Here is a 56,966-nt window from a genome sequence, read left to right on the forward strand (position 1 = left end):
CGATTGGCGACGCGCCTGCTGACCCGGCATGATGAAGGTACGGCCGACGTAGCGGTTCTTCACAAAGCCCTGACGATACGGCTTGTCCAGGATACGGGCGATTTCCAACGCGATATCACAGGAGGTTTCCGGGATAGGGATCACCACGTCGATGTCCAAATCTTCCCATTCGCGGGCAATTTTCTCACCCAGCTTCTGCCCCATGCGCACGCGGGCGCTGTAGACCGAAATCTTGTCCATAAAGGAGTCTGGACGGGCGAAGTAAACGTATTCGAACAGGCACGGGTTGGTTTTTGGGTTCTCTGCACACTGACGAGTGAACAGTTGGCCCTTATCGGTGATGTACACCGCTTCCCCCGGTGCCACATCGCGCAGGAACTCGAAGCCCAACGTATCCAACGCCACGCTCTCGGAAGCAACCATATACTCGTTGCGGCCGTCTTCAAGCGTGCGTTTGCCAATCACCAGCGGGCGGATGCCGTTAGGGTCACGGAACGCCAGCAGGCCATGGCCGATGATCATCGCGACGCAGGCGTAAGCGCCGCGCAGCTGCTGATGCATGGCGGCAACGGCGGTGAATACGTTGTCGGACTCCAGCGGATAGTGTTGGAAACGGTCCAGCTCGCTGGCCAGCACGTTCAGCAAAATCTCGGAATCGGAGGTGGTGTTGACATGGCGGCGACCGCTTTCAAACAGCGTTTGACGCAGTTCATGGGCGTTGGTCAGGTTGCCGTTGTGTGCCAGCGTAATGCCGAACGGTGAGTTTACATAGAAAGGTTGAGCCTCTGAGGCACTGGAGCTGCCAGCCGTCGGGTAGCGCACATGGCCAATACCCATGTTGCCCTGCAAGCGCTGCATATGGCGTGCCTCGAACACATCCTTCACCAGACCGTTTGCCTTACGCAGACGGAACCCGTTATGGGCATCGATGGTGACGATGCCTGCGGCATCCTGGCCACGGTGCTGTAGCACCGTCAACGCATCATAAATCGACTGGTTTACCGGCATAAAACCGGCGATACCGACAATACCGCACATGTTGTCTTTTCCTCATCAGCGCTACCGCCCCGGTAAATGGGTCGGTAAGAAACTCGACGTGCTCTGCAGGTAGTCAAAGAACCACCTGATGATGTAACTGAACTGGGGAATAAGCTGCGACTGTTCCCAGTCTGCGCTTTGTGAAAAGCCGGTAAAGGTATCCAGGAAAAACAGTATCGCCGAAACGATTAACACGCCGCGCAGTGCGCCGAAACAGACGCCCAGCACCCGGTCGGTGCCTGATAACCCGGTTTTCTCTACCAGTGAGCTAATCACATAGTTAACAATAGCTCCTACGATCAGGGTCGCGATAAACAAGATGGCAATCGCTATGCCGTTTCGCACCAGTTCATCTTCAAAACGAGTGAAGTAGACCGCAAGGTAAGAGTAGAAATGGCTGGCAACAAAAAACGCACATCCCCATGTCACAAGTGACAATGCTTCGCGAACAAACCCTCGGATCAGGCTAACCAGAGCCGAAAATCCAATCACCGCTATAATGACGTAATCAATCCAGACCATGAACTATTCCAATGATGAATCGCCCCTGCATCCAATTCGCGGCGAATTCTAACAGAAAAAGAAAACGTTTGCGTAGGGGTTTTCCTACCACGTTACAAATAAAAAGCGGCGATAAAAAAATTCCCAATCGCCGCGCCTACATAGGCCATTTCAGCTACGAAAGGCACAGTTTTTTTAATGATTATACCGTCATCTTTCGGTTCCGGGGCACAGCATGCTGTGCCCCCTGCGGTTAACGTACGCCGTACGGCTTCACCTGACCGCTCAAGCCGCTGATAGAATTCAGCGCGGGCAGCGAAGACTGCAGTTTCTGTTTCGAGGCGTCTGGCCCGACATAAATCCGGGTGATCTGCCCCTGTACCGGCGTTGACGGCACGGTAAAGGCACGATAGCCGGACAACCTCAGCGACGCCACCACCTCATTGACCTTGGCGGCGTTCTTCAGCGCCCCGAGCTGCACCACATATGCCTGCCCTGCCGGCGCTTTCTCTTCCGCCGGTTTCTGCACGGGTGCAGGTTCAGGCTTCGGTGTCGGCGTAGGCTCCGGTTTCGGCTCTGGCTTAGGTTCAGGTTTCACCACCGGCTTCACTTCCACCGGTTTCGGCTGCTGCACCGGTTTTGGTTTCACTTCCACCGGCTTGGTCTCAACCGGTTTCGGTTTCGGCTGCTGTACCGGTCGGGTTTCAACCGGCGGCGGCGTAACCTGGGTCGGCTGCTGAGCCGGCTGGCGGATGGCCTGCTGCGTCGCCGCTTCATTGGCAGCCTGCTGCTCCACCATCGCGCCCGCACCTTCCGGCGGTTGGGCCGGCAACGTCTGGCTTACCGGCGGCACCACGTCGTTTTCTTCCACATCACCGGCCTTCGGCACCAAAGGGATGGCGGCGAACTCGTCCTCATAATGTTTCTTTTTACCGTCCAGCAGCCCTGGCAGGATAATCACCCCCAGCGCAACCAAAATGACGGTACCGACCAATCGGTTTTGAAATTTACTTGCCACTCACACTCCCCGCATCTCGTCTAACGCCGCCATTACCTGTGCAACGGTGTGGAACGATCCACAGACGATCACAATATCCTGAATATCAGCGTCCTGCATAGCCTGACGCCAGGCAGTTTCGACATCGGCGAACTGCCGCGGTTCCGTCAAATGTTGTGCCAACTGCTCGGCGCTGGCACCGCGCGGCCCTTCCAGCGGCGCACAATACCACTCATCGACCTGCTCACTCAGACAGGCCAGCGTACCGGCGATGTCTTTGTCCGACAGCATGCCCACCACCGCGCGCACTTTACCGCCATTGCGCGGCAGCGTCGCCAGACGCCCGGCCAGATAACCGGCTGCGTGTGGGTTATGCGCGACATCGAGGATCAACATCGGATCGCGGCGCACAATCTGGAAGCGCCCAGGCAACGTCGCCTGCTGCAGACCGGCGAAGATCGCACGTTCATCGATTTCCAGCGCAGAAAAATGCAGCGCCGCCAACGCCGTCGCGGCATTCGCCAGCGGCACATTTGGCATCGGCAAGTCGGTCAGCAAGGTGCCACCGCCCTCCCACTGCCAGCGTTCGCCCTGTTCGCTGAAGGTCCAGGCGTCGCCGCGACGATACAGCTGCGCCCCCAGCGTGTCAGCCACCTGCTGAATGGTCACCGGCATATCCGGTTCACCCACCACCGCAGGTTTACCACCACGGAAAATACCGGCCTTTTCGCGGCCAATGCTTTCGCGATCGCTGCCCAGCCAGTCGGTATGATCCAGCGCGATGCTGGTTACCACCGCCACGCTCGGATCGACGATATTGGTTGCGTCCAGGCGGCCGCCCAGGCCCACTTCCAGGATCACCACGTCAAGCTTAGCCTGTTTGAACAGCTGCAACGCCGACAGGGTGCCAAATTCGAAGTAAGTCAGTGAGGTTTCGCCCCGGCCCGCTTCAATGGCGGCAAACGAACGGCTGTGTTCGGCCTCGCTCAGCTCATCGCCTTGAATGCGCACACGCTCGGTGTAGCGCACCAGGTGCGGCGAGCTGTAGACGCCGACGCGCAGACCGGCCGCCATCAAAATGGCTTCCAGGGTGCGGCAGGTGGTGCCTTTGCCGTTGGTACCGGCAACGGTGAACACCGTCGGTGCAGGGGTGAGTAAATCAAGATGCGCTGCAACGCGCTGTACGCGTTCCAGGCCGAGTTCGATCGCCTGGCTGTGCAGACGCTCAAGATAGAAAAGCCACGAGCTCAATGGCGACGTGGCTTGGGGAATTTGGTGGTTTTGCATGAGTCCCGTCACTGAACTTGGGTTCATTAATCCATCAGGGCACCACCCTCACCGCGGTAAAGGCGATGCTCTGCATGATACCCGTTGTCTTCCAAGCGTCGGAATGGACCGCTACGCTCAATCTACAAGGGTATTTCAACCGTCACTTAGCCACAAAATGACGGTTGAAACCCGCGAGACCTGCGCCGCGCGGGTGACTTATCAGCCTCAGGCGTCGGCCTGACTTTCCTGCCCGGCCACCGGCGCTACCTCATCGAAATGCGGCTGCGGCTGGTTGGTCAGCTTGGAAAGGATACTCGCCAAGGTCTGGCGCATTTCCGGGCGACGCACGATCATGTCGATCGCGCCTTTCTCAATCAGGAACTCACTGCGCTGGAAGCCCGGCGGCAGTTTTTCACGCACCGTCTGCTCGATGACGCGTGGGCCGGCAAAGCCGATCAGCGCCTTCGGCTCGGCGATATTGATATCGCCCAGCATGGCCAGACTGGCGGAAACGCCCCCCATGGTCGGGTCGGTCAGCACCGAAATGTACGGCAGACCGCGCTCCTGCAATTTTGCCAACGCTGCGCTGGTTTTCGCCATCTGCATCAGCGACATCAGCGCTTCTTGCATACGGGCGCCGCCACTGGCAGAGAAACACACCAGCGGACAGTTGTCTTCCAGCGCCTGCTCAACCGCACGAACAAAACGCGCGCCGACCACAGACGACATGGAGCCGCCGATGAAGGCGAATTCGAATGAAGCGGCAACGATCGGCATACCGTACAGCGTGCCTTTCATCACCACCAATGCATCTTTTTCACCGGTCGCTTTCTGCGCGGCAACCAGGCGATCCTTATACTTCTTGGAATCCTTGAACTTCAGAACGTCTTTCGGCTCCAGTTCGCTGCCCAGCTCCACTTCACTACCTTCATCAAGCAGGGTATGCAGACGCATACGCGCGGTCATGCGCATGTGGTGGTCGCATTTCGGGCACACTTCCAGATTACGCTCCAGCTCGGCGCGGTAGAGAACCTGGCCGCAGCTATCGCATTTGGTCCAAACCCCTTCAGGAATACTCGCCTTACGGGTTTGGGTAATATTGCTCTTGTTAAGAATTCGTTCAATCCAGCTCATCGATGACCTTTCTGTTTGAACCTGGCAGACGCCAGTCCGCAGTTCATGCTTTAACAATCCCCCCGAAAACAAACCCAATGAAAAAGTGCCCGAGCAAAACGCGACTAGCGCGCGACAGAGGCACTGGTTTCAAGGTTGTTAACAGGAACAGACCATAAATGTCGCTCATTAAACCATATCGGCCCGACACTGTGGATAAAAAACTGGTCGAACCGACAGGTTGAGCGATGTTTTTACTGTTTTTGCTGGCGGGCAGCCGCGCGCTTGTGGCGCCAAATTTCAATGATGCCCGGCAGAATTGAAACAATGATGATAGCCACGATCAACAGTTTCAGGTTTTCCTGCACGATCGGCAAGTCGCCGAAAAGGTAACCAGCATAGGTGAACAGCAGCACCCAAACCAGTGCGCCAATCACGTTGTAGGCAGCAAAATGGCGATAGGACATATGCCCCATACCGGCAACGAACGGCGCAAAAGTACGCACGATCGGCACAAATCGCGCCAGAATGATCGTCTTCCCGCCGTGTTTTTCATAAAACTGGTGGGTTTTATCCAGGTAGCTGCGGCGAAAGATTTTCGAATTCGGGTTACTGAACAGCTTTTCCCCGAACAACCGCCCAATAGTGTAGTTCACCGCATCCCCGAGTATCGCCGCGCCGATCATCAACGCCACCATGGTGTGCACATTCAGATCGTTGGTCGGCAATGCCGCCAGCGCCCCTGCAACAAACAGCAGAGAATCCCCCGGCAGGAAAGGCGTCACCACCAGGCCGGTTTCGCAAAACAGGATCAGGAACAAAATACCGTACACCCACATACCGTATTGCGCCACCAGCTCGGCCAGATGCACGTCAATATGCAGAATAAAATCAATCACAAACTTGATGATGTCCATAGGTTCTCTCTTTGACCGGGTGTCTCACCCACCCGGCAGGTACACAAGGGAGCAACGCGTCAGTCGCGCCGGCGTTTAATCGTCGGGTAAAAACAGTGGCCCCATCGGTGGCCGGGGTAAAGCAAAGTGCTCAGGATAATCAACGCTCACCAGGTATAACCCTTCGGCCCGCGCCGTAGCCGCAGCCAGATTGCGATCCTTCAGCGCCAGCAACTCGGCCATCCAGTTCTCGTCCTGATTGCCGCAGCCAATTTCCATCAGGCTACCGACAATGTTGCGAACCATATGATGCACAAAGGCATTCGCCTTGATATCTACCACAATATATTCACCGTGGCGCGTAACCTTAACGTGTTTTACGTTACGCCAGGGAGTACGCGACTGGCATTGCACGGCGCGAAACGACGTAAAGTCGTTCTCGCCCAGCAGCGCCTGCGCCGCCCTTTCCATCCGGTCGGCATCCAGCGGGTGATAAAAATGGGTCATCCCCTGCTGCAATACCGCTGGGCGGTAGCGGTGATTATAAATAATGTAGCGGTAACGGCGCGCGGTGGCGCTGAAACGCGCATGGAAATCTTCAGGCACGCCGGTTACCCAGCGCACGGCGATATCCGGCGGCAGATGGGTGTTGACCCCCATCGTCCAGGCGGCGTCCTTGCGCTGCGCGGTGGTTTCAAAATGCACCACCTGACCGGTAGCGTGCACCCCGGCGTCGGTACGTCCGGCGCACAGCACGTTGATCGGCGCATTGGCCACCTTGCTCAAGGCCTGTTCCAGACAGGCCTGCACGCTGGCCACTTCCTGCTGACGCTGCCAGCCATAATAATGGCTGCCGTCATATTCAATCCCCAGCGCGATTTTCAGGATCGGCTGGGTGGGCAAAACAACCTCTGACATCAGTACATCTGCTCCTGCACCAGACGCTCTGCGGTTTCGATAGCCATCAGCGCACCACCGAAGCGTACGTTGTCGGCGACCGACCAGAACTGCAGAATTTCAGGAATGCCGTAGTCATTGCGCAAGCAGCCCAGGCTAAGCGCATCGCTGCCGGAAGCTTCAGTGACCTGAGTCGGATAGTCGTCTTCTTCGCTCAGTTGGATATCGTCTACCTGCTCCAGCTCGCTGCGCGCTTCTTCCGCAGAAATTGGGCGCAGCGCTTCCAGATGCACCACCTGCGCATGGCCGTAAAACACCGGCGACTGCACGCAGCTCACCGAGATCGGCAGCCCTTCGTCCTGCAGCACTTTACGCACCTGGTCGACGATCAACCGTTCCTCGCGCACGCTGCCCTGCTCGTCGGTCATCAACGGCAGCAGGTTGAACGCCAGCTGCTTGGCAAACACGCCCGGCTCGGCCGGAATGCCATTCAGCAGGCGCGCACTCTGACCGGCCAAATCGTCTACCGCCACTTTTCCGCGGGCAGAGACCGACATCAGGGTGGTGACGTGCAGACGGGAAAGCCCGGCCTGTTCGGTCAAAGGTTTGATGGCCGTCAGCAGTTGGCTGACCATGCTGTCGGCCACGGCGACGATATTACGATTACGGTAATCCGCCAGCACCTGCGGGTTAACCCCCGGTACCACCAGCGGAACGTCCGGCTCCAGCGCAAACAGGCCACTGGTGTCGATCACCAGGCAGCCCATATTGCCGGCTTCTTCCGCATAGCGGGCCGAGGCTTCGCTACCGGCGACGAAGAACGCCAATTGGGCCTGTGACCAGTCGAATTCTTCCGCTTTTTGCACCAGAACCGATTTGCCATTGAAGCGCACCGTGGCACCGGCACTGCGTTCGCTGGCCAAAGGATAGAGTTCGCCCACCGGGAACTGGCGTTCCTGTAACAATTCCAGCAACGCTTCACCTACCGCGCCAGTGGCGCCAAGCAGAGCGATATTCCAGCCGTCAGACATTGGGTTTCTCCAGAGTATTTTTCAAATGCAGATGGGCGACTGATTCGCCGCCCTGATAACAAAATTAGTCACTGTTGCTTAAGAAAGCCTTACGCGATCGAAAAGCCCAGCTTGTGCAGCAGCTCCGCACTGGCGCTATCATCACACTGGACGCGTAATGAAGACCATTCACGGCGCTCCTGATAATGTTTGCGCAGACGATCAAACTCGCCCGGTTGCCCGGCCACTTTACGCAGCGGCGCGTCGTCGCGGCGCACATCATACACCAAGTGCATCAATCGTTTTAATTTGCCTTCGTCCAGTGGCCCATTGAGCTGGATCTGACTGAACTCAGGCACCGGCAACAATGAGGCCAGTTCGATCTGCTGCGGCTGTCCCAGGTGGCGGCTGAAGGCCTCGAAGACCTGCGTCGTGCCGCGCGCCTTGCCCTCCAGCGTGTAACCGGCGATATGCGCGGTACCGATATCGACCCGCGCCAGCAGCGGCAGAGACAGCTCCGGCTCCGGTTCCCACACGTCCAGCACCGTGCTCAGCTTTTTGCCTTTTTCCAGCGCCTGCAACAGCGCCGCGTTGTCGACTACCGGACCGCGGCAAGCGTTGATCAGAATGCGATTCTCCGGCAGTGCCGCCAGCAGTTCGGCGTCAGCCAAATGCAGTGAATGATAAGGGCCGGATTTATTGAGCGGCGTATGGAAGGTCAGCACGTCAGCTTCCGCCACCAGCTTCTCCAATGGCCAGAACTCGCCGCTGTCACCACGATCGGCACGCGGCGGATCGCACAGTAAGGTACGCACGCCCAGGGCTTTCAAACGGGCATCCAGCCGTGAACCTACGTTGCCGACGCCGATAATGCCGACGGTTTTATCGCGCAGGTGAAAACCGTCACGTTCAGCCAGCAACATCAGCGCGGAGAAGACATATTCCACCACGGCAATGGCGTTGCACCCCGGTGCCGCAGAAAAACCTATGCCCTGCTGTTGCAGCCAGGCGTCGTCTACGTGATCGGTGCCAGCTGTCGCGGTGCCGACAAAACCAATGCGGGTGCCGGCCAGCAGCGCTTCATTCACTTTGGTCACCGAGCGCACCATCAACGCATCGGCATCCGCCAACGCATCACTCGGAATTGGGCGGCCAGGCACGGCCTGTACGTTCCCCAAGCGACTGAATAATTCAGTCGCGTACGGCATATTTTCATCAACCAGGATTTTCACTTGTTGCTCCGACGGTTTACGGCTATTTATACCCAAAATAATTGGCGCTGCATCAAGGCGGTAAGAGCAGGAGTCCCCAGAAGCTTACTCAAATAAGTGGCTGGGGTGAGTGCTCGCAGCCAACGCAGAGGCGGCGTCAAGTATGAAGAGTTATCTGGGAAATAGTGTGCCACTGAATCATGCCCGGCGAAAGCGCTCGGGGGTGGTGCCGGCGATTTGCTGAAACATGACGATAAACGCCGACGCAGAGCTATAGCCCACTTCCAGCGCAACCTCCTGTACGGTTTTACCCTGCTCCAACAGCGAAACAGCATGCAAAAAACGCAGGCGCTGACGCCATTCGCTAAACGACATCCCCAAGTCCTGCTGGCAGCGGCGCGACAGCGTGCGTTCAGTGGTGTAGACCCGAGTGGCCCAGATGGCGAGCGAGGTATTGTCCGACGGACAGTGCTCCAGGGCTTCCAACACCGGTGCCAAAAATTTGTCTTCGGAGGTCGGCAGATAAGTTTGCTGCACCGGTGAGACATGCAGTTGGTCGATCAACGCGCGGCACAGGCGTAAATCCTGTTTGCTTTGCGGGATGTATTGTTTGCGAGCGTAAAAATCTTCGGCAATGGCGCGGAAAATCGGGGTAACGCTGACCAGACAAGGTTCTTCCGGCAAACCGGCGCACAGCGGCAGCGCAATATCCACCATGCGACACTGCGCCAAGCGCTGGTTATAGCAGGAATGTTCAATCTCCGCCGGCGCCCACAACACAAATTCCGGCGGTGCCAAAAAGCGCTGGCCGCCGATACGCAGCACCATGACGCCAGCCTTTACCCACATCAACTGTCCCCAGCTGTGGCGATGTGGCTGGAACTCGGTACGCGCATTGAACTCTTCGCAGCGGAACTGCACCGGCCGCGGCGCCGGGATCAGCGCTTCGGGATAATGGCGGATTTCTGGCATGGTTTCGCCCCGTTACTTGTCTTGTTTGGCAGAAAATTTGTCTGAATATCGCTATATATAATAAACCGGACACGAGTAAACTAGCCAGCATGTTAGTCGTTAATGAGAATAATTATCATGAATATGCTCTTCCCTTTGCTGGCGGTTCTGATTTGGTCAATCAACGCCGTGGTCAGCAAACTCTCGGCCACCGCTATCGATCCGGCCGCGATCTCCTTCTACCGCTGGTTGCTGGCGCTGATCACCCTTACACCGTTCGTGCTGCCCGGCGTGATCCGCCATTGGTCGGCAATACGCACCAACTGGTGGAAATTGCTGGTTCTCGGCATGCTGGGCATGGTGCTGTATCAGAGTCTGGCCTATTACGCGGCACACAGCGTCAGCGCGCTGTTTATGGGCATTATTGTCTCACTGATCCCATTACTGACCATTCTGATCAGCATCGTGTTGTTGCGCGTCGCTCCCACCGTAGGTATTGCCATCGGCAGCCTGTTGTCTTTGGGCGGCTTGATCTGGCTGGTGAGTGCCGGTAACCCGGGCGAGTTGCTGCAGCACGGCATCGGCAAGGGGGAATTGATGATGTTCGCCGCCACCGCCTCTTATGCGCTGTACGGCGTGCTGACCAAACGTTGGGCGATTGCCCTGCCGAACTGGCAGTCGTTGTATGTGCAGATCCTGTTCGGCGTGGTGCTGTTACTGCCGAACTTCCTGATGGCACAAGACGTGTCTCTGACCAGCCAAAACATCCCGCTGGTGCTGTTTGCCGGCATTCCGGCCTCGATTGTCGCACCTTATCTGTGGATCCACGGCGTTATGCGTCTGGGGGCTAATACCGCGTCGATCTTTATGAACCTGGCACCGGTATTTACCGCCATCATTGCGGTGCTGTTCCTGCATGAACATCTGCACAGCTACCATCTGATCGGCGGCGGCATTACCCTGCTGGGCGTGATCCTGTCGCAGCGTCTGCGCACGCCGCTGGGGCGCAAGGCCAAACAAGCCGCGGAATGTCAGAGCTAAGATAACAATTGAAAACGCACCCGCACCAGCAGGCCACCCAGCGTGGCCGAGGTCAACAGCTCCGGGCGGGTGCCGTGATAACGGGTGATATCGCTGACCAGCGCCAGCCCTAACCCGGCACCGGGTTGATCACCCACGTTATCCAACCGATGAAACGGCTGCAGCGCCTGCGCGGTATCCTGTTGGGCAATGCCCGGGCCGCTGTCTTCAATTTCCAATATTCCCTCCCCGGCCTGCTTGTCCAGGGTTAAACGTGCGGTGACCGTGCCCTGATGCGGCGTATATTTCAGTGCGTTATCCAGCAAGTTGGCGCACAGTTCGGTTAGCAACAGCGTTTCTCCGCCGACCCAACAAACCGATTCTCCCTCGTACCCCAAATCGATGCGCTTGCTGCGGGCCTGGGGTAAACGTGAAAAACAGGCATCGCGCAGCACCTGCGCCAGGTTTACCGGCTGCAGTTGGCGATCGGCGTGATGCTCATGAGCTTTGAGCCGTGAGAGATAGAGCAAGCGATCGGTCAGCGCCACGGTGTTATCCAGCGTTGCGCTCATGGCCAGCAAGCTTTCCCGCCACTGCTCCGGCTTATCGCTGGCCAGCGCCACCCCCACCTGGGTTTTCAATACGGTTAACGGCGTGCGCAGCTGATGTGAAGCGTCGGCGCTAAAACGTTCCTGTCGTGCGACCATCACCCGCAGCCGTTCAATATAGCGGTTGAACGCCAGCAACAGCGGCTGCATTTCCGACCAGGGCAACACCATCGGCAACGGCGTCAGCTCACCCGGGTCACGCCGCAGCATAATGCCGGAAAGCTTGCGCATCGGCTTAAGCACCCGCTTGAGCAACGCAAAGGCCAGGATCATGGTCAGCACAACCACGGTTCCCTGGCTGAGCAAAGCGGAAAGCATCATCTGCCTTGCCAGATAGCGGCGCGACTCCAGGGTTTCCGCCACCAGAATGGTGGCCATGCCCATCACTCCGGATTCGTTTACCGGCTGGTACAGGGCAGCGACGCGGATCGGCCGGCCGCGATATTCGGCGTCATAGAAATGCACCAGCGCCGGGTACAGGCTTGAGCGCAAAATATGCGGCGGCATCGTCGGTAGATCGTCATAGCCGGAGATACTTACGCCCTGCGGGGAGATCACTTCGTAGTAAAGCTGATCGTTCATGTTGCGCTCAAAGCTGTCGAGCACAACGTAGGGCACATCCGCCTCAAGCCGGCCATTTCGCACCACCAACCGTTCCGCCACGGTACGCGCTGACGCCAGCAACGTGCGATCGTAAGCCAGCGTAGCGGCATTCATCGCGCTGAAGTAGTGGGTATAAATCGAGATACCGCCTAACACCAGCAGCGGCAGGCCAAAAAACAACAGCAGTTGATAAAACAGCGATTGCGGCGCGTTAAACCACCTCATTGCAAAGCTCCAGGCTGTAGCCCAGACCGCGCAGAGTGATAATCGCCACGTTGCTGCCCTGCAGTTTTTTTCGCAGCCGGTGGACATAGAGTTCGATGCTTTCCGGATTGGCCTCGTCGGCCAAAGTAAACACCTGTTCAAACAACTGCTGTTTGGCCACCGGCCGACCACGGCGATGGATCAACGCGGTCAGCACCGCCAGTTCACGCGGCGTCAATTGCAGAGGTTTGTCGTCCAGCTGAAAATAGCCTTCATCGTGATAGGTCAGCGCACCGTATTGCAGCGCCTGCTGGGTCACGCCAACGCTGCGGCGCAGCAACGCCCGAATGCGCGCCTCCAACTCATCCAGTTCGAAAGGCTTGGTGAGATAATCGTCGGCCCCCAGGTTCAACCCTTTAACCCGATCGGCGACGTCGGTTCTGGCCGTCAGCAACAGCACCGGTAAATCCTGCCCTCGCTTGCGCAGACGGGCCAGCAGATCCAGCCCGTTCAGCCGCGGTAACGCCACGTCCAGCACCACCAGCGCATAGGATTCGTTTAACAACAAATGATCGGCCGCCAGCCCGTCCGGCGCGACGTCGACGGCAAAACCGACGCCGGTTAACGCCTTTTGCAGCCAATGGGATAACTCGGGATGATCCTCAACCAATAACAGACGCATGTTTCCATTCCATTGATTTTTCTATGCCCGCAGGCCGAATACTGAGCGATGACGTCAGCATCCGACTTATTGTCAATTAACATCTTTATAACAGCAGGATGGCACGGAAGACGCAGTGATAGAAGGGTTGCCCCCATTCAGTTTTGGGAGCTGGAACACAATTGCGACACGGAATAAACCCTGAGCCGCCGGCAACAGGGCTAATTCGTTTAGCCAGCCACTACATTGCGATTTCGCAGTCGGCCAGGGCGATATCCAGTACCGGTTTCAATTTGGTGGGGGTAAACGGTGGGGAAACCAGTACCGAGCGATTGTTTGTGGTGAAAACCAGATCAATACCGGTAATACAGGCCGTCATTTGGCAGGCATATTTTTCATTTTTCCGATTCGAAAAATGCAGTTCAAAAACGCCGATATCTGCACGCAGGCGCTTCAGTCGGCAATGGCCTTCTTCCCCAACAGTCTCGGCATAAGCCGCGGGCAACATCTTGATGGCACTAACTTTATTGCTGTCCTTGCTGCCGAATAACTTCCCTAATGAAAACATAATACCGCACCTTCATTCATTTTATTTTTCGGCATTTTATCGCAAGAAAGAACGACCAAAACTGACATTACGCAGGCTTTAAGCAGGTTTTACGGGCTGTTATTCCCCTGTCGTATGTGTTAGCCGGCGGGCAATCAGGACGATGCTCAGTCGTGTAATTCTCGCTAACAGGAGACACGTATCACATCCCGGAAACTTTTCCCTCGGTTGAAAGGTAAATGAAAGGTTGTTGATTTAACAATCCAGCAACCCGTATCGGCGGGGATCCACACCGACTGAAAAAATACCTTGGGGAAAGCAATGAAAAAAATAATCACCCGCACACTGACCGCTACCGCTCTGCTGCTGGCCACCCATCAGGCTTTTGCCCTGGAAGCGCCGAAACGCACCGAATGTATCGCTCCTGCCAAGCCTGGCGGGGGATTTGACCTGACCTGCAAGCTGATCCAGGTCTCGTTGCAAGAAACTAAAGCCATCGACAAACCGATGCGCGTGACCTATATGCCCGGCGGCGTCGGTGCGGTGGCTTACAACGCCATCGTGGCTCAGCGCCCGGCGGAATTCGGCACGGTAGTCGCCTTCTCCGGCGGCTCGCTGCTGAATCTGTCACAGGGAAAATTCGGCCGTTACAACGTCGATGACGTCAAATGGTTGGCCGCTGTCGGCACCGACTACGGCATGATCGCCGTGCGTGCCGACTCACCGTACAAAACCCTGAAAGACCTGATGAACGCCTTCCAAAAAGATCCCAACAGCGTGGTGTTCGGCGCAGGCGCTTCTATCGGTAGCCAGGACTGGATGAAAACCGCCCTGCTGGCGCGCGAAGTCGGCGTCGATCCCCACAAGATGCGTTACGTGGCGTTCGAAGGCGGCGGCGAGCCTGTTACTGCTCTGCTCGGCAACCACATCCAGGCAGTTTCCGGCGATCTGAGCGAAATGGTGCCTTACCTGCAGGGCGACAAAATTCGCGTGCTGGCGGTGTATTCCGAACAGCGCCTGCCGGGTCAGTTAGCCGATGTTCCGACCGCCAAAGAGCAAGGGTTCAATCTGGTCTGGCCGATCATTCGCGGCTTCTACGTTGGCCCGAAGGTCACGGAAGAGGAGTACCAGTGGTGGCTCGATACCTTCAAGAAAATGATGGCGACCGAGGAATTCAAGCAACAGCGCGATCTGCGCGGCCTGTTTGAATTCGACCTGACCGGCAAAGAATTGGACGCCTACGTGAAAAACCAGGTCAATCAGTACCGCGAACAGGCCAAAGTTTTCGGTCTGGCAAAATAACCGGGGGCATACCATGAGCGATCGCATTTTTGCCGGATTCTGGCTGCTGCTGTGCATCGGCGGCCTGTTTATCGGCTGGGGTATCCAGAGTGAATACAGCTATGAACCACTGGGTCCGCGGCCCTTCCCACTGGCTATCCTCAGCCTGATGGCGCTGTGTGCGGCACTGCTGCTGTTGAACAAACCTCAAGCCGTTGAATGGCCGCATAACAAGGTGATGCAACGTCTGCTGGTGCTGGTGATCACGCTGGTGCTGTACGCCTGGGGCTTCGAGTGGCTGGGCTTTCCGCTAGCAACCGCACTGCTGACCTTCAGCATTGGCCTGCTGTTCCAGGCCAGCCTGATAGCGGCGTTGGTGTCTGGCGCGATCATGGGCGTTGCGCTCTATTACGCCTTTGACCGCTTACTTGATGTGACACTGCCACTCGGCGTTTGGCTGAGCTAACGGGGGCGATGATGGAAACCTGGATGTATTTGTCTCAAGGGTTCGAGGTGGCGCTGGTGCCCCAGAACCTGATTATCGCCCTGATCGGTTGCTTCGTCGGCACCATTGTCGGCCTGCTACCGGGTCTGGGGCCGATCAACGGCGTGGCGATCCTGCTGCCGCTGGCGTTTGCCCTCAAATTACCGGCCGAGTCGGCACTGATCTTGCTGGCGACGGTGTATATCGGCTGCGAGTACGGCGGCCGCATCTCCTCGATATTGCTCAACGTACCGGGAGACGCTGCTGCGATCATGACCGCACTGGACGGTTACCCCATGGCACAACAAGGCCGTGCCGGCGTCGCGCTGTCGATTTCGGCGGTCAGCTCCTTTGTCGGTTCGATGATTGCCATCGGCGGGATCATTCTGTTTGCCCCGCTGCTGGCCCGTTGGTCACTGGCATTTGGTCCGGCAGAATATTTCGCCCTGATGGTGTTCGCTATCGCCTGCCTGGGCAGCATGATGAGCCAAAACCCGTTGAAATCGCTGCTGGCGGCGCTGATTGGTCTGGGGCTGGCAACGGTCGGGGTGGACGCCAATACCGGCGTTTATCGTTTCACCTTCGACAGCGTCCACCTCTCCGATGGCGTGCAATTTATCGTGGTGGTGATTGGCCTGTTCTCGGTCAGTGAAATCTTGCTGATGCTCGAAAGCACCAGCGCTGGGCAAAAACTGGTGCGTAAGACCGGCCGCCTGCTGTTTAACCGTAAAGAGGCCGCCGAGTGCGTGGGCCCCACGCTGCGTTCTTCGGTGATCGGTTTCTTCGTCGGCATTCTGCCGGGTGCCGGGGCCACCATCGCCAGCGCCCTGACTTACATGACCGAAAAGAAGATCAGCGGCAACAGTGAAACCTTCGGCAAAGGGGATATCCGCGGCGTTGCTGCGCCCGAAGCGGCCAATAACGCCTCGGCCTGCGGTTCGTTCATTCCGATGCTGACGCTGGGCGTACCGGGTTCCGGCACCACAGCGGTAATGATGGGGGCACTGACGCTGTACAACATCACGCCAGGTCCGGCAATGTTCACCGAACAGCCGGATATTGTCTGGGGGCTGATTGCCGCGCTACTGATTGCCAACGTGATCCTGCTGATCATGAACCTGCCGTTGGTGGGCCTGTTTACCCGCATGCTGACCATCCCTTTGTGGTTCCTGGTACCGGCGATTGCCGCGGTGTCGGCGGTCGGCGTTTACGCGGTACACAGTACCACCTTTGACCTGCTATTGATGGTTGGGCTGGGGGTGTTTGGTTACATACTGAGGAAGATGCACTTCCCGATGTCACCGCTGATCCTGGGCTTCGTTCTGGGAGAAATGCTGGAGCAAAACCTGCGCCGCGCGCTGTCGATCAGCAACGGTGAGTTCAGCATCCTGTGGGGTAGTGGCATCGCGCAAACGCTGCTGGTGCTGGCGGTATCCGTGTTGGTGCTGCCGCTACTGTTGCGCAGGGTACGCAAACGCCGCCTGATGGCGGAAGCGGCCAAGGCCGAATAAGTAAAAGGGCGGAGTATTAACTCCGCCCTTTTCATTTAACGTTTAATTTCGCTTATCGCCCGTTCAAGGGCCGCAATATCGTCATTGGCCAGCAAAGGCTGCACCTGAGCAAAATCCTCGGCCGACAGATCATAAATGCGCAAAGCGAGTAACCTGGCTACGATCTGCGGAGCAAAGCGCAGTCTTATTGGTCGCGCCGGATTGCCCCCCACCAGGGTGTAAGGCTCAACATCCTTCGTCACAACGCTACCGGCGGCGACTATCGCTCCTTCCCCAATCGTCACGCCCGGCATCAGCATCGCCCGCATGCCTATCCAGCAGCCGTCCCCCAACCGGGTATCACCCTTCGGCTGATAGGAAGCCAGAATGCTTTCCATCATCGGATACAGGCAGAACCAATCGGCACGATGGGTATGGTTGCCCCCCATCAGGATCACCGCCTCGGCGGCAATGCAGACATAATCGCCGATCAGCAATTGGTCTATCGTTCCTAGCGGCTGCCACTGTTGGCTGACCTCGTCTCCGTGCAAATAACGCACCACGGAGCGCTCAAAGCCGTCATCCAGGTAGTCGCTGTAATAGCTGTGAGTCCCTTTGACGATAATATTGGGGTTGGTCACCGTTTGGTGTAACAGTTCTGTTTTTGACCAGTGTTTTTCAGTCATGGCGCTTTCTCTATATTCATTGCAAGAGCCACAGCCAAATGTCTGTGGCAGTGTTTTTTGGTCGTAAAACACTGCCGCTTTAAGCGATTAACGCCCGTTTTAATCTTGGGTTATTGGTCATTGTTGCCTCCATATCCGGCCCTAATGTTAACAAATCACGTCGCAGCCGTCTTGCTCTTCAGCATCAGCACCCCGCCCATCACCAACGCACTGCCCAGCAGCTGTAACTGATTCATGCTTTCCCCCAGCAGGAAGTAAGCGATCGCTGCCGTGAACACCAGTTCCAGCGACAGAATCAGGTTTGCCACCGCCAGCGGCAAGGTTTTCAAACTGATGTTGTACAGGCCGAACCCCAACAGCGTTGGGCCGGCAGCCAGGGTCAGCAGCAACCACCAGCCCCCCCACTCGATACCCTGAACGCCCTGGGACAGGAACCACAATGACCCCGTCATGCCGTGGAACGCCTCCAGTGGGTAAAAGGTCAGCGCGGCATTGAACAACCATTGATAAACAGCCGAAAAGCCAAACACGTACAGGATGGTGTTCCACACCGGGTAACGCCGTTCGGTCGCGACCCGCCCGCCCAGCGTATAGAGGGTGTATCCGATGCCGGACAGCATGCCCACCACCAGCCCCAACAGGTTAAAATGGCTGTTGCCCATGCTGTCGCCGTTGCTGACCAGAAAACAGCCGCCCAGGCTGACCACAATCACCACCAACTGGCGCAGGCTAAGGCGTTCGCTGTACATCATCCAACCGAGAAACACGGTAAAACCGACCGAGCAGTAGGTCAGGATAGTCGCCACCGACGCACCGTTCAGCGCCACCGACAGCGTCCACAGACTGTTGAACACTGCCAACAGCAGACCATAGCAGGCATAAAAGAGGACCTGCGAGCGCTGTAAACGCGCCCATTCGGGTTTGAACAGCAGCAGTACCGGCAACAGCACCAGAGCAACCAGCGCCGCACGCCAAAAAGCCAGCACAAAGGTCGGCAGGTGATAATACTCCGTCAGCACGCGGATAATAATGGCGGTAAAGGCCAGCAACATGGCGCTGATGATAGCAATCACATACCCCTGACTGCTGCCCTGTAAAATGCGCGCCCCCGGGAAAACCGGCCTGGCTGAGATACCCGATGGTAATGACATGACACCCTCAAAAAACGGCGATAGTGAACTCAGGCGAGATTCTAGCGCCGCGCAATTTTACCACCAGAGCCACTTTCCCCCGATGTCATGCAGGCCACTTTTAACCGCTTGAAGCCCTGTAACTATGGGGTATAGTTAAAATCGCCATCGATAACCGAGCCAATTACGCATGCATATTCCCTTAGACCGTCAGCAGAGCATTCCTTTGTATCTGCAAATTGAGGAAGCGCTGCGGCGGGCAATCCTCAGCGGCGTATTTGTCGATGGCGATAAGTTGCCCTCCACGCGTACGCTCGCCGCCAAATTAGCGGTCAGCCGGTTGACGGTGGACAACGCCTATGCCGAACTGGCGGCCAAAGGTTTTTTGCGTCAACGGCGCGGCAGCGGTGCCTATGTTTCGCACCCACTGCCCCAGCTCGCGCTGCCACGCCCAGCAAGCGATAGCACTTTCCCAGCAGAACGTTTTACTACCCTGACCTCCCGGCTGGATGGCTACCCCGATACGCCGTTGCCGGACAACATCATCAACTTTGCCGCCGGCGTCGGCAGCCCGAAAGTCTTCCCCCAAGAGGAGTTCCGCAAGATACTGCTGTCGGTACTCAGCCGCCATGCGGAAGAAGCCTTTAGCTATGGCGAATACTGCGGCTATTATCCGCTGCGCGATACCCTGGGGCGGATCCTCACCGCTCAGGGTATTCCGACCCATGCAGAGCAACTGCTGATCACCAACGGTTCGCAACACGCCATCAGCCTGATAGTGCAAAGCCTGCTGGAGCCGGGCGACACGGTGATTGTCGAACAACCGACCTACGCCGAAGCGCTGGGGCTGCTGCGCCAGCACCGCATCAATATCGTCACCGTCGCCAGCGACCGGCACGGCATGTTGGTTGAACAGCTGCCCGCACTGATCGAAAAACACCAACCGAAGTTGATTTACACCATTCCCAATTTTCATAACCCCACCGGCCGCTGCATGAGTGAAGCGCGCCGTCGACGCCTGCTGGCACTGGCCCAGCAGGCCGGTGTAGTGATATTGGAAGACGATTTTGTCGGCGATCTGCGCTACAACGGCAAACAGCTGCCGTCGCTGCGATCGCTGGCGCAACCGGGGGCGGTGATTTACGTCAGTACCTTTTCAAAAATGCTGCTGCCCAGCATGCGCATCGGTTACCTGGTGGCGGACAGCGAACACTATCAGCGACTGGCTCGTCTGAAACACGTCGACAGTTTTACCAGCTCCAACCTGATCCAGCGGGCACTGGACGCATTCGTCACTATCGGTCGTTACGACAAGCAACTGCGGCGCGCCGGGCGGTTATATCGCCAGCACAGAGACGTGATGGTGGCAGCCTTGCAGCAGCAACTGCCGCCCGGCTGTCAGTTTGAAACGCCGGAGGGTGGACTGTTTATCTGGCTGACGCTGCCTGCCGCCGTCAGCACCGAGGCACTGATGCCGCTGGCCTGGCGACACGGCGTGACCTTTGCGCGTGGGGAGTGCTTTTATGCCGAAGAACAGCAAGGCGCACATGGCCTGCGATTGAATTTCGCCGCCAATACGCCGCCGCAGATAGAGGAAGGTATCGCCCGACTGTGCCGGGCGATTAATGAGGTCATCACTTCAGAATAGGCCGCGGTTCAGAGCCCGGCCCACCATAGCCGCAGCTTCATTCCCCAATAGCTGGTCCAGCCGGTGGTGCTTTGCACCACCTTGCCCTGGGAAATGACCACCAAGGTGGGCGTGACGCCGATCTGCCACTGCGCCGACAGCTCGCCACGGGGATCGTTAACCACCGGCAACGTCACACGCTTACCCGCCAGCCACTGTTCCACCTGACGATCGTCGCCGGAACGCAGCGCCACGGTCAATACGTTGCCGCCCTCGCCGACCAGTCTGGCGACATACGGCGTGGTAAACCGGCAAACCCCGCACCAGCTGGCCCAGAAATAAACCAGCAGCGGCTTGTCCTGGCTGAGCTGCGCCAGCGAGACGTGTTCACCGTTCAACGTCGTCAACGGTTGCGAATCGAACGCCGCCGGTGGCTGCGGTGCGCGTAACCAGTCCATCCCGAACGCAACCGCCAGCACAATCAGCAACAGGATCAGCAGTTCGCGGCCCCAACGCCGCAGCTTAGCCATTGTTAACCTTCGCAAGCTGTTGTTTCACTACCGCCTCCAGATCCTCATACGACACCGCGCCTGGCAGCATTTGATCGCCGATCAGGGTGGCCGGCGTTCCTTGTACTCCAAGCTGCTCCGCCAATGCCATATTGGTGCGCAAGGTGGTCATGCTCTGTTCGCTTGGTGCAACGGCTTTCACCCCGGTTTTCTGCTGTGCGGCAGCGATGCTGGCCGTGTCATGGAAGCCTTTTTTCGCCATCAACCGCTGATGCAGCGCCCAGAATTGGTCCGGGTGTTGCTGCCAGGTCGTCAGCGCCACGCGTGCAGAACTGACGGAGCTCTCTCCTTTGAACGGCAGCAGTTTTACCACCAGCGCCACATCAGGATACTGTTTGACGATTTTTTCCAGCATCGGGTCAAAACGCTTGCAGTACGGGCAGTTGTAATCAGTAAAGGCCACCAGGGTCAGTTTGGCGTTGGCCGCTCCCAAACGTGGGCTGGCCGGATCTTCGTATAGGGTTTTGGCGTTTTGCTTGATCGCCTGGCTGATTTGCTGACCGGCGGTCTGTTGCTGCCAGGCATCCACCGCCTGCGCCAGAATATCCGGGTTCGACACCAGCGTTTCGCGGATCAGCTCTTTAATCCGCACCTCTTGTTCCGGGGTAAAAGGAGCCGCAGCCCAGACCGGAGTAACCATCAGCATCAGTAACATCAGTAATTTTTTCATTGTGAATTTCCTTTGGCGGCGGACAGGGTTTGCAAGACGGCATCGCGGGTCAACAGCGGGGATAACACCACGCCGTCAGGGCTGCCGGGGCCATAAATCTGGTTAAAAGGCACGGCAACGCTACCGCGTTTTTGCAAGAAAGCGCTAATCTCGGCCGAAGGACGGCTCCAGTCTCCTCGCAGGGCGACGACGTCGCCGGCGTTCAGCGCTTTCTGCACGTCATCACGCAACAGCACGTTGAATTTGTTGGCTTTACAGGTTACGCACCAGTCTGCGGTGACGTCGACAAACACCCGTTTGTTCTGGGCGAGTGCCTGGGCGATCGCCTGCTCACTTAGCGGTTGCCAGGTGACATTGTCGTGCAGCGGCTGACGCCACAGCCCGGCGGTCAGCGAACCGGCCAGTAACACCACACCGACCAGCACCAGCGTGCCGGCCGCCAGCTTGGCCGCCAGACGAACCCCATGTTGCCAGCCTACCGCCAACAACAAGGCCAACAGTGCGATACCGCCCAATGCCAGCGTCGGCAAGGTGCCAATATGATTGACCATCAGGCTCAGCAGCCACAGTGAAGAAGCCAGCATCAGCAGCCCCATGGCCCACCGTAAAGTGTTCATCCAACGCCCCGGACGCGGCAGGCGCAGCGCTAAAGCAGGCCATGCGGCAATCAGCAGCCAAGGCAGGCTCATGCCGATACCCAAGGCGACAAACATGCCCCACAGCACCGGCAGCGGCGCAGCCAGTGCAAAGGCCACGGCAGTGCCCAGGAAGGGAGCCGAACAGGGCGTCGCCAGCAAGGTGGCAAATGCGCCCTGCCAGAAATGCCCGCTCAGGCCACGGCCGTTATGGGTCGCCAATTTGGTATTAAGGGAGGAGGACAGCTGCAAATGGAACAGGCCAAACAGGTTGGCGCTGAACAGGAACGTCACCAGCACCATAAAGCCGATAAACCACGGGTTTTGGAACTGAATGCCCCAGCCCAGCGCCTGATTGCTCAAGCGCAGCAGCGTCATCAGCAACGCCAGCGCCATAAAGGACGCCACAATGCCAAACGAGGACGCAAGGAACTGCAGCCGAATGCTGTGTCGGTCGCGCTGCTCCACCTGCAAAATCGATCCCAGTTTGATGCCCAGAACCGGCAGCACACAGGGCATCAGGTTGAGGATCAGGCCCCCCGCCAACGCCATTAGCACCGCTTGCCACAGCGAGAAACTGGCGGCGCTCGGCAGCGTCAACGGCCCGCCAATCGGCAGCGTCACCTGCTGTGCCATGCCGCCGTCGCCGATTACCAACGTCAGGGTTTTACCGCGCAGATCCGGGGCGCTGTCACCCCAGCCATCGCTGACCGGTACCCGCGCCGTCATCAGTGAACCTTCGCTACTGACCTGTGGCTTGCCGAGGTCTGCGTCCTCCAAGGTGTCGAAGAACAGCTCCGGCTGTTGCCAACCGGCGGCTCGCTCGGCGCTGATCTGTAATTCGCCATTGAGATAACCGGCCTTGATGCTCTCCACCAGGCCCTCGGCGATCGGCACCTGGCCCATCGCCTGGGCAAAGTCATGGTCAAACTGTGCGTCAGACGGCGCGGCAAGATCCAGACTGAACGGATAGTCGGTCAAAATACAGACGTTGCTGCAGGTGGACAGCGTCAGCGTCCCCGCCAACTGGCGCGGTGCCGTTCCTTTCATCACCATCGGCAGCTCTACCCGATCGTGGTAGCCCTGCGTGGAAATGCCGGCCACCTCAAAACGCTGCGGCGTAGGCCAATACCAGGTCACCGGAGGCGGATTGCTTTGCCAGGTTATTGCCGGCGCAATGCCGCCTTCCCCCGGCGAACGCCAGTAGGTTTTCCAGCCTTTTTGCAGCTCAATAGCCAACAGCAGCCGGGTTTCTCCTGGCTGCGAGGTGTCAGCGCGGAGTCGCACCTTGGCATGATCGTTGGTCGGGCTTTGCAACCAGCCGCTGTCCGCCGCCTGCAAAGCGGGCAGCCACAGCATTAACAGGCAGACAAACGTCGACCTGATGATATTCAACATATTTTTTCTCCATAAATAAGACAATCACCAAAACAAACGGGCGATTAACTCATTCACGGAAGACGCATAATCGGAGATGCACCCTGAGGGTGGGAGGGGAAATCACTCTGGGAGGAGGAATGCGCAAGCGCGCAGCCACGGTAGGCGCCAACAGCGCCAGCAGCAGGCCAAGCCCGAGCAGCACGGTTTCAAACATCACCGGCGGTGAGGCCAATAAGGATTTAGCGCTCAGTTCACAGGGGGTAGGTTGCAGTTCGGCGGCATCGTCGCCGGCGGATGGCGCAGCGCTGGCAGCAGGAATCCCCATCGCTTGCTGCAACGCATGCAGGCTCGCCATGCGCTGAGTCATGCAGGTCAGCACCACCAGGCAAGCCAGGCATAAAAACCATTTCGCAATCCGCTGCTGTTTAACCATGCCGCCCTCAATTCCAAGTCTGCGCTTATCTTAGCGGCGCAGGCGCGTTTAGCAATGTTTTGCCTGTAAAGAAATGTCTTACGACGGTATTGATGACGGGCATTTACGGGTATCATAGGCGCACACCTGCGCTTTTCGCCGGGTACGACGATTATTCTTTCCCCAAAGTCATGAGTGTTGCGGCAAGGCGGCAAGCAAGCGAGTCTCGATGAGCTTACTCAGGTAAGTGTTTCGAGTGAGATTGCGCAGACCACACCGCGGCAACGCCAGCTAAACTGGGGGATACACAGCGAAGGACAGGTGATATGCAACCTTTGAGTGGACCGGGCACCCCGATCGCCAGCGATCGTCCTTCAACCCCGGGCAAAACCACCCCCACAGACGATAGCCCGCTCTCCCCGGCGCAGCGTACGACGCTGGAGAAGCTGGTGGTCAAAATCATGGCGCTAAGCCCGGCCAAATCCGCAGAGATTTGGGTCACGCTGCGTCACGATCTGCAGACAGACAACAGCAGTGAATTGCTGGCGCGTCATTTTCAGCCGGCCGAGCAACTGCTGCAAAACCGTCTGACGCAGGTACAGCAAAACCATGCCAGTCGCCAACTGATGCAGCAACTTACCGAACTGTTGCCGCAGGGCAATAACCGCCAGGCGGTGAGTGATTTCATTCGCCAGCAGTTTGGCCACACGGTACTGAGCCAGTTGAGCCACTCGCAGTTGCAGCAGGTACTGAACCTGTTACAGACCGGCAGCCTGACGATCCCTCACCCGCAGCAAACTGCCACCAGCGATCGCCCGCTGCTGCCTGCCGAGCATCAAAGCCTGCAGCAGCAGGTCACCAAGCTCAGTGCCGCCACCGGCGAGTCGCCAGCCAAGATCTGGCAAACGCTGTTTGATCTGACCGGGGTTAAAACCAACGATCCGCTGCCGGCGCGCCACTTCCAACTGCTGAACCAGTTTTTGCAGGTGAAGGTCGCGCTGAGTCCACAAACCGCGCCGACGCTGAACAACCTGCTCGCCGTGCTCAAACAGCCGGCGGATGCGCAGGAGCAGCAGCAGTTGAATGACTACTGCCAGTCCCGCTTCAACTGCAATGCCAGCGCCCCCTTGACCCACCCGCAGATGAGCGACGTCATCAACCAGCTATTTGCACGTCGTCTGGAAAAAGCCGGTCATGCTCAGCCGATCATCGGCAACGCTACCGAGCCGCAACCGCTGCTCAATCCGCTGATTGCCGCCCTGCCCCAGCCGCTGCAAAAAGCGCTGAGCAAACCGGCGGTGACGCTTATCCTGTTCATTTTGGTGCTAGCTCTGGTATTGGCGCTGGTGTTTTAACGCTTTCCCTCCCCAAACGATTTCTGGCCTGTGGATGCCCTGTCCAGGGCCAGACTCGAATGCTGATGTTAACTTCGCGGTAACTCCGGCCAACGTCAGGCGCAGCCACAGTCCTCTCCACTGGCACTTCCCACCAGCGAGCCCGGCTGTTCACCGGTGGCCAGGGGATGACCATCACGTATCCAGAAGTCCAAGCCACCAATCAGCTCTTTCACCCGCAGCCCCTGTTGAGCCAGTTTGTAAGCCCCTTTGGTCGAACCGTTGCAGCCGATGCCATCGCAATAAGTGACGTAGACCTTGTCGCGATCCAGATGCGCCGTGCCCGCCTCGTTCATCAACCGGTGCGGCAAACTGATAGCGCCGGGAATATGCCCGGCCGCATAGAGTGCCTCTGCACGGGTATCGATCACCAGGATCTCACTGACCCCGTTGCGCAGATCCTCCGCCACGTCCCACGCATCCGCGTAATAACTCAGCTTTGCGGCCAGATAATCCAGGCTCTGCGCCGCGCTGCCCGGTGGAAAAGCCAAAACCAATGAAGATACCGCCATGGAATTCACTCCTGTAGAGAAAGACTGATGACAATATTGCCTGATTTTGGTCTTATGCTTGATACCCATTTTCGCCCATGGATAAGTCCCATTATGGCTAACGCATTGCCCACTCTGTTTCATCAACCGGAACACGCCGGTGGCACCTTGCGTGAACGCGTCTGCAGCACGCTGCGCCGGGCTATTCATAATGGGGCTCTTGGCCCTGGGCAACGCTTGCCCTCATCGCGGGTCCTGGCTGAAGATTTGGGCGTCTCGCGCGTAACCACCGAAGCAGCCTATGCCCAGTTGGAAGCCGAAGGCTATCTGCAGCGCCGCGTTGGTCAAGGCACCTTCGTAGCGATCAACATCGTCAAGTCACCACCCGCCGCCAAAGTCAGCGGCGAACCTCGCCTTTCGCTGCGCGGCACGCAGATCGCGCAAACCGGTGGCTGCCACGATCCACTGCAGCCTCTGCCCTTCGCTGCCGGATCGCCGGATTTACGTGCTTTCCCGCTAAAACTGTGGAAACAGCTCACCGCTCAACAACTGCGTCTGCGTGGGGAAGCTCTGATGCGCTATGGCGATCCTCAGGGCTACTTTCCGCTACGCGAAGCCATTGCCGGCTATGTCAGCCAGACGCGCGGGGTTAACTGCGATGCGCAGCAGGTCGTGGTGCTGACCAGTTCGCAGCAGGCCCTGCAGCTGATTGCCACCCTGCTGTTGGATAGCGGTGACAAAGTGTGGATGGAAGACCCCGGTTATCGCGGTGCCAGAAACGCCTTTAGCAGCGTCGGAGCCGAACTTGTCCCGGTCAAGGTGGACGACGCCGGACTGATGCCCGATGAACACCTGCCTGCACCTCGACTGATTTACCTGACGCCCTCGCATCAATACCCCACCGGCGTAGCACTCAGCCTGCCACGCAGGCTCGAGCTGCTGGCGCTGGCACAACGGCAGCGGGCCTGGATTATTGAAGATGATTACGACAGCGAGTTTCACTATGACGGCCAGCCGATGCCGGCGATGCAGGGGTTGGATCGGCACGGCAACGTGCTTTATCTGGGCACCTTTTCCAAGGCGCTGTTTCCTTCCCTACGGCTGGCTTATTTGGTGTTGCCACCGGCGTTAGTGGAGCCTTTTACCACCGCACGCACAGTATACGACGGCCACAGCGCCCAATTGATGCAGGCGGTGACCGCCGAATTTATCCAGCAGGGGCACTTTGCCGCCCATATCCGCTATATGCGCCAGCTGTACCGCAGCCGACGTGACCTGTTACTGGCGGAGGTGCAGGAAAAGCTTGGGCATTTCGCCACCCCGCAACCGGCAGGGGGCGGCTTGCAGCTCAGCGTTTGGCTGCCGCCCGGGCAGGAGAGCGCCCTGACTCAGCAGGCGCAGCGCCTGGGCGTAGTCACGCCCGGATTGACGGCACAGTACCAAACCCCGAGCCTGCGGCGCGACGGCTGGCTGCTGGGCTTTTCCGCCCTGACACCGGGCGAGATCCGCGCCGCCGTCGAGCGGTTGACGCGGATCTCGCCTGCTTGACCTTGCGGGACGCTTGGCGGCCCCGAGTCAGGTTATTGCTCGGTCAACCGCAGCTCGGCCACCAACGGCAGGTGATCGCTGACTGCCGGCCAGTGAATGCCGTTCCAGTCGCCGCTGGCGTTCGGCACCGTCAGGCTGTCCAGATGCCAGCGCTGGGCATTGCCGCTAAAGATATAATCGACCTTGATTTCGGCGTTTTCCGCCGGCCAGCTGCGGCCATCCTGCTGCTTGGGCATGATGTCGTTCCAATAGCGGCTCAGCTCAGTCCAGGTGACGCTGCCCGGCACGTCGTTCATGTCGCCGAACAACAGCTTGATACCGCGCATTTCAATCGTGCGGTCATTCAGTTCGCGCACCTGATCCAGCCGCATCGCCGGATCTTCCTTGGTGTCCAGATGGGTATTGATCAGGGTAATCGGCGCCGGGAACTCGGGCACGTCGGTCTGGGCGCTGAATGCAATTCGCTGTTCGCGCTGACCGGACGGCAACGGGTAAATTTTGCTGTCATGCAGCGGGTATTTCGATAAGAACGCCAGCCCATATTCGCCGCCGTCAAAATCAATCGCTCGGCCGAACGCGACGTGCATACCGGTCAGTTTGGCCAGTTCCTCCGCCTGATCGAGCTTGCCGCTGCGGCCGGTCAGTTTATCCACCTCCTGCAGCGCCACCACATCGACATTCATCGCCTTGATCGCTTTGGCGATTGCGGTCATGTCGCTGACCTTGCCGGCGGCGATATTGAAGCTGGCTACGCGGATCTTCGGTGCCTGCTCCAGGCTATAGGTTTTGTTTTTCAGGCCGCCGAGCGCACTGGCCACTTCACGGCTATTGGCGTTGCTGTTGGCATGGCCACCATCGGTGGATGACCAGGCCGTATGCGATATTCCCAGGGATAACAAAGTGATAAGTAAAGCATGACGTGAGCGCATGTATTCTCCTTTAACGATCCTATTATTTGGGGGCACCCGTTCCCCCACAGCTAACAACGATTTTGCCGCAGTTACCCGAGACTATTTCCTAGTTGTGCCGCTATTTTTTTATTCTGCGCGGCATCTCGCATTCCGGCAGCGAAAGCATTGCACCATTGGACAACCGGCTGATTTAGCTTTAAAACCGTTAGACCGCTTATCGAGAGGAACCCGCATGACCAGCGCCATTGCCGAACAGCTCACCGAACGTTTCTTCCGCTATCTGGCGGTGACCAGCCAGAGCGACGCCGCCGCAACCACCTTGCCCAGCACGCCGGGCCAACATGATATGGCCAAGCTGCTGGCGGCCGAACTGCGCCAGCTAGGCATGCAAGACGTGCAAATCGACGATCACGCTACCGTGACCGCCCGCAAACCCGGCAATCAGCCAGGCGCTCCGCGTATCGGCTTTATCACCCATATCGATACCGTTGACGTTGGCCTGTCGGCCCATATTCACCCGCAGCGCCTGCGCTTTACCGGCCAGGATCTGTGCCTGAATGCCGAACACGATATCTGGCTACGCACCGCCGAACATCCGGAGATCCTGGCCTATCCGAATGAAGAAATTATTTTCAGCGACGGCACCAGCGTGCTCGGCGCCGATAACAAAGCGGCGGTCACGGTGGTCATGACCCTGCTGGCCAACCTGAGCGCCTCCGATCGCCACGGCGACATTGTGGTGGCCTTTGTCCCGGATGAGGAAATTGGCCTGCGCGGCGCCAAAGCGCTGGATCTGGCGCGTTTCGAGGTGGATTTTGCCTATACCATCGACTGCTGCGAGTTGGGGGAAGTGGTGTATGAGAACTTCAATGCCGCAGGTGCGGAGATCCGTATCGAAGGGGTCACCGCGCACCCCATGTCGGCGAAGAACGTGCTGATCAACCCGATTCGCATCGCCAACGACATCATCAACCAATTCGACATCAAGGACACGCCGGAACATACCGAGGGGCGCGAAGGCTACTTCTGGTTCAACGATCTGACCGCCAATGCCAACCTCGCTACGTTGAAAGTGTCGATCCGCGATTTTAACCTGGCCGGGTTTAATGCGCGTAAAGAGCGCATCCAGGAAGTGGTGCGACAGGTGGCGGCAAACTACCCGCGCGCCAAGGTCAGCTGCAAGGTGACGGATATCTACAGCAATATCAGCAACTCTATCGGGGAAGACCAGCGAGCCATTGAGCTGATTTTCGGTGCCCTGGCCGCCCACGGCATTCCCCCCAAGGTGATCCCGATGCGCGGCGGCACCGACGGCGCCGCACTCTCCAGCCGTGGGCTGCTGACGCCGAACTACTTCACCGGCGCGCACAATTTCCATTCGCGCTTTGAGTTTCTGCCGATCAGCGCCTTTGTAAAATCCTATCAGGTGACTCGCAGCATCTGCTTGCTGGCGGCACGCGGTTAGACGCCATGGTGTAAAAGCGCGGTATGGCAGGAAAATACCGCGCTTAAGCCAACAGCCAGCCAAGCAAGCCGGCCCAGACCAGTAACGGCAACGAAAAGTAATGAAATTTCAGCCAAATTTTGCGCTCGTCCGCCATACGCAGCGCAATCAGGTTCGCCAGCGAACCGATCGCCAGCCCAAAGCCACCGGCGTTGACCGCATAGGCCAGCAGTTGGCTGGAAGGCACGTAGTTGAGCATTAAAATGGTCGCCGGCACGTTGCTGATCACCTGCGACAGGCCAATCCCCAAAGCGTAAATGCCCCCGTTACCCAGCGTAGCGATATCGGCAAACCAAGGCTGGATAGCCTGCAAGCGGGTAAACAGCCCCACATCGATGAACATGGCGATAAAGACAAAAATCAGGCTCCAGTCGATCTGCAGCAATACCCGACGCGCCAGCAGCAAAAAACCGACGAACACCGCCAACAGGCCATACAGCGGCAGATCAAGATCCAGACACAGCAGAAAAATCACGTACAGCGCCACACAGCTCAGCAACAGGCGTAGCTGATACGGATAACCTTCGGTGCGCGGCGCTTTAACGATATCCCGCGCGGGGAAGCAGAACCCGGTCAGCAGCAGCAAACTGACCAGCATCACTACGCCAAACGGTGCCATTTGACCAATGAACCCCAGGAAAGAGAGTGAAGACTTGCTCCACAGCAGAATGTTTTGCGGGTTGCCAATCGGCGTCAGCAATGAACCGGCATTGACCGCCAGCGCCTGGAAGATAATCAACCGGCCAATCGGTAACGACGACAGTTTTTTCAGCGTGATGGTCAGCGGAATGACGATAAACAACGCCACGTCGTTGGTCAGGAACGACGACAGCAACGCGGCGGAAAACACCAGAAACAGCGCCAATCGCCGCTCGCTGTGCAGCGTATTGATGATTTTGCGGCCAACAAAATCGAAATAACCGCTGACCTCGACGCCCTTGGTGAGTAACATCAATCCAAGCAGCGTAATGATGGTGCGCCAGTCGATAAAACTGTTTAACGCAGGCAGCTGTTGCGGGTTAAAGGCCGCCATCAGTACGCCGACTAACAGCAAAATATGCAAAAAACGATCTTTCAGGAACGGCTGAATCAGCCGGGAAACGGCGTTTGAACTCATGTTGAGCGCTTCAAAAAAACAACCAAGGATCAGGAACCAGACGTTAGCCCAAGCACGGCGGCAACGCCAGCAAAATGCTCTTTTACCGTTAACTGCTTTTCATTTGCCTCGCTTTACTTTATTTGTAGCGCCTTTCACTGTTTCAAAGGATGTTTTCATGGCTAACGTTTTTGCCAAAGGGCTGTTGCTGAGTGTGACCATCGGCTTACTGGCTGCCTGTAATGACCCGGATACCCGCCCACAGATCGACATTGAAGGCAAAACCATGGGCACCTTCTACAGCGTCAAGGTCAGCGGTGACGTGGCGGTCAATAAACAGCAGTTGCAACAGCAGATTGACGCCGTGCTGGAACGCGCCAATGACGATATCTCCACCTATCGCAATGATTCTGTGCTTTCGCGTTTTAATCAAACCCAGAGTACCGAGCCACAGCCGATCCCGCGCGGAATGGCGGATATTATCCTGATGGCTCAGCGCATTGGCCGCGACACTCAGGGCGCGATGAATATTACCGTGGGTCCGCTGGTGAATTTATGGGGCTTTGGCCCAGACAAGCGTGTGGTCAAGGTACCGAGCCAACAGCAAATAGAGGCGGCACAAAAAAATATTGGCCTGCAGCACCTCAAGCTACTCAGCGACAGCCGTGGCGAATGGCTGCAAAAGGACTTACCCGGGATGTATGTTGATCTCTCGACGTTGGGCGAAGGCTATGGTGTCGATCAGTTGGTGCAACTGATGGCCCGTAATGGTATCACCCATTATCTGGTGTCGGTCGGTGGTGCAGTTTCCTCGCGCGGCGTTAACGGGCAGGGCAAACCCTGGCGCGTGGCGATCCAAAAACCGACCGACCGCGAAAATGCGGTTCAGGCACTGGTTGATTTGCAGGGTTACGGCATCAGCACCGCCGGCAGCTACCGCAACTATTTTGAACAGGACGGGCAGCGCTATTCGCACGTGATCGATCCCACAACCGGCAAGCCGATTACTCATCGCCTGGTCTCCGCTACGGTGATAGCGCCCACCGCGCTGGAAGCCGACGGTTGGGATACCGGGTTGATGGTGTTGGGGACGGAAAAAGCGCTCAAACTGGCGGAAGAAAAAGGCTTGGCGGTTTACCTGATCAGCAAAACCGATGATGGGTTCAGCGCCGTAATGACGCCGCAGTTCAAGGCGTTTCTGGTGAAATAGTTTCTGTGCGGTAAAGACGGGGCGCAGTGCACTGCGCCCCGCTTGCTTATCCTTTTCGGTGCAGTAACAGGTAGACCACAGGAACCACCAACATCGACAACAGCGGTGCACTGAGCATGCCGCCAATCATCGGTGCCGCAATGCGCCGCATTACCTCAGAACCGGCACCGTTACCCCACATGATCGGCAATAGCCCGGCCATGATGGTGGCAACGGTCATCACTTTTGGTCGCACCCGCAATACCGCCCCCTCGATGATGGCATCCATCAGCTGTTTTTGCGTGAGCGGCTGTCCCGGCTGGCGATGTTTTTCCAACGCATGGTTCAAGTACAGCACCATTATCACGCCGAATTCCGCCGCCACACCCGCCAGCGCGATAAAGCCAACTGCCCCGGCCACCGACAGGTTGTAGTTCAGCAAATACAGCAGCCACACCCCGCCGATCAGCGCAAACGGCAGCGTCGCCATGATCAACAACGCATCACGCACGCTGCTGAAGGTGACAAACAGCAGCACGAAAATGATTGCCAATGTTACCGGCAGTACGATTTTCAACTGAGCGCTGGCACGTTCAAGATATTCAAACTGCCCGGACCAGCTCAACGACACCCCGGCCGGCAGCTTGACCTGCTGCGCGACGGCCTGCTGCATCTCTTCCACCGCCGATTTGAGATCGCGCCCGCGCAGATCGACATAAATCCAGTTGGAGAGCCGCGCGTTTTCACTTTTCAGCATCGGCGGCCCTTCGCTAACCCGAATATCCGCCAGCATCGACAGCGGCACCTGGCCACCGCCGGCGGTCAGTACCGGTAACGCCTGCAACTGCTGTACCGAATCACGCACCTCACGCGGATAACGCACATTGATCGGGTAACGCGCCCGGCCCTCGACGGTTTCGCCAATGTTTTCGCCGCCCACCAGCGTCGCCACCATGGATTGCAGCTCTTTCACCGAAACGCCGTAGCGCGCAGCCCGCTGACGGTCGATATCGATATCCACGTAGCGGCCGCCGGTGATGCGTTCTGCCAGCGCCGAAGTGACGCCCGGCACCTGCTTCACCACCTGCTCAATCTGCCCGGAAATCCGTTCGATATCGGCCATATTATTGCCGTTCACCTTGATGCCCACCGGACTTTTGATTCCGGTGGCCAACATGTCCAGCCGATTGCGGATCGGCGGAACCCAGACGTTGGCAATACCCGGCACCTTGACCACCGCATCCAGTTCCGCCACCAGCTTGTCCATGGTCATGCCCGGTCGCCACTGGTCACGCGGTTTGAAACGAATGGTGGTTTCCAGCATGGTCAGCGGCGCGGGATCGGTAGCGCTTTCCGCCCTGCCGGCCTTACCGAACACCGTCGCCACTTCCGGCACGGTTTTGATCAACCTGTCGGTCAGTTGCAGTAGCCTGCTGGCCTCGCGCGCCGACATCCCCGGCAGCGAGGAAGGCATATACAACAGGTCACCTTCGTCGAGCTGCGGCATAAATTCGCTGCCCAACCGGCTAAGCGGATAGGCGGTTAACAGCAACAGCAGGCACGAAATCCCCAGCGTGGTTTTTGGCCGTGCCAACACCGACGCCAGCACCGGCTGATACAGGCGGATCAGCCAGCGATTGATCGGATTGGCATGTTCGTCGGGAATGCGGCCGCGGATAAAGTAGCCCATCAGCACCGGCACCAGCGTAATGCCCAGACCGGCCGCCACCGCCATGGCGTAGGTTTTGGTGTAGGCCAGCGGGGAGAACATCCGGCCTTCCTGCGCCTGCAGGGTGAACACCGGAATGAAGGACAGCGTGATAATCAGCAAACTGCAAAACAGCGCCGGCCCCACCTCCACCGCCGCCTGCTCTGAAATACGCCAATAATCCGTCGACGTCGGCTGCTGTCCTGGATGGCGTTGCCGCCACTGCTCCAGCACCTTATGCATGTTCTCAATCATGACGATGGCCGCATCCACCATGGCGCCAATGGCGATGGCGATTCCCCCCAGCGACATGATATTGGCGTTTACGCCCTGGTAATGCATCACCACAAAGGCGCCAAGAATGCCGAGCGGCAGCGTGATCATCGCCACCAGCGCCGAACGAAAATGGAACAGGAACAGCGTGCACACCAAAGCCACTACGATAAACTCTTCCAGGAGCTTGTGGGACAGGGTTTCAATTGCATGTTCGATCAGTTGGGAGCGGTCGTACACGGTCACAATTTCCACACCCGGCGGCAGGGTCTGCTGAACCTCCTGCAGCTTGACCTTCAACGCGTTGATGGTTTCCAGGGCATTTTTGCCGTAGCGCATCACGACGATGCCGCCCGCCACTTCGCCCTCGCCGTTCAGCTCCGCCACGCCCCGGCGGATCTCCGGCCCTTCGCGCAGTGTTGCCACTTGCGACAGCAGGATCGGTACACCGTCACGCACGGCGATTACCACGTTGGCAAAATCGCTGAGTTTTTTCAGGTAGCCCGAGGTGCGAACCATATACTCCGCCTCCCCCATTTCCAGCAGCGCACCGCCGCCTTCCTGGTTGGCGTCCTGAATGGCACTGACTACCTGTTGATGAGTGATGTTCAGCGCGCGCAGGCTGGGCGGATCCAGCACCACCTGATATTGGCGTACCATGCCGCCCACGCTGGCCACTTCCGCCACGTTGGGGACGGTTTTCAGTTCAAACTTCAGCGTCCAGTCTTGCAGCGCGCGCAGGTCGGCCAGGCTGTGCTTGCCGCTTTTATCCACCAGGGCATACTCGTACACCCAGCCGACGCCGGTGGCGTCCGGCCCCAGTGCCACCTTCACCTGCGGCGGCAGTGAGGATTGCACCTGGCTGAGCGCCTCCAGCACCCGCGAACGCGCCCAGTACAAATCGGTGCCGTCCTCAAACAACACGTAGACGTAGGCGTCGCCAAACATGGAAAAACCCCGTACCGTTTTGGCCCCCGGCACCGAGAGCAACGTGGTGGTCAGCGGATAGGTCACCTGATCTTCAATCACCTGCGGTGCCTTGCCCGGGTAAGTGGCACGGACAATCACCTGTACGTCGGAGAGATCCGGCAGCGCATCCAGCGGCGCTTTCTGCAATGCCCAGATCCCCCAACCGGCCAACAGCACCGAAGCCAGCAGCACCAAGAGCCGGTTGCGCAGCGACCAGCGGATCACGAAAGCAATCATAAGTGGCCCCCATGTTCAGCGCTTGTCGGCACGATTTGGCTGATATGTGAACCTTGTTCATCAACGCTAAAATGGATTTTTACGCTATCACCGGGTTTGATACCGGCAGGTATTCCCCCTGGCGGCAGGGCAAAATCCATGGTCATCGCCGGCCACTGCAGCTCCGGCACGGGGCCGTGGGACAGCGTGATGGTGCTCTCGTTCACGGCATCCACCACCCCCTCGGCCTGGTATTGTTTCACCTCGTTTTGCGCCGCCATTTGTGGCAAGGCACTGCGCATGCTGGCCTCGGAATCAATCAGGAATTGGCCGGAGGTCACTACCCTTTGCCCAGCATTCAGCCCACGTTTGATTTCGACCCAGCCGTCCTGCACACGACCGGCCACCACGTCAACCGGCGTGAAGTGCCCATTGCCTTCGGCGATCAACACCCTATTGCGATCGCCGCTGTCGATCAGCGCCTCCTGCGGTATCGCCAACACCGGCTGGCCGAGGTTGCTGTGCGACAATGTCAGTTGCAAATACATACCCGGTCGAAGCTTTTGTTGAGGGTTTTTCAACAGGATGCGCGCTTTGAAGGTTCGGGTCAGCGGATCGACATTGGCCAGCAGTTCGCTCACCTCGCCTTCAAATCGTTCACCAGGCCAGCTGGCGGAGGCGGCCTGCACCTTATCGCCCACTTTCAACAATCCGGCCTGCGCCTGTGGATAATCGGCAACGATCCACACCGGATCGAGGCTGGCTAGTTCAAACAGCCCCTGCGCGGCCGTCACCTGAGCGCCCTCGAGCACGCTCAGCTTATTCACAAAACCATTTTCCGGTGCCGCTATCTGCACCCGCGGTTCGGGTTTACCTGAACGTTCCACCTGCCGGATCACCACCTCGGGCATAAACAGCAACTGCAACCGCTGACGTGCAGCGGCGGTCAGTGCGCTATCGCCCAGTTTGCGTATTGCCAGATATTCCTGCTGTGCCGCACTCCAGTCAGGGATCCACAGCTGCGCCAGGGCTTCACCCTTTTTCACCTGTTGCTGACTGGCACGCACGTAGAGTTTTTCCACCAGTCCGTTGGCGCGGGCGGCGACAATCTGAACCCCGCGTTCATCGGTGGCGACGCTGCCGAAAGCGTTCAGTTGTGGCTCCAGTTGGCGCAATTGTGCAGCTTCGGTGCGAACGCCCAGGTTCTGCTGTTGCCGGGCGCTGATGGTCACGCCCCCTTCCGGCTCAGCCTCATCGGCATAGCGCGGCACCAATTGCATATCCATAAAGGGCGATTTACCCGGTTGGTCAAAACGCTGCCCCGGCATCATCGGGTCGTACCAATAAAGCACCTGCCGCTCACTCTTGACGGCCGGCGCAGACGCTTCTCCCGCTGCGCCAAACCAGTATCCCGCCAGCCCAGTGCCAATCAGCGCTGCTAACAGCGCCAGCTTGAATTGTATTTTCATTGCATCGATTCCTGAGGGGTGAGATAGCGAATGGCGGCCCAAATCTGTGCCAGTTCCCTGGCAGCCTTGCCGGCGCTGAGGCGACTGTCGAGCAGCGCCCGCCGAGCTTCCAGTACCGCCGACAAATCGCTTTTACCGCTGCGGTACTGCGCTAACAGCAAAGTGACCCGCTGTTGTTGCAGGGGAATAGCCTGCCCCTGTTGGCGCTGCCACTGCGCCTGAGCCGCCTGATATTGCGCCAACAGCGTATCGAGCTGTGCCTGATGATCACGGATCAACAACGTGAGCCGATCGTTGGCCTCCATGCTGCGGGAAACATCAGCGGCATAGTCCTTATCCTGCCGCTGCGAGCGGAACAACGGCAGATCGACGGTAAACATCACCCCGGCCAAATCCTCGTACTCGTCGGCCCGTTTGCCGTAATACACCTCGACGCCGACGTCCGGTATCGCCGCCACCTCTGATTGCGCCGAACGCGCCTTGGCGACGTCCGCCTCACGGCTGGCCTGCAACACCTCGGGGTGTTGACTGATGGCCTGCCGCAATACTTCGCTGTCCGCCGGTAAACGTTCAAAGCGCGGCATGGCCCCGGCGGTATCCGTCGCAGACAGGCCGGTCAACTGCGTCAGACGCGCCTGCGCGACAGCAACATCACGCTGCGCCTCGCTGATGCGATCCTGCATGCTTAGCAGCGTCAGCCTGGCATCCAGCACTCCACTCGCTGGGGTTCCCCCACCGGCTACCGCAGCACGCTGAGTGGCAATCTGGCGTTCACTCTCCGTCACCAGGGCTGAGGCATCCCGCAGGGTTTGCCGACTCAGCGCCAGCGCCAGCCAGGCTTGTGCGGTTTGCTGTTGAAGGCGAGCGCGAATGGTGGCACTGCCCGCATCCGTCTGGCTGGCTTCGGCGCGCAGGGTATCCGCTTTACGCTGACGTTTGGTGCTGCTGACGTAATCCTGCATGATGCCGATTCGTCCCATGGTCATGCCTTCGCGGGTAAAACGCTGAGCGTTGCCGCCCTGCACCGGCACGTTTTCAATGCCGAACTTCAGCTTGGGATCGGGCAACTGCATTGCCGAATCCGCCATGTTCTGCAAGGCGTCAACCTGATGACGATTAGCGGATAACTCCGCCGAATAACCTTCGGCCGCCGTCAATGACTGTTGCAGCGTCAGACCCGCCGCCAGGGTGGCCGGTGCCCAACAGGCAAGCAGCAGCCAGCCCACCCGCCAAGGGTGAGAAAGGATAATGGTCATAACGCCTCCGTTATGGTCGAGCAGCGGCGATGGCGATCAGCTGATAACCGCCGTCGATCGGCAAGAAGCTGAAATCAACCTCGGTACCCACCGGCAATATGGCGAATGAAGGCGATGAAGGGAGCAGGAAGCTCATGGTCATTGGCGGCCAACTGAGCGCAGGAATGGCCTGGTGCGCGATAGACACCTTTCGCTCATCCCAGCTTTTGACGACGCCCTGGCTGTGGATTTCAACGGCAGTTCTTGCGGCAGGATCCTGCATTGCCATATCGGCAGCGCTGGCGCTGAAGGAGAAAAACAGGGCGATCACTACGGCAGCAAATACATTACGCATAACGGGTACTCCATAAAATAGTTAACAAACGCGGAAAACCGTCGGGGACGGCAAAGCGGTTGTCAGAGCTATTCACGGAACCGGCAGAAAACGATCTCTGCCGGCGGACCTGTTATCGGGGACGTTTGCCAGGTATTGGAGGGGACTGAACGAGACGGGAAAGGCGTAATAACGGCCAATTCGCTGCTGGTGGGCAGCGCAGCCAACGTCAGGTTGCTGTGATCCTGTTGGGCTGACTCCGGAACGCAGTGTTTCTCACACAGCGGCTCTTGGGTCTGCATCTGCTGCTGCGACGGCACGCTGTTTTGCATATGCATCATATGCTGAGCCATCGGCGCTTCACCGCTGAACTGCAGGTTGCAGTTGTGGCTGGCCAACGCCAGTTGAGTATTCAACAACAGCCAGCTGACGACCAATAACCATGCGCAGGCCCGCTTTTTAGCAAAGCGCAGGCGGTGCATGGATAAGGAGATGGACGCCAAAGCCGACATCAGATCGTTCCAGAGTGGGAGATGGCGGGAGTATATCGACCCGGACCGGGCGCAGGAATGGAATTTACATCCGCTGACAAAGAACTGCTCATCTGTGGGCCGGTAATATAAATGCCATGACTTCAATCAACTGGCGGCGGATTACCCAAACAAAAAGCCCAGCAGATGCTGGGCTTTTAAACCGGGAGACTCTCCGACGGAAGGTTATTTGGTCAACGCGATAATACCCAGCGTCAGACCGGCAACTGCCGCCGCCCCACCGGCGATGGCGCCAGCGGTTTCCCAGTTGTCCTGCGTAGTGCCTTTCATGCAGGTATTGGTGTGCACCAGACGGCCCTGATCGTCATAGACCGGGACACAAGGGGAATCGGTCGCGCACCCAGCCAGAATGACCGACAGCAATCCAACCGCAATTAACTTTTTCATACTCTTGCCTCAATGTTCGATCACTCTGAAACGCTACGCCGAGTGATATTCGCGCTATTGAGCCATTGTATGCGCAAAAGGCGGAACAAAGCGTTAATGATCCGTCAGGAGATGTAATTTGGGATAACTCCTAGCGGCCCGTCGGCAGGGATTGCAGGCATTAAAAAGCCCGCAAAAATGCGGGCTTGATCCAGAACCTTGAGGCCGGAATTACTTCTGCAGCTTACGCATCACCAGCGTGGCGTTGGTGCCGCCGAAACCGAAGCTGTTGGACATCACGGTGGTCAACTCGCGTTGAGTTGGCTCAGTCACGATGTTCATGCCAGCAGCTTTCTCATCCAGGTTATCGATGTTGATGCTCGGCGCGATAAAGCCGTGTTCAACCATCAGCAGGCTGTAGATCGCTTCCTGCACGCCCGCGGCACCCAATGAGTGACCGGTCATCGCCTTGGTGGAAGAGATTGCCGGGGTGTTGTCGCCAAACACTTCGCGAATGGCACCCAGCTCTTTCACGTCGCCCACCGGCGTGGAGGTGCCGTGAACGTTCATGTAGTCGATTGGGGTATCAACGCCCTGCAGCGCCATCTTCATGCAGCGCACCGCGCCTTCACCTGATGGAGCCACCATGTCGGCACCGTCGGAGGTCGCACCGTAGCCGATGATTTCAGCATAGATGTGCGCACCACGCGCCAGAGCGTGTTCCAGCTCTTCAACCACCACCATACCGCCGCCGCCGGCGATGACGAAACCGTCACGGGCAGAGTCGTAAGTACGAGAAGCTTTTTCAGGAGTGTCGTTGTAGCTGGTGGACAGTGCGCCCATCGCGTCGAACTCACAGGCCATTTCCCAGCACAGCTCTTCGCCGCCGCCGGCAAAGACCACGTCCTGCTTGCCCAGTTGGATCAGTTCAACCGCGTGACCAATGCAGTGTGCAGAGGTTGCGCAGGCAGAGCTGATGGAATAGTTAACGCCACGAATTTTGAACGGGGTTGCCAGGCAGGCAGAAACGCCTGAAGCCATAGCCTTGGTCACCATGTACGGGCCAACGCCGCGCAGGCCTTTGGCACGCATGCCATCGGATCCGGCAACCTGGTTGCGCGGAGAACCACCACCTGAGCCAACAACCAGACCGGTGCGATCGTTGGAAACCTGATCGGCAGCCAGACCTGAGTCCTTGATGGCTTCTTCCATGGAAAGATAGGCATAAACGGACGCGTCGCTCATAAAGCGCATCACTTTACGGTCAATCAGACCCGTAGTGTCCAGTTTAACATCGCCCCATACGTGACTACGCATGCCGGAATCTTTCAGCTCCTGGGAGAAAGTGATCCCAGAACGTCCTTCCTGCAGGCTCGCCAGGACCTCCTGCTGGTTGTTACCAATGCTGGAGACGATTCCCAGGCCAGTAATCACTGCACGTTTCATTCAATACCTCTTCCACAATTTTACATTCGGGATTTTGCATCGCACTTTAGCGTACAGATGTACGCCGAACAAGTCCGATCAGCGTTTTTCAGCTTTATTCTTATCCAGTTTGCGCCATAGCGCCAGCGCCGTTAGAATCCCGTCACCCCTTGAGTTACGAGCAACTAACCGTGAGCCACGCCCCGATCCAAACCGCAGCGTTATCCTGGAATGAACAGGGTACACCTGTTTCGAAACAGTTTGATGACGTCTACTTTTCCAATCAGGATGGGCTGGAAGAAACCCGCTATGTGTTTCTCATGGGCAACCGACTGCCGCAACGTTTTGCCGACCACCCTCGCCCGCTGTTTATCGTGGCGGAAACCGGCTTCGGCACCGGGCTTAACTTTTTGACGCTGTGGCAGACCTTTGCCGGTTTCCGCACGGCGATGCCGGACGCCCCGCTTCAGCGCCTGCACTTTATCAGCTTTGAAAAATTCCCGCTGCTGCAGGCCGATTTGGCGGCGGCGCATGCCCGCTGGCCGGAACTGGCGCCATATGCCGATGAATTACGCGCTCAATGGCCGTTGCCGCTGCCGGGCTGCCACCGCCTGCTGCTGGCCGAAGGGCGCATCACGCTCGATCTGTGGTTTGGCGACGTGAACGCGTTGCTGCCTCACTTCGACGCCAGCATTAACCGTCAAATCGACGCCTGGTTCCTCGATGGCTTCGCCCCGGCAAAGAACCCTGATATGTGGACGGAGCAGCTGTTCAGCGCCATGGCGCGCTTTGCCCGGCCGGGCGGCAGCCTTGCCACCTTTACCGCCGCAGGCTTCGTGCGTCGCGGCTTACAGCAGGCAGGGTTTGATGTCATCAAAACCAAAGGCTTCGGCCAGAAGCGAGAGATGCTGACCGGCGAGTTGCCTGCCGATGCGCCGGCCGTCGCTCACCCTGCTCCCTGGCTGATGCGCCCGGTGGCGGAGAATACCGATGATATCGCCATCATTGGCGGCGGCGTCGCCAGCGCGCTAACCGCCCTCGCCCTGTTGCGACGCGGCGCAAAAGTCACGCTGTATTGCGCAGATCCGCAGCCGGGCGAAGGGGCATCAGGCAACCGTCAGGGCGCACTCTACCCTTTGTTGAACGGCCGAGCCGATGCGCTGGAAAATTTCTTCAGTGCCGCCTTTCCGTTTGCCCGTCGTCAGTACGATGCACTGGTGCGACAGGGCGTGGAATTCGACCATCAGTGGTGCGGTGTGAGCCAACTGGCCTTTGACGAGAAGAGCGCCGGGAAAATTGCCAAGATGCTGGCGGTTGAATGGCCGCAGGCGCTCGCCATGCCGGCCGACCGCGCTACGCTCAGCGCCTTGTGTGGCGTCGACAGCGGTTTTGGCGGCATTAACTACCCGCAGGGTGGCTGGCTGTGCCCGGCCGAGCTGACGCGCAGTGCGATTGCGCTGGCGCAACGGCAAGGGATGCGCTGCCATTATGACGCTACGCTCAGCGCTCTGACCGCCCAAGAGGCAGGTTGGCAACTCAGCTTTAGCCAAGGTGAAATTCGGCAGCATGCGACGGTGATTCTGGCCAACGGCCATCGCTTATCCGAACTGACGCAAAGTGAAGCGCTGCCGGTTTATGCGGTGCGCGGTCAGGTATCCCATATTCCTACCACGCCGCAGCTGAGTGCATTGAAGCAGGTGCTGTGTTACGACGGCTACCTGACGCCGGTGAATGCCAATAATCAGCAGCACTGTATCGGCGCCAGCTACCAGCGCGGCGAGACCGCCACCGAATACCGCGAAGAAGAGCAGCAGGAAAATCGGGCTCGCTTGCTGCGTTGCCTGCCGGATCAAACCTGGCCGCTGGAGGTGGACGTCAGCGACCGCCATGCCCGCTGCGGAGTACGCAGCGCCACTCGCGATCACCTGCCAATGGTAGGTGCAGTGCCCGACTACCAGGCCACGCTAACGCAGTACCAGGATCTGCAACGTCAACACCAATGCGGTGAAGCTATCGCCAATGCGCCGAGCTACCCCAATCTGTTCATGATTGGCGGGTTAGGCTCTCGTGGGTTGTGCTCGGCCCCGCTGGCGGCAGAGATTTTGGCGGCGCAGCTGTTTGGCGAACCTTTGCCGGGCGACGCAGACCTGTTAGCGGCGTTGAACCCGAATAGAATGTGGGTAAGGAAATTACTGAAGGGACGTGCGGTAGCGTAAGAAAAATCACGCAGGGCGCCGGCAACAGCGCCCTGCAGAAACACTATCAGGCGGTAGGCAATGCCGTTTTGTACAGCGTTTCCCACATGCCATACACCAGTGCCTGATCCGGTGGTGACAGTTCACCGGCGGCAATGGCTTTATGCAGGCTGCCTTCCACCTGCGCCTTCAGCGCTTCAGCGGAGTGTTCACCCAGCTCTTCGACCTCGGCAACCGCCAACGTCAGATGACCGCGCAGGTAGCCACCGGCAAACAGTTCATCATCGCTGGCGTGCTCTACCATGTCATCAATCAGCGCCAAAATGCGCGCTTCAAATTCTGCGATCATCAAATTTCCTCTCATACCCTTCATCTTTCAAACTCTAGCGTTGTTGGCTGCGCTCACGCCCCCCAGTCACTTACCTGAGTAAGCTCCTGGGGATTTGTTTGCTTGCCGCCTAGCTACAGCTTGGAAGCTATTGGGTATCTATTTTCAGTTAAACTATAGTCAGTTGAGATCTTCCGGATAGGGAAAATGCTCCGCCGCCAGCGGTGGCGTATTGTAAAACGATTGTAACGCCTGAATAAAGCGTGCAGGTCTTGTGGGTATTCCCTGCTCCAACAACAGCAGCACCCGTTCTCGCACCTTGCGCTGGAAGGCAATGCGATCCGGCTCGCAGTCACCGTTGAGGTTGTCGCAACTGACGTTGAACGGGAAACCGGCGGCGACGCAGAACATCCATTCCAAAGATTGCGGTTTAATTTCCACCGCTTCAAATTCACTTTGCGTCTGTGCGTCTCGCCCGTCCGGGCAGTACCAGTAACCGAAATCTACCAACTTGCGGCGCTGTTCGCCGGCGATGCACCAGTGCGAGATTTCATGCATGCCGCTGGCGTAATAGCCATGGGCAAAAACGATCCGGTTATACGGCAGCTGATCGTCTGCCGGCAAATAGATCGGTTCATCGTCGCCTTTGACCAGTCGCGTGTTGTATTCATCGCTGAAGCACTGATTAAAAATTTCAATCAGTTGCTCATATTGATGGGTAGCCTGTGTGTCTGACATAAATAAAAATCCAATAACCACAAAAATAAAGAGGTAATTATTTCATTTTACCGCTCTTTTAGCATGCTAAAAATGCAGGGCCAGCCACTGCTGAATTTCAGCGCCGTGGTTGTCGTACAAGAGCTTGCAACTCATCACCAGAGAAACGATGACGATCATCGGTCGGATCAGCTTTTGCCCGCGGGTCATCACCATGTGAGCCCCGAGGCGCGCACCGAGCACCTGCCCAACCAGCATCACCAGGCCAATACCCCACAGCACTTTGCCGCCAATGATAAACAACACCAGGCTGCCAACGTTGGAAGTGAAGTTCAGCACCTTGGCGTGCGCGGTGGATTTGGCCAGGTTAAAACCGCACAGCGTCACGTAGGCCAGCGCATAGAAGGAACCGGCACCGGGCCCAAAGAAGCCATCGTAAAAACCGACGCAGCCACCGGCCACCAGCCCGAACGGCAAGGCGCTCAAACGGCGCTGCCGATCGTTTTCCCCCAAACGCGGCGTCAGCAGGAAGTACAGGCCGATGCCGATCACCAATAACGGCAGCATTTGCCGCAGCAGATCGGCGCGCATGTGCTGCACCAGCACAGCCCCGGCAACGGAACCGATCAGGGCCAGCAAAATGGTCAGCTTCTGATCGTTGAGATCGACCGCTCGTCGGCGGATAAAATACAGACTGGCGGAGAGGGAACCGCCCACCGACTGCAGCTTGTTGGTCGCCAGCGCCTGCGCTGGGGGAACCCCCACCGCCAGCAGCGCCGGTACGGTTAACAGCCCGCCGCCGCCGGCGATAGAGTCGATAAAGCCTGCGAGTAACGCCACCACAAACAAAACCCCGAGCATCTCGGGGCCTACGACGAACCAGTCCATTTATACCCCTCTTACTTGAAGCTGCATCTGTGTTGGTTGCACTCACTCACCCGAATCACTTACTCGTGTAAGCTCATCGGGATTCCTTCCCTTACCGCCTTGATGCAACTCCAATTACTTTGGGTATATTATTCCGCAGCGAAATGGTTATCCAGCAAAGCCTGACAGGTCGGCGGTAACGGCGGCGGCACCGGTTTACCCGGTTTGGCGCTCGGCTGATGCGGCACGAACCAGCTTGCCAGCTCGGCACCGCAACCGTCGCCCGGCGGCGGCGTATCCTGTTCTTTACATTCCAGGCTGCCTGCCGGGCAGCGCAGACGCACGTGCATGTGGGCACGATGACCAAACCACGGGCGCACCTTGTGCAGCCAGTCGCGATCGGCACCGGCATCCAGACACAGACGCTGCTTGATCGCCGGGTTAACGAAGATGCGAGTCACTTCCTGATCCTGTGCCGCCGCTTTGATCAGCGATTCAATCTGCGGCTGCCACTGACGAGCAACCACCTGCTTGCCGTCGCTGGAAACCAGATCGATCGGCTGCGGCTTCAGCAACTGCTGCGCACTCCAACGCTGGCGCGGCAACTGTAACCAGATGTCGACATCAAGCCCGGACTGATGGCTGGCATGGCCGCTGCTAAAGCGCCCACCGGCCGGCATCGCCATATCGCCGATCAGCACCGTGCCCAAATTTCTTTGGTTGGCTTTGCTGCTCAGCCGCTGGATAAACGCCAGCAGATCCGGGTGGCCGAAGTAACGGCGTTGATCGGGTCGCATCACCTGATAATCCGGTGAGTTCAGCGGTAACGGCTGAGCGCCGATAATGCAACCATTGGCAAAACCGCCCACTGCCTGCGGCGCGCCGGCCACCGGGTGGTCGATCTTCTGCCACGGCGTCAGCGCCAGGGCGGAGCCCGAAGCCATCAGGGCAAGGATGCCCAACATCCAGTTTTTCATGGGAGTTACCAGCGTGGAACGTTAGAGACCACATCACCGTTTTGCGCACGCTGGCGCAGCAGGTGATCCATCAGCACAATCGCCATCATCGCTTCGGCAATCGGCACCGCACGAATGCCTACGCAAGGATCGTGACGGCCACGGGTGACCATCTCCACCGCTTCGCCCTGACGGTTAATGGTTCTGCCCGGCACCATAATGCTGGAGGTAGGTTTCAGCGCCAGGTGAGCAATGACCGGCTGACCGCTGCTGATGCCACCGAGAATGCCGCCTGCATGGTTGCTCTGGAAGCCTTCCGGGGTGATCTCATCACGGTTTTCGCTGCCGCGCTTGTTGACCACCGCGAAACCGTCGCCGATTTCCACGCCTTTCACCGCATTGATGCTCATCAACGCATGCGCCAGATCCGCGTCGAGGCGGTCAAACACCGGCTCACCGAGGCCAACCGGTACGTTTTCGGCAATCACGCTGACCTTGGCGCCAATGGAGTCGCCCTCTTTCTTCAGCGCACGCATCAGTTCATCCAGGGCTTCCAGCTTATCGGGATCCGGGCAGAAGAATGGGTTCTGTTCAACCTGTTCCCAATCTTTCAGCTCGCAGACCACGTCGCCGATCTGCGCCAAATAGCCGCGCACCTGTACGCCATATTTCTGCAGCAGGTATTTCTTGGCAATAGCCCCTGCCGCAACGCGCATGGCGGTTTCACGAGCCGAAGAACGGCCACCGCCGCGATAATCGCGCACGCCGTATTTTTGTTCGTAGGTGTAATCCGCATGCCCCGGACGGAACACGTCTTTGATAGCGCCGTAATCTTGTGAACGCTGGTCAGTGTTTTCTATCATCAGCCCAATGCTGGTGCCGGTGGTCACACCTTCAAACACGCCGGAAAGAATACGTACCTGATCCGGTTCGCGACGTTGAGTGGTATAGCGAGAGGTGCCTGGACGGCGACGGTCCAGGTCGTGCTGCAGATCGGCTTCGGTAAGCGGGATACCCGGCGGTACGCCGTCTACGATACATCCCAGCGCCACACCGTGAGATTCACCAAATGTGGTGACGCGGAAAATCTGCCCAATACTGTTTCCTGCCATCGCGGCTCCTTACCCTTAATTATTATCTTTGTGGGGCCCGCCAAAGCAGGCCCGAAGAATGCTTAGCTGCGGTAGAGGCTGAAGTGCTCTTTGCAATCCACCAGTTGCTGCTTGGTCAGCATGAACACGCCGTCACCGCCGTTTTCAAACTCCAGCCAGGTGAACGGAATATCCGGATACTGTTCCATCAGATGTACCATGCTGTTACCCACTTCACAAATCAGCACGCCGTCGTCGCTCAGGTAGTCCGGTGCGCAGGCCAGAATACGGCGCACCAGCTTCAGGCCATCGCTGCCGGCCGCCAGGCCCAACTCTGGCTCAAAGCGGAATTCCTGCGGCAGATCGGACATGTCTTCCGCATCCACGTACGGCGGATTGGTGACGATCAGATCGTACTGGATCGCGGGAACATCGCGGAACAGATCGGAACGGATCGGGATCACCTGTTGTTCAACGCCGAGCGCCTGAATATTGCGCTCGGTCACCGCCAGCACGTCGCTGGAGATATCGACCGCGTCAACTTCCGCTTCCGGGAAAGCGTAGCTGCAGGCAATGGCGATACAGCCGCTGCCGGTACACATGTCGAGAATATGGCGCGGCGGGTGCGGGATCAGGGCGCTGAAGCGATCGTTGATCAGTTCGCCAATCGGGGAACGCGGAACCAGCACACGCTCATCAACGTAGAATTCCAGATCGCAGAACCAGGCTTTGTTGGTCAGATAGGCTACCGGGACACGTTCGTTGACGCGGCGGATCACGCGCTCAACGATGCGGTGGCGCTCGCTGGAGGTCAAACGGGCGGTGTGCATGTCCTCTGGAATATCCAGCGGCAGGAACAGGCTTGGCAGCACCAATTGCACCGCTTCGTCCCACGGATTATCGGTTCCGTGACCATAGTAGATATCAGCGGCGTTAAAACGGCTGACCGTCCAGCGCAGCATATCTTGAATGGTGTGCAGTTCGTTCACTGCTTCCTCGACGAAAATTTTGTCCAATTTGCCCTCCGGCAGGCACTGTGATTCATGATTTAGCCGCATAGTTTGCCATGAAGCCCGCGACAAATCACGCTAACCCCTTGCGCTTTTCATTCTGGCGTGAATTTTGCGTCGACAGAGACCCGCGACAAGGTAAACTATCGCGATAAATGATTTCCGGTGAATTCCAAATGAAGAACAAGCACCCTCTGAGCAAAGATGAATTGCAGCTCTTCAGAGAGTCGGTAGTAGACGCAAAAAAGCTGCGTCAGGACACCATCGTCCACCGTAAACCCAAGCCTGTCACCAAGAAAATTGCTCCACAGCGCCTGCTTCAGGAACAGGTAGACGCCAGTTATTATTTCTCGGATGAATACCAGCCACAGTTGGAAGAGGAAGGCCCGACGCGCTATGTGCGCCCCGGTTACAGTGCCTTTGAACTGAAAAAGCTGCGCCGTGGCGATTATTCACCGGAGCTGTTTCTCGATCTTCATGGCCTGACCCAGATGCAGGCCAAGCAAGAGCTGGGGGCGCTGATCGCCGCCTGCAAGCGCGAACACGTGCACTGCGCCTGCGTGATGCACGGTCACGGCAAGCACATTCTCAAACAGCAGACGCCGCTATGGTTGGCGCAGCACCCAGACGTGCTGGTGTTTCACCAGGCGCCCAAAGAATGGGGCGGCAGCGCGGCGATTTTACTGCTGGTCGAACTGGCTGAGTGAACGGCAGAAATGACAAAGGGCGATGTTTGACATCGCCCTTTCGTTTTGGCCCCGCCCTGGGGTGCCTTATACTTTAGCCATCACCTGCGATGGACTCACCTGCCACTCAAATTTACCGTAGCTGCCGTCGGCGGCCAAATCGACATTGGCAATTGCCGAGGTCGCGAACATCGGCGGGCATTCGCCCGGACAGAGTTCCGCCACCAGGTAACCCACCAGCGGTAAGTGGGAGACGATCAGCACCGCGTGAACCCCCTGCTGCGCCAGCGCCTGCAGGTAGCTGCCGACCAGGCTGGCATCTCCGCCCGGCGTCAGCTCAGGCAGCACTTCTTCGCTTGCCGGCAGGGTCAAGGCCTCGCGAACCGTAGCCAGCGTCTGCTCTGCCCGCAGGTACGGGCTGACCAGCACGCGTTCAATATCCACAGACTTGGTATTTAACCAGGCCGCCATCTGACGTGACTCATCACGGCCACAAACAGTAAGAGGTCTTACCGAATCGCTGGCCGCATCAAGTGCCGCCTCTCCGTGACGCATAATCAAAACTTGCATATTGCACCGCTGTTGTTGACAAAATAACGCTATACAGAAACGCCGAGCGTGCTGTATCGCCGAGTTTTACAACCCCAAAGCAAACGCTTTGAAACGATAACGCGCCGTCTCTTTATGGCGGCCGGGCATTTTGCCTGAAAGTTCACGTAAAGAAAATGCTGTTTTTTACATCAATGGCGCCTTAACGGGAATTCAGCGCTCACATAACAACCAATTCAACGGGTTAAATTTTAACCTTCTCATCATGAATTTTATTGATGGCGGCCAGCCTTTCACCGCCATCAGGCTACGTTACCTCGTCCCTATCTCCCTGTATAGGGTCAGGGAATACCGGTATTGCAAGGAGTGATAGTGATCACATGCAACCTTGATCCTACTCTAGTACAAATCACGTCGCCGCGCCGCTCAGGTCCCCTGCGGATAGAAGCGTTCACCCTGCTGAGCCATGCGCTGCAGGCGTTCGCAAGGCGCAAAATATTCACCGTGCTGCCGCTGCAGGTACTCCAGCGTTTTAACCACCTTATCGGCCCCCAACTGATCCATATAGCGGAAAGGCCCGCCGAGGAACGGCGGAAAACCAATACCGAACACCGCGCCGATATCGCCGTCGCGCGCGCTGCGGATCACGCCTTCATCCAGACAACGTGCGGCTTCATTGAGCATCATCATTACGCAACGCTGAGCGATGACGGCCGGTTGTAAATGCGACTTCGGCGTGATGCCCAGCAAAAGATAGACCGAGGTATCGGCGCGCTTGCTCCGCTGACGCTGCTGGCCTTCACTGGGGTAGAGATAAAAACCACGGCCGTTTTTGCGCCCTTTGCGTCCGTCTTTCAACACCGCCTCGAAGGCGGCTGGAGCGGCAAAGCGCGGCCCTAACTGCTCTACCAGCACCGGGATAATCTTGGTACCGACGTCGATGCCCACTTCATCCAGCAGAGTTATCGGCCCAACCGGGAAACCGAAATCCACCAGCGCCTTGTCCAACGCTTCGATCGGCTCACCTTCCAGCAGGCAACGAGTCGCTTCATTTATATAAGGAGCCAGAATACGGTTAACGTAGAAACCGGCGCGGTCGGCCACCACGATCGCCGTCTTGCCCTGCTTGTGCGCCAGCGCTACGGTGGTGGCAATGGTTTCTTCGCTGGTGGTAGCGTGCGGGATCACCTCAACCAACGGCATTTTATCCACCGGGCTGAAATAATGCAGGCCGATCACTTGCTCAGGGCGATGCGCCTTGGCGGCAATCTGGCCAATCGGCAGCGATGAGGTATTGGAGGCAAAGATGGTGTGCGGCGCCGCGTGCTGTTCTATCTCGGCCACCATCTGCTGCTTCAGCGGCAGGTCTTCGAACACCGCCTCAATCACCACGTCCACCCGTTCAAAACCGGTATAATCGGTCGAACCGGAGATCAGCATCATCTGTTTTTGCCGTTCCGCCGGGCGCATGCGTTTACTGCGTACCCGCTTGCCGAGCACGTCCCAACTGTATTTTAACGCGTGGTTAATGCCCGTTTCGTTAACGTCTTTAATCCGCACTGGCAAACCACCCCGCGTGGCGGTCACACAGGCGATACCGCCGCCCATCAGGCCGCCACCCAGAATGCCGATACGGTGCAGTTCATGAGGTTGTGCATTACCACCGCGTTCTTTCTTCAAGGAGGTAGAGGAAAAGAACAGGCTTCGCAACGCGGCGGACTGCGGGGTCATGGCCAATTCGCCAAACGCCCGCGCCTCGGCCTCATAACCGCTGGCGCTGCCGTGATCCAGACCGGTACGCACCACCTGAATAATGCGTTCTGCGGCAGGATAATTGCCGTGCGTTTTCTCCAGCGTTTTCTTGCGCACAATGCTGAACAGCAGGCTTTTACCTAACGGGCCGTTGAGCAAACGCTCCTGCCACGGCAATTCGCGCCGGCTCTGCCAGCCTTGCTTGACCCGTTCGACGGCAGCCTGCAATAAAATTGACTGGGGCACGGCATCGTCCACCAACCCCATGCGCAACGCCTGACGCGCCCGAATGTGTTTGCCGGTCAGGATCATGTCCAACGCCTTGCTGGCACCAATCAACCGCGGCAAACGCTGGGTGCCGCCGGAACCCGGCAGCAAACCAAGCTGCACTTCCGGCAGGCCGAGTGCGGTTTTGTCATCCAGAGAACAAACGCGGCTGTGGCACGCCAGCGCCAGCTCCAGCCCACCGCCTAAGCAGGCGCCGTGAATAGCCGCCACCACAGGGACCTGGAATGCGGCAATCTGTGCCAGCGTACTTTGGCCTTTTTTCGCCAGCGCTTCGGCCTCTTTGGCAGTGGTACAGGCGGCAATCATGCTGATATCCGCCCCGGCAATAAACGAATCCGGCTTGCCGGAGATAATCACCAGCCCTTCCAGCGCCGGATGCTGCTGCGCGCGGATCAGTACGTCGTTGACCTGCTCGACAAACTCGGCCTTCAGGGTGTTTACCTTCTCCCCCGGAACATCGATGGTGATCACACCAATGTTGTCCGGACGAAGGGTCAGTTGAAAGGCCGAGGGTTTGGCCCGCTGTTCATGCAATGCGTTTTCAAAGCTCATTATTCCACCTCTACGATCATTGCGGCCCCTAACCCTCCAGCTGCGCAGGCGGTCGTCAGCCCCAGTCCGCCGCCACGACGCTTCAGCTCGTGCAACGTTTGGGTGATCATGCGCGCGCCGGTAGCGGCAAATGGGTGACCATAAGCAATTGAGCCACCCAATACGTTGAATTTTTCCATGTCCACTTCGCCAATCGCCCGGCTGCGACCCAACTTTTTCTGAGCAAATTCGTCGCTGGCAAACATTTTCAGGTTCGCAAGGGTTTGGGCGGCAAAGGCTTCATGCATGTCGATGAGGGTCAGGTCGGCCAGGCCGATTCCGGCGCGATCCAGCGCCAGCGGCGTAGCGTAAGACGGCCCGAGCAGCATATCTTCCCACACATCGATGGCGGAGAAGGCAAAGCTGCGCAGGTAACCCAGCGGTTGCAACCCCAACTCTTTCGCTCGCGACTCACTCATCATCAGCACCGCTGCCGCGCCGTCGGTCAACGGCGTACTGTTGGCTGCGGTAACGCTACCGTGCTTGCGATCGAATGCCGGTTTCAGCTTTGCGTAGGACGCCAGGCTGGAATCTTTGCGGACGTTGTTGTCTTCGGTGATTTGCGTACGGTATGGCGGCACATAGGCCGTCATCACCTCGTCGCGCAGCAGCCCCTGCTCCCAGGCTTTGGCAGCCAGTTGGTGAGAGCGGTGCGCCAGCGCATCCTGCTCTTCCCGGGTGATGCCGTGGCTTTTCGCCATTTGCTCTGCGGTATCACCCATGCGCAACCCGGTGGAATATTCCGCCACTGCCGGCGGCACCGGCATCAGGTCACGGAACTTCAGTCGGCTAAACAGCTTGAGACGCTGCGACAGGGTACGGGCTTTGTTGACGTCCACCAGCGTGCGCGCCAGCGCTTTACTGACGCCGATAGGCAGAACGGAAGAAGAGTCAGCACCACCGGCGATGCCGATACTGATGCTGCCTGCCATGATGCTTTCCGCCACGTTGGCAATCGCCTGGAAGCTGGTAGCGCAGGCACGCGACACGCTATAAGCATCGGTATGCACGCTCATGCCGGTACCGAGCACGATTTCACGCGCAATATTCGGCGCCTCAGGCATTTGCACCACCTGGCCGAACACCAGTTGTTCAATCAGCGCCGGATCGATACCGCTGCGGGCTAACAGTTCACTTACCGCCGTTTTCCCCAGATCCACCGCCGGAATGCCGTGATAAGCGGTCGCCTGTTTGGCAAAGGGGGTCCGCAGTCCATTTACAATCGCAATACGGTCACCGTGACGGGTCACCAACGGCAGTGCCTTACTCATAAACGCTCCTGAAGAAAATAACGCCAGCGCAACGGTCAAGAAGAGGTCTGACCTGATGGGGTCATTGTTAACCAAATGTTTACATTTGGCAAACCGGCAGAAGTGAAAACTGAGAGCAGGAGCAACTTTCTAGAGGGGGATTGAGGTGGAAGCGAGCGGCGCGGGATGACCCCGCACCGTTTTAAAGCCGTGATTAACGCAGGCCGAGCTGGAAAATCAGGGTTTCTGCCTGGCAGGCGAAGGTGAAATCAGCCACCAGTTCCACGCCACCGTCAACCGGTTTAATGCTACTGCTGATGTCGCAAGGGTCGGATTCCACACCGCGGGCTTTTTCGGTCAGCGTGGCCAACATTTTTTCTGCATCCTGCTGATTGGCAAACACCTGGCTGTAGGAGGCGGTGCAATCGGTATTGTCCATCACGGTACCGACATCAACACAGCAACAGGCGGCAGTTTCCTGGGCACTACATTTATTAATTGGATTGGACATGATTCATTCTCCTCAGGGACCGCCGTTACGCGAGTCCAAATTGCCATTTAGCTACTGGCGCAAAGACACAAGATTCTGCGTTTATTTTACTCTGCGATGAAACCGATCACTAGCACTTACTTTTTATAGGTGTTTTAAGTGATGGAAATCACAAATGAAAATCGACGTCTGCTAAGGAATGGTAAGAATATTGTTATGCATCGCTGGTTTTTTGTTATGCAGATCTCCTTTTTGATATCAATTTGGAAATATCTCAAAAACATTGTTGCAACATTTTCACAGGTCGGACCTATAATTCAGCCACTGGTCTGATTTGTCTGAATGATAACGGACCCTACAATCCCGCGCTCCTTGTTACTTTAAGTAACATAGTTTAAATAATAAACACATAATGAGGTTTTGGTCATGAGCCAGAAAAACCTATTTACTAAATCAGCTCTCGCAGCTGCAGTGGCAATTATTTCTTCAAACGTGTCTGCCGCAGGATTCCAGCTGAATGAGTTTTCATCAGCTGGTTTAGGACGTTCGTATTCTGGCGAGGGCGCCATGGCGGATACTGCAGCTTCCGCCAGCCGCAACCCGGCCCTGCTGATGATGTACACCCGCCCGGAACTCTCCCTAGGTGCGGTGTTTATCGATCCGGATGTAGACATCTCCGGCAAGTCACCTTCCGGTGCCAGCCTCGACTCCAAGAACATCGCCCCTACCGCCTGGGTGCCAAACCTGCATTATGTTCAACCGATTAACGATCAGTTTGCCGTAGGCGGCTCGGTCACCAGCAACTACGGCCTGGCGACAGAATTCAACGACGGTTATACCGCCGGGGCTTACGGCGGTAAAACTGACCTGACCACCGTCAACCTGAACCTGAGCGGTGCCTACCGTCTGAACCAACAATTCAGCTTCGGCCTGGGCTTTGACGCGGTTTACGCCAAAGCCAAGCTTGAGCGTTATGCCGGTGAATTGCCGAAGCTGCTCGCAGCACAGGGTATGCAGAGTGGAAAGCTTACGCCGCAGCAGGCACAGCAAATCGGCGGCATCCCGGCAGATACCCAGATTTCGCACCTGAAAGGTGACGAATGGGGCTTTGGCTGGAACGCCGGTATTCTGTACGAAGTGGACGAAAACAACCGTTACGGCTTCACTTACCGTTCCGAAGTGAAAGTCAAATTTGACGGCGACTACAAAAGCAGCCTACCGTCGGCTTATAACCCACTGCTCGTTCCTGCCGGCCTGCCTTATGGCACCAACGGCAGCACCATCCCAGGCTCTCTGGATCTGAACCTGCCGGAAATGTGGGAAATATCGGGTTACAACAAGGTTGCACCGCAGTGGGCTATCCACTACAGCCTGGCTTACACCAGCTGGAGCCAGTTCCAGGAGCTGAAAGCTACCGGCAACAACGGTCAAACGCTGTTTGAGAAGCACGAAGGCTTTAAAGACGCTTACCGCATCGCACTGGGTACTACCTACTTCTACGACGATAACTGGACCTTCCGTACCGGTATCGCCTTCGATGACAGCCCGGTGCCGGCCCAGAACCGTTCTATCTCTATCCCGGATCAGGACCGCTTCTGGTTGAGCGCAGGTACCAGCTACGCATTCAACAAAGACGCCTCTGTTGACGTCGGTGTTTCCTACATGCACGGCCAGAAAGTCACCATCAAAGAAGGTCCATATACCTTCGAATCCGTGGGCAAGGCCTGGCTGTACGGCGCCAACTTCAACTACCGCTTCTAATCTTTTCGATGACGAAGTCAGGAGCGCCCTTCTTAGGGCGCTTTTTTTTGCCCGCCGATCTCAAAGCATAAAAAAACCCGCCATCAAAGCGGGTTCTTTCTCTTCGCCAAGCGAGATTACTGCGAGTCGATCTCGTCCAGATCGCCCTGGATCGCCTGAGCGTTCGGGTTGATCTCAGGTTTCAGCGAGCCGCCGTTCGCCAGGAAGTCGTTACGCTGGAAGTAGGCTTCGCGCACCATCAGGTACGGATCGGAAGAGTTGCGCAGCAGGCCGTCGGAATCCAACAGCTCGGCACGGGTTTCAATCCCTTCAACCACCCATTTGCCCGCCGACATCCAGAAGGTCAGGTAGCTCAGCACCGGATAGACCGTATCCGCCCAGTCACCGCCCTCTTCACGCAGGGTGAAACTGCCGTAGCCCGGCAACATCACATAAGGACCGTAGCCGACGCCATAATGCCCCAGGGTGCTGCCGAAACGGTTAGGCTCTTCGCGAGCCAGTTTCGGGTTAGCCATCCCGGCCACGTCGATCAGACCACCCATCCCCAGAAGGGTGTTGAGGAAGAAACGGTTAAAGTGGATCATCCCCTTATAGGGGTCGCCTTTCAGGAAGGAGTTGACCATGCTGGCCGGTTCTTCCAGGTTAGACGTAAAGTTGCTTATCCCATTACGCGCCGGCATGGGCAAGTAGTTGCGCCAGGCCACGGCCACCGGGCGAAGTACATACGGATCCAGGACGTTATAGTTGAAGTTGAACATCGTCCGGTTAAATCCTTCCAGAGGATCGGATCGCCCTTGTGGTTCATCTTGTGGCGCGCTGGCACAGCCCACCAATAATACCGTTGTGAAAGCCAGCCCAGTCAGGCGAAAGTTCATATTTTTCTCCATAAAAACACGTTCGGTCTTTTTATTTAAGGGACCTGTTTGTTTATCTGAACGTCAATCTGCTCTTTACCGCTGAAATTCTGCAGCGCACTCTCGCCGAACCAATCACCCGCCTGTGGCGTGGCCAGACCATCCTGAGAAATTCGCACCCGCACCTTGACCTGATGCTGAGCCGAAAGCAGGCGTTCAGGCATCATGGCGTTGCTGTCATCCAGAGAAAATGACAGAGGGAAACGGCTTAAGGGCAGTTGTTTTACCGCAACCGGCACTGGATTGGTGCCATCGGTCACTGAAATTACCAGCGTCCCCTGCTGCGGCAAAGCGTTCGTCGCCTGTGGCGATAACGTCACGTTAATGCCAAGTTTAACAGTTTCTTCGCCCGCCTGTGTTTTTGCTTGTTCAATGCTGCGCTTTATCACTTCGGCGCGTTGATCATTGGCTGGCAACAGCTTCAGCATAACCTGCCAAGCGCCAATCGCCTGCTTGAAATCCCCCTGTTCGAAGGCGTTGAACGCCAACAGGCTCAGCACGCGCATATTGGTGTGATCTTCGGCGATCATCTTGCGCAGCATCTGAGTGGCCTGCTTGTTATCCTCCGGATCGTTGGATCTCGTCAAGACTTCCGCGTAGCCGAGGCGGACTTCCAGACTATTCGGATCAAGTTGATAAGCATGAGCAAATGCCTGAGTGGCGGTGGTGGCGTTATTCAGCGCCATCCCCACGCGACCCAGCATCATCCAGTCGTTGATATTGCGATCGTCCTGCTGCAACGCGGTACGCAGGCCCAGCCCGAGGCGAGCAATCTCTTCCATGCTCAACGGTTTGGCGCGCTCATTAGCGACGCGCGCGCGCAGATCCGGCATTTGCGCCTCGACCTGTTGCCAGTCCAATACCTGCGCCAACCCACCGGTTTTCAGATAAAAGCCAAGGGTGACCACCACCAGCAAGGCAACCCCAGGCACCAATGCCCAGCGGTTAATGG

53 protein-coding genes (2 of these 53 running past the window's edge) are annotated in these 56,966 nt (G+C 57.6%); 12 read left to right on the forward strand and 41 right to left on the reverse strand.

What is annotated here, in order from left to right; translation table 11 throughout:
* The 10 genes from purF to AAZT04_RS13360 form a co-directional block, all read right to left on the reverse strand.
* Positions 1-1,038: the 5' portion of an amidophosphoribosyltransferase gene (gene purF / locus AAZT04_RS13315; RefSeq protein WP_020827868.1), read on the reverse strand. 480 nt of this gene lie to the left of the window's left edge; 1,038 of the gene's 1,518 nt are visible here — the first part of the coding sequence; it begins with the start codon at positions 1,036-1,038; the stop codon falls past the left edge of the window.
* Between the two features lie 21 nt (positions 1,039-1,059).
* The gene (gene cvpA / locus AAZT04_RS13320) at positions 1,060-1,560 is read right to left on the reverse strand and encodes a colicin V production protein (protein WP_129983425.1); all 501 of its coding nucleotides are present in this window, start codon (positions 1,558-1,560) and stop codon (positions 1,060-1,062) included.
* Positions 1,561-1,792: 232 nt separating this feature from the next.
* Positions 1,793-2,557, reverse strand: coding sequence for a cell division protein DedD (gene dedD, locus AAZT04_RS13325; protein ID WP_048763008.1), 765 nt, complete (start codon positions 2,555-2,557; stop codon positions 1,793-1,795).
* Positions 2,558-3,823: a bifunctional tetrahydrofolate synthase/dihydrofolate synthase gene (gene folC, locus AAZT04_RS13330; RefSeq protein WP_116690063.1), complete on the reverse strand. Its 1,266-nt coding sequence runs from the start codon at positions 3,821-3,823 to the stop codon at positions 2,558-2,560.
* Between the two features lie 207 nt (positions 3,824-4,030).
* On the reverse strand, positions 4,031-4,939 hold the full coding sequence (gene accD, locus AAZT04_RS13335; protein ID WP_020827872.1) for an acetyl-CoA carboxylase, carboxyltransferase subunit beta: 909 nt from the start codon (positions 4,937-4,939) through the stop codon (positions 4,031-4,033).
* A gap of 233 nt (positions 4,940-5,172) precedes the next feature.
* Positions 5,173-5,835, reverse strand: a complete 663-nt coding sequence (locus tag AAZT04_RS13340) for a DedA family protein (RefSeq protein ID WP_020827873.1) — start codon at positions 5,833-5,835, stop codon at positions 5,173-5,175.
* A 75-nt stretch (positions 5,836-5,910) separates the two neighbouring features.
* Positions 5,911-6,732, reverse strand: coding sequence for a tRNA pseudouridine(38-40) synthase TruA (gene truA / locus AAZT04_RS13345; RefSeq protein WP_129983426.1), 822 nt, complete (start codon positions 6,730-6,732; stop codon positions 5,911-5,913).
* Positions 6,732-7,742 carry an aspartate-semialdehyde dehydrogenase gene (locus AAZT04_RS13350; RefSeq protein ID WP_046373047.1) on the reverse strand — a complete coding sequence of 337 codons (1,011 nt, stop codon included), beginning with the start codon at positions 7,740-7,742 and terminating at the stop codon, positions 6,732-6,734. Before AAZT04_RS13350 ends, truA begins: the two co-directional genes overlap by 1 nt.
* A gap of 89 nt (positions 7,743-7,831) precedes the next feature.
* Positions 7,832-8,953 (reverse strand): 4-phosphoerythronate dehydrogenase PdxB, encoded by a 1,122-nt coding sequence (gene pdxB / locus AAZT04_RS13355; RefSeq protein WP_048763003.1) that lies wholly within the window; start codon positions 8,951-8,953, stop codon positions 7,832-7,834.
* 177 nt (positions 8,954-9,130) lie between these two features.
* Positions 9,131-9,904, reverse strand: a complete 774-nt coding sequence (locus tag AAZT04_RS13360) for an AraC family transcriptional regulator (protein ID WP_149572623.1) — start codon at positions 9,902-9,904, stop codon at positions 9,131-9,133.
* A 117-nt stretch (positions 9,905-10,021) separates the two neighbouring features.
* On the opposite strand from AAZT04_RS13360, the gene AAZT04_RS13365 reads away from it, so the two are divergent.
* Positions 10,022-10,924: a DMT family transporter gene (locus tag AAZT04_RS13365; RefSeq protein ID WP_046373044.1), complete on the forward strand. Its 903-nt coding sequence runs from the start codon at positions 10,022-10,024 to the stop codon at positions 10,922-10,924.
* Here the strand turns inward: AAZT04_RS13365 and AAZT04_RS13370 are convergent.
* The 3 genes from AAZT04_RS13370 to AAZT04_RS13380 form a co-directional block, all read right to left on the reverse strand.
* The gene (locus AAZT04_RS13370; RefSeq protein WP_020827879.1) at positions 10,921-12,339 is read right to left on the reverse strand and encodes a sensor histidine kinase; all 1,419 of its coding nucleotides are present in this window, start codon (positions 12,337-12,339) and stop codon (positions 10,921-10,923) included. The two genes, AAZT04_RS13365 and AAZT04_RS13370, sit on opposite strands and share 4 nt — an antisense overlap.
* Positions 12,326-13,000 carry a transcriptional regulator TctD gene (tctD, locus tag AAZT04_RS13375; RefSeq protein ID WP_020827880.1) on the reverse strand — a complete coding sequence of 225 codons (675 nt, stop codon included), beginning with the start codon at positions 12,998-13,000 and terminating at the stop codon, positions 12,326-12,328. The genes AAZT04_RS13370 and tctD overlap by 14 nt, the downstream gene beginning before the upstream one ends.
* Before the next feature lie 220 nt (positions 13,001-13,220).
* The gene (locus AAZT04_RS13380) at positions 13,221-13,547 is read right to left on the reverse strand and encodes a hypothetical protein (RefSeq protein ID WP_116690058.1); all 327 of its coding nucleotides are present in this window, start codon (positions 13,545-13,547) and stop codon (positions 13,221-13,223) included.
* 300 nt (positions 13,548-13,847) lie between these two features.
* On the opposite strand from AAZT04_RS13380, the gene AAZT04_RS13385 reads away from it, so the two are divergent.
* From AAZT04_RS13385 to AAZT04_RS13395, 3 genes are read left to right on the forward strand one after another with little or no spacing between them, the layout of a single operon-like run.
* Positions 13,848-14,828, forward strand: a complete 981-nt coding sequence (locus AAZT04_RS13385) for a Bug family tripartite tricarboxylate transporter substrate binding protein (RefSeq protein WP_020827882.1) — start codon at positions 13,848-13,850, stop codon at positions 14,826-14,828.
* Positions 14,829-14,841: 13 nt separating this feature from the next.
* The gene (locus AAZT04_RS13390; RefSeq protein WP_020827883.1) at positions 14,842-15,273 is read left to right on the forward strand and encodes a tripartite tricarboxylate transporter TctB family protein; all 432 of its coding nucleotides are present in this window, start codon (positions 14,842-14,844) and stop codon (positions 15,271-15,273) included.
* Positions 15,274-15,284: 11 nt separating this feature from the next.
* On the forward strand, positions 15,285-16,802 hold the full coding sequence (locus AAZT04_RS13395; RefSeq protein WP_046373040.1) for a tripartite tricarboxylate transporter permease: 1,518 nt from the start codon (positions 15,285-15,287) through the stop codon (positions 16,800-16,802).
* 35 nt (positions 16,803-16,837) lie between these two features.
* On the opposite strand, the gene AAZT04_RS13400 is transcribed toward AAZT04_RS13395, so the two are convergent.
* Together AAZT04_RS13400 and AAZT04_RS13405 are read right to left on the reverse strand one after the other, a co-directional pair.
* The gene (locus AAZT04_RS13400) at positions 16,838-17,467 is read right to left on the reverse strand and encodes a CatB-related O-acetyltransferase (RefSeq protein ID WP_128864618.1); all 630 of its coding nucleotides are present in this window, start codon (positions 17,465-17,467) and stop codon (positions 16,838-16,840) included.
* A gap of 155 nt (positions 17,468-17,622) precedes the next feature.
* Positions 17,623-18,618: a DMT family transporter gene (locus AAZT04_RS13405; protein WP_041414788.1), complete on the reverse strand. Its 996-nt coding sequence runs from the start codon at positions 18,616-18,618 to the stop codon at positions 17,623-17,625.
* 169 nt (positions 18,619-18,787) lie between these two features.
* Here AAZT04_RS13405 and AAZT04_RS13410 point away from each other — a divergent pair, with 169 nt between their 5' ends.
* Complete coding sequence (locus AAZT04_RS13410; protein WP_129983427.1) at positions 18,788-20,245, forward strand: PLP-dependent aminotransferase family protein; 1,458 nt, start codon at positions 18,788-18,790, stop codon at positions 20,243-20,245.
* Positions 20,246-20,253: 8 nt separating this feature from the next.
* Here the strand turns inward: AAZT04_RS13410 and AAZT04_RS13415 are convergent, their stop codons facing one another.
* From AAZT04_RS13415 to AAZT04_RS13430, 4 genes are read right to left on the reverse strand one after another with little or no spacing between them, the layout of a single operon-like run.
* Positions 20,254-20,754: a protein disulfide oxidoreductase gene (locus AAZT04_RS13415; protein ID WP_128864619.1), complete on the reverse strand. Its 501-nt coding sequence runs from the start codon at positions 20,752-20,754 to the stop codon at positions 20,254-20,256.
* Positions 20,747-21,463, reverse strand: coding sequence for a DsbA family protein (locus AAZT04_RS13420; RefSeq protein ID WP_116690054.1), 717 nt, complete (start codon positions 21,461-21,463; stop codon positions 20,747-20,749). Before AAZT04_RS13420 ends, AAZT04_RS13415 begins: the two co-directional genes overlap by 8 nt.
* A complete protein-coding gene (locus tag AAZT04_RS13425; RefSeq protein WP_129983428.1) occupies positions 21,460-23,496 on the reverse strand; it encodes a protein-disulfide reductase DsbD family protein in 2,037 nt (678 codons plus the stop codon). Before AAZT04_RS13425 ends, AAZT04_RS13420 begins: the two co-directional genes overlap by 4 nt.
* Before the next feature lie 49 nt (positions 23,497-23,545).
* Positions 23,546-23,911 carry a hypothetical protein gene (locus AAZT04_RS13430; protein WP_046373035.1) on the reverse strand — a complete coding sequence of 122 codons (366 nt, stop codon included), beginning with the start codon at positions 23,909-23,911 and terminating at the stop codon, positions 23,546-23,548.
* A 305-nt stretch (positions 23,912-24,216) separates the two neighbouring features.
* Between AAZT04_RS13430 and flk the strand changes: the two genes are divergently transcribed.
* Complete coding sequence (gene flk / locus AAZT04_RS13435; RefSeq protein WP_046373034.1) at positions 24,217-25,245, forward strand: flagella biosynthesis regulator Flk; 1,029 nt, start codon at positions 24,217-24,219, stop codon at positions 25,243-25,245.
* 95 nt (positions 25,246-25,340) lie between these two features.
* On the opposite strand, the gene AAZT04_RS13440 is transcribed toward flk, so the two are convergent.
* Complete coding sequence (locus AAZT04_RS13440) at positions 25,341-25,796, reverse strand: rhodanese-like domain-containing protein (RefSeq protein ID WP_020827892.1); 456 nt, start codon at positions 25,794-25,796, stop codon at positions 25,341-25,343.
* A 93-nt stretch (positions 25,797-25,889) separates the two neighbouring features.
* Between AAZT04_RS13440 and AAZT04_RS13445 the strand changes: the two genes are divergently transcribed.
* Positions 25,890-27,323, forward strand: coding sequence for a PLP-dependent aminotransferase family protein (locus AAZT04_RS13445; RefSeq protein WP_401526899.1), 1,434 nt, complete (start codon positions 25,890-25,892; stop codon positions 27,321-27,323).
* A gap of 32 nt (positions 27,324-27,355) precedes the next feature.
* Here the strand turns inward: AAZT04_RS13445 and AAZT04_RS13450 are convergent, their stop codons facing one another.
* Complete coding sequence (locus AAZT04_RS13450) at positions 27,356-28,252, reverse strand: endonuclease/exonuclease/phosphatase family protein (RefSeq protein WP_020827894.1); 897 nt, start codon at positions 28,250-28,252, stop codon at positions 27,356-27,358.
* Between the two features lie 214 nt (positions 28,253-28,466).
* Between AAZT04_RS13450 and pepT the strand changes: the two genes are divergently transcribed.
* Positions 28,467-29,699 carry a peptidase T gene (gene pepT, locus AAZT04_RS13455; RefSeq protein ID WP_434680489.1) on the forward strand — a complete coding sequence of 411 codons (1,233 nt, stop codon included), beginning with the start codon at positions 28,467-28,469 and terminating at the stop codon, positions 29,697-29,699.
* 43 nt (positions 29,700-29,742) lie between these two features.
* On the opposite strand, the gene AAZT04_RS13460 is transcribed toward pepT, so the two are convergent.
* Positions 29,743-30,855, reverse strand: coding sequence for an SLC13 family permease (locus AAZT04_RS13460; RefSeq protein ID WP_434680492.1), 1,113 nt, complete (start codon positions 30,853-30,855; stop codon positions 29,743-29,745).
* A 157-nt stretch (positions 30,856-31,012) separates the two neighbouring features.
* On the opposite strand from AAZT04_RS13460, the gene apbE reads away from it, so the two are divergent.
* Positions 31,013-32,044 (forward strand): FAD:protein FMN transferase ApbE, encoded by a 1,032-nt coding sequence (apbE, locus tag AAZT04_RS13465; RefSeq protein ID WP_020827897.1) that lies wholly within the window; start codon positions 31,013-31,015, stop codon positions 32,042-32,044.
* 46 nt (positions 32,045-32,090) lie between these two features.
* Here the strand turns inward: apbE and AAZT04_RS13470 are convergent, their stop codons facing one another.
* From AAZT04_RS13470 to fabB, 7 genes are all read right to left on the reverse strand, one after another.
* Positions 32,091-35,210, reverse strand: coding sequence for an efflux RND transporter permease subunit (locus AAZT04_RS13470; RefSeq protein WP_434680495.1), 3,120 nt, complete (start codon positions 35,208-35,210; stop codon positions 32,091-32,093).
* On the reverse strand, positions 35,207-36,658 hold the full coding sequence (locus AAZT04_RS13475; protein ID WP_349525799.1) for an efflux RND transporter periplasmic adaptor subunit: 1,452 nt from the start codon (positions 36,656-36,658) through the stop codon (positions 35,207-35,209). The genes AAZT04_RS13470 and AAZT04_RS13475 overlap by 4 nt, the downstream gene beginning before the upstream one ends.
* The gene (locus AAZT04_RS13480) at positions 36,655-37,914 is read right to left on the reverse strand and encodes a TolC family protein (RefSeq protein WP_129983433.1); all 1,260 of its coding nucleotides are present in this window, start codon (positions 37,912-37,914) and stop codon (positions 36,655-36,657) included. Before AAZT04_RS13480 ends, AAZT04_RS13475 begins: the two co-directional genes overlap by 4 nt.
* 10 nt (positions 37,915-37,924) lie before the next feature.
* On the reverse strand, positions 37,925-38,248 hold the full coding sequence (locus tag AAZT04_RS13485; RefSeq protein ID WP_046373025.1) for a copper-binding protein: 324 nt from the start codon (positions 38,246-38,248) through the stop codon (positions 37,925-37,927).
* A gap of 68 nt (positions 38,249-38,316) precedes the next feature.
* Complete coding sequence (locus AAZT04_RS13490; RefSeq protein ID WP_434680500.1) at positions 38,317-38,739, reverse strand: hypothetical protein; 423 nt, start codon at positions 38,737-38,739, stop codon at positions 38,317-38,319.
* 204 nt (positions 38,740-38,943) lie between these two features.
* A complete protein-coding gene (locus tag AAZT04_RS13495) occupies positions 38,944-39,165 on the reverse strand; it encodes a membrane protein (RefSeq protein WP_020827903.1) in 222 nt (73 codons plus the stop codon).
* 210 nt (positions 39,166-39,375) lie between these two features.
* Positions 39,376-40,590, reverse strand: a complete 1,215-nt coding sequence (gene fabB / locus AAZT04_RS13500; protein ID WP_020827904.1) for a beta-ketoacyl-ACP synthase I — start codon at positions 40,588-40,590, stop codon at positions 39,376-39,378.
* Between the two features lie 170 nt (positions 40,591-40,760).
* Here fabB and mnmC point away from each other — a divergent pair, with 170 nt between their 5' ends.
* Positions 40,761-42,785, forward strand: coding sequence for a bifunctional tRNA (5-methylaminomethyl-2-thiouridine)(34)-methyltransferase MnmD/FAD-dependent 5-carboxymethylaminomethyl-2-thiouridine(34) oxidoreductase MnmC (gene mnmC / locus AAZT04_RS13505; RefSeq protein ID WP_256813461.1), 2,025 nt, complete (start codon positions 40,761-40,763; stop codon positions 42,783-42,785).
* Positions 42,786-42,831: 46 nt separating this feature from the next.
* On the opposite strand, the gene AAZT04_RS13510 is transcribed toward mnmC, so the two are convergent.
* The 6 genes from AAZT04_RS13510 to prmB form a co-directional block, all read right to left on the reverse strand.
* Complete coding sequence (locus AAZT04_RS13510) at positions 42,832-43,113, reverse strand: YfcL family protein (RefSeq protein ID WP_020827906.1); 282 nt, start codon at positions 43,111-43,113, stop codon at positions 42,832-42,834.
* 159 nt (positions 43,114-43,272) lie between these two features.
* Positions 43,273-43,830 carry an elongation factor P hydroxylase gene (locus AAZT04_RS13515; RefSeq protein WP_020827907.1) on the reverse strand — a complete coding sequence of 186 codons (558 nt, stop codon included), beginning with the start codon at positions 43,828-43,830 and terminating at the stop codon, positions 43,273-43,275.
* A 66-nt stretch (positions 43,831-43,896) separates the two neighbouring features.
* Entirely contained in the window at positions 43,897-44,697 is an 801-nt protein-coding gene (locus AAZT04_RS13520) for a sulfite exporter TauE/SafE family protein (protein ID WP_129940928.1), read from the reverse strand.
* Between the two features lie 128 nt (positions 44,698-44,825).
* Positions 44,826-45,653, reverse strand: a complete 828-nt coding sequence (gene mepA, locus AAZT04_RS13525; protein ID WP_115058389.1) for a penicillin-insensitive murein endopeptidase — start codon at positions 45,651-45,653, stop codon at positions 44,826-44,828.
* Between the two features lie 5 nt (positions 45,654-45,658).
* Entirely contained in the window at positions 45,659-46,744 is a 1,086-nt protein-coding gene (gene aroC, locus AAZT04_RS13530) for a chorismate synthase (RefSeq protein ID WP_020827910.1), read from the reverse strand.
* A gap of 62 nt (positions 46,745-46,806) precedes the next feature.
* Positions 46,807-47,739: a 50S ribosomal protein L3 N(5)-glutamine methyltransferase gene (gene prmB / locus AAZT04_RS13535; RefSeq protein ID WP_041415542.1), complete on the reverse strand. Its 933-nt coding sequence runs from the start codon at positions 47,737-47,739 to the stop codon at positions 46,807-46,809.
* Positions 47,740-47,909: 170 nt separating this feature from the next.
* On the opposite strand from prmB, the gene smrB reads away from it, so the two are divergent.
* Positions 47,910-48,440, forward strand: a complete 531-nt coding sequence (gene smrB / locus AAZT04_RS13540; RefSeq protein ID WP_041415545.1) for an endonuclease SmrB — start codon at positions 47,910-47,912, stop codon at positions 48,438-48,440.
* Between the two features lie 66 nt (positions 48,441-48,506).
* On the opposite strand, the gene sixA is transcribed toward smrB, so the two are convergent.
* The 4 genes from sixA to AAZT04_RS13560 all read right to left on the reverse strand — a co-directional run bounded on the left by sixA (position 48,507) and on the right by AAZT04_RS13560 (position 53,360).
* On the reverse strand, positions 48,507-48,989 hold the full coding sequence (sixA, locus tag AAZT04_RS13545; protein WP_041414795.1) for a phosphohistidine phosphatase SixA: 483 nt from the start codon (positions 48,987-48,989) through the stop codon (positions 48,507-48,509).
* A gap of 405 nt (positions 48,990-49,394) precedes the next feature.
* Entirely contained in the window at positions 49,395-51,560 is a 2,166-nt protein-coding gene (gene fadJ, locus AAZT04_RS13550) for a fatty acid oxidation complex subunit alpha FadJ (RefSeq protein WP_129940929.1), read from the reverse strand.
* Positions 51,560-52,870, reverse strand: a complete 1,311-nt coding sequence (fadI, locus tag AAZT04_RS13555) for an acetyl-CoA C-acyltransferase FadI (protein ID WP_044552712.1) — start codon at positions 52,868-52,870, stop codon at positions 51,560-51,562. The genes fadJ and fadI overlap by 1 nt, the downstream gene beginning before the upstream one ends.
* Before the next feature lie 193 nt (positions 52,871-53,063).
* Positions 53,064-53,360 (reverse strand): YfcZ/YiiS family protein, encoded by a 297-nt coding sequence (locus AAZT04_RS13560; RefSeq protein ID WP_020827916.1) that lies wholly within the window; start codon positions 53,358-53,360, stop codon positions 53,064-53,066.
* 405 nt (positions 53,361-53,765) lie between these two features.
* On the opposite strand from AAZT04_RS13560, the gene fadL reads away from it, so the two are divergent.
* Entirely contained in the window at positions 53,766-55,100 is a 1,335-nt protein-coding gene (fadL, locus tag AAZT04_RS13565) for a long-chain fatty acid transporter FadL (RefSeq protein ID WP_046373020.1), read from the forward strand.
* 116 nt (positions 55,101-55,216) lie between these two features.
* On the opposite strand, the gene mlaA is transcribed toward fadL, so the two are convergent.
* Both mlaA and ccmI read right to left on the reverse strand, forming a co-directional pair.
* A complete protein-coding gene (gene mlaA / locus AAZT04_RS13570; protein ID WP_020827918.1) occupies positions 55,217-55,975 on the reverse strand; it encodes a phospholipid-binding lipoprotein MlaA in 759 nt (252 codons plus the stop codon).
* A 35-nt stretch (positions 55,976-56,010) separates the two neighbouring features.
* On the reverse strand, positions 56,011-56,966 hold the 3' portion of the coding sequence (gene ccmI / locus AAZT04_RS13575; RefSeq protein ID WP_129983435.1) for a c-type cytochrome biogenesis protein CcmI. It continues 256 nt past the right edge of the window; only the last 956 of its 1,212 coding nucleotides appear in the window; its start codon lies off the right edge, out of view — the gene reads right to left on this strand; the stop codon is at positions 56,011-56,013.

The organism is Serratia sp. Je.1.23.a (genome assembly GCF_051129805.1).
GTDB classification, from domain to species: domain Bacteria; phylum Pseudomonadota; class Gammaproteobacteria; order Enterobacterales; family Enterobacteriaceae; genus Serratia; species Serratia liquefaciens.

Excerpts from the sequence above, each read along its gene's own strand:
- cvpA (WP_129983425.1), bottom strand. The coding sequence starts at position 1,560 with ATGGTCTGGATTGATTACGTCATTATAGCGGTGATTGGATTTTCGGCT.
- folC (WP_116690063.1), bottom strand. The coding sequence starts at position 3,823 with ATGCAAAACCACCAAATTCCCCAAGCCACGTCGCCATTGAGCTCGTGG.
- accD (WP_020827872.1), bottom strand. The coding sequence starts at position 4,939 with ATGAGCTGGATTGAACGAATTCTTAACAAGAGCAATATTACCCAAACC.
- AAZT04_RS13340 (WP_020827873.1), bottom strand. The coding sequence starts at position 5,835 with ATGGACATCATCAAGTTTGTGATTGATTTTATTCTGCATATTGACGTG.
- truA (WP_129983426.1), bottom strand. The coding sequence starts at position 6,732 with ATGTCAGAGGTTGTTTTGCCCACCCAGCCGATCCTGAAAATCGCGCTG.
- AAZT04_RS13350 (WP_046373047.1), bottom strand. The coding sequence starts at position 7,742 with ATGTCTGACGGCTGGAATATCGCTCTGCTTGGCGCCACTGGCGCGGTA.
- AAZT04_RS13360 (WP_149572623.1), bottom strand. The coding sequence starts at position 9,904 with ATGCCAGAAATCCGCCATTATCCCGAAGCGCTGATCCCGGCGCCGCGG.
- AAZT04_RS13365 (WP_046373044.1), top strand. The coding sequence starts at position 10,022 with ATGAATATGCTCTTCCCTTTGCTGGCGGTTCTGATTTGGTCAATCAAC.
- AAZT04_RS13370 (WP_020827879.1), bottom strand. The coding sequence starts at position 12,339 with ATGAGGTGGTTTAACGCGCCGCAATCGCTGTTTTATCAACTGCTGTTG.
- tctD (WP_020827880.1), bottom strand. The coding sequence starts at position 13,000 with ATGCGTCTGTTATTGGTTGAGGATCATCCCGAGTTATCCCATTGGCTG.
- AAZT04_RS13380 (WP_116690058.1), bottom strand. The coding sequence starts at position 13,547 with ATGTTTTCATTAGGGAAGTTATTCGGCAGCAAGGACAGCAATAAAGTT.
- AAZT04_RS13385 (WP_020827882.1), top strand. The coding sequence starts at position 13,848 with ATGAAAAAAATAATCACCCGCACACTGACCGCTACCGCTCTGCTGCTG.
- AAZT04_RS13390 (WP_020827883.1), top strand. The coding sequence starts at position 14,842 with ATGAGCGATCGCATTTTTGCCGGATTCTGGCTGCTGCTGTGCATCGGC.
- AAZT04_RS13395 (WP_046373040.1), top strand. The coding sequence starts at position 15,285 with ATGGAAACCTGGATGTATTTGTCTCAAGGGTTCGAGGTGGCGCTGGTG.
- AAZT04_RS13400 (WP_128864618.1), bottom strand. The coding sequence starts at position 17,467 with ATGACTGAAAAACACTGGTCAAAAACAGAACTGTTACACCAAACGGTG.
- AAZT04_RS13405 (WP_041414788.1), bottom strand. The coding sequence starts at position 18,618 with ATGTCATTACCATCGGGTATCTCAGCCAGGCCGGTTTTCCCGGGGGCG.
- AAZT04_RS13410 (WP_129983427.1), top strand. The coding sequence starts at position 18,788 with ATGCATATTCCCTTAGACCGTCAGCAGAGCATTCCTTTGTATCTGCAA.
- AAZT04_RS13415 (WP_128864619.1), bottom strand. The coding sequence starts at position 20,754 with ATGGCTAAGCTGCGGCGTTGGGGCCGCGAACTGCTGATCCTGTTGCTG.
- AAZT04_RS13420 (WP_116690054.1), bottom strand. The coding sequence starts at position 21,463 with ATGAAAAAATTACTGATGTTACTGATGCTGATGGTTACTCCGGTCTGG.
- AAZT04_RS13425 (WP_129983428.1), bottom strand. The coding sequence starts at position 23,496 with ATGTTGAATATCATCAGGTCGACGTTTGTCTGCCTGTTAATGCTGTGG.
- AAZT04_RS13430 (WP_046373035.1), bottom strand. The coding sequence starts at position 23,911 with ATGGTTAAACAGCAGCGGATTGCGAAATGGTTTTTATGCCTGGCTTGC.
- flk (WP_046373034.1), top strand. The coding sequence starts at position 24,217 with ATGCAACCTTTGAGTGGACCGGGCACCCCGATCGCCAGCGATCGTCCT.
- AAZT04_RS13440 (WP_020827892.1), bottom strand. The coding sequence starts at position 25,796 with ATGGCGGTATCTTCATTGGTTTTGGCTTTTCCACCGGGCAGCGCGGCG.
- AAZT04_RS13445 (WP_401526899.1), top strand. The coding sequence starts at position 25,890 with ATGGCTAACGCATTGCCCACTCTGTTTCATCAACCGGAACACGCCGGT.
- AAZT04_RS13450 (WP_020827894.1), bottom strand. The coding sequence starts at position 28,252 with ATGCGCTCACGTCATGCTTTACTTATCACTTTGTTATCCCTGGGAATA.
- pepT (WP_434680489.1), top strand. The coding sequence starts at position 28,467 with ATGACCAGCGCCATTGCCGAACAGCTCACCGAACGTTTCTTCCGCTAT.
- AAZT04_RS13460 (WP_434680492.1), bottom strand. The coding sequence starts at position 30,855 with ATGAGTTCAAACGCCGTTTCCCGGCTGATTCAGCCGTTCCTGAAAGAT.
- apbE (WP_020827897.1), top strand. The coding sequence starts at position 31,013 with ATGGCTAACGTTTTTGCCAAAGGGCTGTTGCTGAGTGTGACCATCGGC.
- AAZT04_RS13470 (WP_434680495.1), bottom strand. The coding sequence starts at position 35,210 with ATGATTGCTTTCGTGATCCGCTGGTCGCTGCGCAACCGGCTCTTGGTG.
- AAZT04_RS13475 (WP_349525799.1), bottom strand. The coding sequence starts at position 36,658 with ATGAAAATACAATTCAAGCTGGCGCTGTTAGCAGCGCTGATTGGCACT.
- AAZT04_RS13480 (WP_129983433.1), bottom strand. The coding sequence starts at position 37,914 with ATGACCATTATCCTTTCTCACCCTTGGCGGGTGGGCTGGCTGCTGCTT.
- AAZT04_RS13485 (WP_046373025.1), bottom strand. The coding sequence starts at position 38,248 with ATGCGTAATGTATTTGCTGCCGTAGTGATCGCCCTGTTTTTCTCCTTC.
- AAZT04_RS13490 (WP_434680500.1), bottom strand. The coding sequence starts at position 38,739 with ATGTCGGCTTTGGCGTCCATCTCCTTATCCATGCACCGCCTGCGCTTT.
- AAZT04_RS13495 (WP_020827903.1), bottom strand. The coding sequence starts at position 39,165 with ATGAAAAAGTTAATTGCGGTTGGATTGCTGTCGGTCATTCTGGCTGGG.
- fabB (WP_020827904.1), bottom strand. The coding sequence starts at position 40,590 with ATGAAACGTGCAGTGATTACTGGCCTGGGAATCGTCTCCAGCATTGGT.
- AAZT04_RS13510 (WP_020827906.1), bottom strand. The coding sequence starts at position 43,113 with ATGATCGCAGAATTTGAAGCGCGCATTTTGGCGCTGATTGATGACATG.
- AAZT04_RS13515 (WP_020827907.1), bottom strand. The coding sequence starts at position 43,830 with ATGTCAGACACACAGGCTACCCATCAATATGAGCAACTGATTGAAATT.
- AAZT04_RS13520 (WP_129940928.1), bottom strand. The coding sequence starts at position 44,697 with ATGGACTGGTTCGTCGTAGGCCCCGAGATGCTCGGGGTTTTGTTTGTG.
- mepA (WP_115058389.1), bottom strand. The coding sequence starts at position 45,653 with ATGAAAAACTGGATGTTGGGCATCCTTGCCCTGATGGCTTCGGGCTCC.
- aroC (WP_020827910.1), bottom strand. The coding sequence starts at position 46,744 with ATGGCAGGAAACAGTATTGGGCAGATTTTCCGCGTCACCACATTTGGT.
- smrB (WP_041415545.1), top strand. The coding sequence starts at position 47,910 with ATGAAGAACAAGCACCCTCTGAGCAAAGATGAATTGCAGCTCTTCAGA.
- sixA (WP_041414795.1), bottom strand. The coding sequence starts at position 48,989 with ATGCAAGTTTTGATTATGCGTCACGGAGAGGCGGCACTTGATGCGGCC.
- fadJ (WP_129940929.1), bottom strand. The coding sequence starts at position 51,560 with ATGAGCTTTGAAAACGCATTGCATGAACAGCGGGCCAAACCCTCGGCC.
- fadI (WP_044552712.1), bottom strand. The coding sequence starts at position 52,870 with ATGAGTAAGGCACTGCCGTTGGTGACCCGTCACGGTGACCGTATTGCG.
- AAZT04_RS13560 (WP_020827916.1), bottom strand. The coding sequence starts at position 53,360 with ATGTCCAATCCAATTAATAAATGTAGTGCCCAGGAAACTGCCGCCTGT.
- fadL (WP_046373020.1), top strand. The coding sequence starts at position 53,766 with ATGAGCCAGAAAAACCTATTTACTAAATCAGCTCTCGCAGCTGCAGTG.
- mlaA (WP_020827918.1), bottom strand. The coding sequence starts at position 55,975 with ATGAACTTTCGCCTGACTGGGCTGGCTTTCACAACGGTATTATTGGTG.